Below are 57671 nucleotides of genomic sequence, written 5' to 3'. Positions count from 1 at the left end.
CAACAGATCCATCTTGTTCATGAAGTCGTTGGTGCGCTCGTTCAAATTGTCCAGATTATTCAAGGTGACTTGCAGGTGTTGCTGCGATGACGATTCGGGTAGCTTGTTCAATTCCTTGTGCAGGCTCTGAAGTTGCTGTTTGCTGTCGAAGGCGTTTTTGCTGATTTTTTGCAACTGCTCAAGCGACTGGTTGAGTTCGTTAATGAGGTCGAAACAATCTTCCGTGACTTTTCTCGACAGGTCTGCGGTGGTCTGCCCCATGCGGGTTTGGTCGCCGAGGTGTTGGATGAAAGTTCGCAGGTTTCTGGAGGCTTGTGCGCTGTCTTCGACCTGGTGGGTGTTGTCTGCACCGAGGTGTTTCGCGATGTGTGACAGCTCACGAATATCGGTACGAAGCATTTTGAATGCTGCAACGACCAGGCTCATGTTGTCGGCGTAGTCGTTGAATACCTTGCCCATTGCTGACACTTTCCCGGCCTCGTCCGGTTGCGCGCGAACTTGGAGATTGATCCCTTTTTCCTTGTCGAGGTAGCTGATCAGTTGCGAGCTTTCCTGCGCGGCCATGGCATGGTCGCGAAGCGTTTTCGCGATCATTGACAACAGCAGGACCGCCACCACCACGTAGAAACCATGCAATGCCACTGCGGGCAAGCCGGAAAACGGGCCACGGAATATATAGCAGTCAAAGCCTGCGCGTTGCAGCATGTCGAATACGATGTGATGGGCCACAATCATGAGGCCCATGCCGATCAATGGGCGCGTATCCCGATAGGCCAGCATGACCGGCAGCAGCATGAAGAAGCTGAAATGAAATTCGAGCAGCCCGCGTGCCACATGCACATGCAAGGCTCCCATGCCCACCAGCAGTGCGGCATTCAGGTACATGGTGAGTGTTTGACCCGCAAAAAAACGGGTTAGGAGGTAACTGGCTGAAAACAGGGGAACGCCCCAGCCCAGTGCCTCGGCCAGGTTGTTGTAGGCAAGCCCCTGGACAACGGCGAACCCGAGGCAGGCCAGGCTGACCCACACACACAACTGATCGGCCTGAATGCGAATGGCCCCCAGGTCGGTGGCGAGATGCGGTGGGTGGATGGCCTGGGGGCCGGTCGGCCGAGTGGCCGTGTACTGGGCTTGCATGCGTTGAATCTCGAGGTAACGTATCCGAATGTGAAATTCGAGAGTACCTGTCTTCAACGCAAATCAATCACCTGAACAGAGTGGAATTATCAGCCTTTTAGAACCGTTCTTCCGGGGTTAGCAAGCGCCATTGACCCACGGGTAGGTCGCCCAGCATCACGCGGCCAATTCGCACCCGCTTAAGGCCCACAACCCGCAAGCCCACGATTTCACACATGCGACGAATCTGGCGTTTTTTGCCTTCGTTCAAGATGAACCGAAGCTGGTCTTCGTTTTGCCAGCTGACCTGCGCTGGTTTCAAGGCTTCACCATCGAGGCTGATGCCATAACGCAACATCTCTAGGCCCCGGTCGTTCAGTTCGCCTTCAACACGAACCAGGTATTCCTTGTCCACGGTGGAATTGGCATCGATCAGTTGTTTGGCAATGCGGCCGTCTTGGGTCAACACCAGCAAGCCTGTTGAATCAATGTCCAGCCGCCCCGCGGGTGCCAAGCCCTTCAACATGGCGGGCTGAAAGGGCGTGGAGGTTTTTCGGTCAGCCTGGTTTTCCAGGCCCAAACATTCCATCGCAGCCTTGTAGCGCCCCTCGGGCTGGCCAGAAACCACACCAATGGGCTTGTGGTACAAAATGGTGACCTGCTTGCTCAGCACATTCTTGGCGCGGGCATCCAGGTCAATGGTGACGGTGGGCAGCACTTTGGCACCCAGTTCGTCGACCACCTTGCCGTTCACGCGGACCCAGCCGTTTTCAATCAGAAAGTCTGCTTCACGGCGCGAACACAATCCCTTGGCAGCCATGATCTTGCTCAGGCGTTGTGGCTCAAACGGATCGAGCATGTCCAGTGTGTTGGTGCCGGTAACCTTGCTGCGGCGTGGGCGTACGGTACCAGCGGGTGGCGCAACTGGCGCGCTGCGCGTGGCTGCACGACCACGTCCGGGTGCTGCGGGCTTTGCCGGCGCGGCTTTGGTGCTACCCGTGGTGGTAGGGCGGCCCCGGCCTGGTGTGGCTGCTGACCTGGGCGCCACGTCAGGTTTGTTGCGGTTGCTGGGTCGTTTGGGCGGGCCAGAGCGGTCCGAGTTGCCTGCGCTGCCGTTGCGGCCTGCGGGTTTTTTCATGATTGCGGTAAGTCCTTGTTTAATTAGCCCGTATTGTAGGCCAATTCAACTGGACTCACCATGAATTGTCAGCGCTCACTGACTGGGCTTGGCATGACCGAACAAAAAGCTGTAGCCGCTTGTAAACCCAGGAAATCCTTGTGCTTTGGCGGTGCTGGCCCCGGTATGGCAGGTCAGGCAGCTGAGGTTTTGCTGTTGCAGAAATGTTTCCAGCACCGGGTTCATCAAGGTGTTGGTGTTGGGGGTGCCGTTGGGCAAGGGTGGCTTTTTGCCGGGGCCCTGAATGCTTTGGGGGGAAGTGGGCCATTGCACGTCGATCAACTGGTAGTTTTGCCACACGGCCGAAGGCGTGCTGCTGGAGGCGATCATTTGCGCAATGTAGGTGTTCACGCCCTGTGCTTCGGGAGGTGCGTCAAATACCTGTTGCACTTGTGTGGGTGTAGGTGCCTTGGTTTGTACATTGACCGGGCAATTGGCAGGGCTGCAGGCCGGGTTGTAAAAGGAATAAGGGCCTTGACCTGCCGCGCCAGCCAGCGGTGCATTGTCTACTTGCTTGAAGGTAGCCCAGAAGCCCTGATTGAAGTTCGTGGCAGAAGGCACCACCATGATGTGCAAGCCAACCAAACCCATGGTCACTGCCTTGGGCTGGTTCGGCAGCAGCGCAAGGGTAGTGTGAAAGCGGGGTGGTGTTGCGTTGGCCTCCTGGGTGCTGAGCACTTTCCAGGCCGCCTTGATTTCAATGGAATCAGGTGGCAGCACAATCCCGGTGTTCTGCGCATAGGCGTTTTGTTGATTGGCCTCGTACAGCGTGTTGGTGGTGATATAGTTGAACTCCGTTTGATTCATCGACATTTCGTAATAAACAGTTTGCCCGTTCTGGTCGATCAGCACGCCACCACCGGCTTGCTGGGTTTCGTCCAAGGCGGTGCTTTCGGCGGTTGAAAGCGCCCTGAACATTTTGGATGTGTTTTTCAGCACACGCGGTTTTTTCGTGGCGCGCATGAGGGTGCCCGAATTCCAGGGCAGTGGTTTTTGCCCATTGGGTAAAAACACGGTATCGAATTGTCGGAATGTTTCCCACACGGTTGCGCCACCTTTGCCATAGGAGGCATTGGGATCTGGTTGCCCTCCCTGACCCGCTTTCGCAGGCCAGGTCAGGTAGATGAAGGTTTGCCACATGTAACAGTCCACAGCAGCGTCGCTTTGTGAAAAGGACGCGCTGGGCAGAACAGGTTGCAACACCGGCATTGGGTTGAAGGGACTTCCGCACACGGGGCTTTGAGCTTGTGCGACGTGGCATGTCAAAAGAAGTGAGAGCAGAACTGAAAAGCGCAGGCTGGCAGGCTTGGTTGTCTTAATGGCGCTCTTGTTCATGCGCGGCCTTTGCGGAAATACGGTTTAGCCTGACCAGCCAAACTGGATTGTTTCCCGTTCAGTTGCCCGACCACTGTCAACAGACCAATCGCAGCCTGCTGACTCGATGGCATGCCCGGTATGCTGGCCAGGATGGTTTTGTCGCCCGGCTTGGCATTCGCGCCAGCAGTGAGGGTCACAATGTAAACCTGCATGCCGGCAACCGATTGCATACCCGTGACCTGGATGTCCACATCTCCCTCCACCACCTTGAAAGTCCCACCACTGGGCGCATCGCCCGTATTCAGCATCAGGGCCACATTGCTTCGCACCATGCCAGGTTCCAATGGAAACGCAAGAATGGGAATGGACAGTGGCAGTTCATTCATTTGTTGTTCAATGCTGCGATAGGCGGCAAAGGCAGTGGCATCCTGAATGGCTGACACGGCTGCGCTGGGATTGTTATTCAGAGATGTGCAGCTCAATGCGGTTTGCGTTACACCGCTGTTGGCAAACACCGTGGCCATCAGTGACATCTGGAACGTGTTCGTGATCTGTGAAGCCCACTGAATGGGGCTGCCAGCAATGGTAATGTCGCTGACGGTGTAGCCTTTGCTCGCAGGTACTTCAAATGTTGCGTGCAGAATTCGGTCAATGTCGCCGGGAATGCTCGGGTTTTTCAATTCGCCACGCACCACTGTCCAGAATTCGCTGGCGGGTGTGCCATCAGGGGTGGTGTACTGGGTGAAGTTGGGGGTTTGCATGTACAGGCCAACCGGGTTGGTCAGTGTGGCCTGTGCCTGCGGCAGTGAGGCTGTGTAATTGACGACCTGGTTGACGGTTTGACCAATGGTGGGGTCGCTGTGGCGACCAATTTTGCCGTACTTGGCGCAACACACCAATTGCGAAGCCGATTGCACTGGCTGACCATTCACGCTGCGCGGAATGGTGGCGGCAGCTGCCAGGTCAAACTCTGCACCCAGGGTGTTGGGCGAGCTGGTCAAGTGAACCGCACCGCCCGAATTGGGCAAAGTCTGGGTGCCGGCATTCCACTTGTTCAAGGGGTTGTAGGCGGGCTGACCGGTGATGGGATCATTCACATTGGGCACACACAAGTCGGCCAGTTGCACATTGGGGCTCACCAGGCTTTGATAAAGCGCAAGCACTTGCGCAGGGCTGACTTCCCACAAGGTGAACCAGTATTCCGGGTTCTCGCAAGTGAACATGACGCTGGTGATCTGGTTGTTGCTGTTGCGCTGCACGCTCCACTCGCAGTATTCATCTTGCCAACCGCGCGGGCCAGTGGGCGGGTAAGGAATTGGCGTGATGGATTGCTGGGTGCACAGGTCGGTGGTGACCTGTTGGGTCACGCCGTTGTCGGCCCATTCAAACCAGTCGTTCGAATTGTTGGAAAACAGGGCAGAAATTCGCCCGGGAAAAGCTTGCCAGGGAATGGCTGCGTTGGCCGCAATGGCGGGCACGTCTGTGGTCAGTGGGTTGTAGAAAGCCGGCCGAGGGCCGTAGTTGACCAAGTCCCACACATCGCCCACCAAAGAAGCCTCTACCCAGCGATTGACATTGCCACTCCAGGCGGTGTTCATTAGTGCCTGCTGTGCAGGGTTTGAAAAATCTTGAACATTGGCAGGGGTTGAGAATTGTGCAAGGGTGCTCACGTAGGGCTCCAGAAGGTGATGGTCGAGCACCTATCCTGGAAGCACGGGGTGGAAAGTTCCACACAAGGTTCCGTTCTACACAACGAGGAAACCCCGCATTTGCGGGGTTGGTTTTTTCAGATTTACTTATTTGGCCTGAAGGTCGGGTGGCAACAGTTTGTACAACACGGGGGTAACAAGCCTGCCAATGAAAGTCGATGAAATCAACCCGCCAATAATGACCCAAGCCATTGGTGAGTAAAGCCCACCCCCTTGCAGCGCCAGTGGCAACAGACCACCCACGGCGGTGGCACTGGTCAGCAAAATCGGAAGGAAGCGGATGCGTCCTGCTTCTTCGATGGATTCATCCAGCTCTTTGCCTTCTTCACGCAGTTGATTGGTGAAGTCCACCAGCAAAATCGAGTTTTTGATTTCAATCCCGATCAGCGCGATGAAACCGATAACCGCTGTAAAGCTGAGCGAATTGCCCGTGAGGAACAAGGTCACCATGCCACCGGTGACACCGAGGGGAATCACGAACAGCACAATCAACGTGCTTCTGAAACTGCCAAATTCAAGCACCAGAATGGCGAGAATGCCGAACACCGTGATCAGGATGGCGGTACCGAAACCAGCAAAACTTTCTTCACGACTTTTGACTTCGCCCGCCATTTTGTAGCGGTAACCCGTGGGCAGACCCATTTCGTCAATTTGTCGCGCAATTTCCTGGCTGACTTTTTCAGTGTTGTAGCCGGTGCGGGTGTAGGCGGTCAGCAACACAGCACGTTCCCGGTCAAAGCGATAGATGCTGTTGATGTTGCTGTCCAGTTCCAGCGTGGTGAGTTGGGTCAGTGGCACAGCCTGGCCATTGCGTGAAATGACATGGAAATCGTCCAGTGCGTCCAGGCTGCTGCGTTCACCAGCAGGACCACGTACGCTGATGGTGTAGGCATCGCCATCGCTTTGGCGAATTTCGCCCGCAAACTTGCCTGCAATGGCCAGTCGAACAGCCTGGTCCAATTGTGCGGAATTCACGCCCAACAAACCAGCCTTCTCGAAATTCACCTTCAAGCGCAGGTCGCTGCGGCCCGTGCGCTGCGGGTTGTCCACGTTCTGGGTGCCGGGGTTGTTCAGCATGATGCGTTCAACCTGTGCGGAAAGGTCTCGCAGGGTTTCAATTTCAGGGCCAACCAAACGAATGCCGATGGGTGCATCCACTGGCGGGCCATTTTCAAATTCGCGGACAATCAGATTGGCCCCGGGAATCTGTTTCAATTCATGACGAATGTCATCCAGAAGTTTCGGCGTGTCGTCGTCATAAGCCTTGAGTTGAACAAACAATTCACCCACGTTGGATTGTTTGTCCTGTTGAAACACGTTGTAATAAATTTGCGGATTGCCTTGGCCAACCGTGGCCATGACCGCAGTAATTTCATCGAACCTGGTCAACTTGTCTTCAACCTGTTTTATCACGCTGTCGGTGGCTGTCAGGCTGGAGCCAGGGGGTAAGCTCACCTCGATCACAAACTGCGGTGTGTTCGCTTTGGGAAACAGTGACATGCCCATCAAGGGTGCCAAACCCAGGCTTGCTACAAACAGCACCAAGGACGCGGCCACGACAGTTTTCGGTGTTTGCAAGGCGCGGTGCAACAGGGGCGTGTAAATTCTGTCGATCAGCCCCATCAGCTTTTGAAGCACGATGTTGCCATGCTCGTTCTCGTCTTTTTTCAGTACACGACTGGCCAGAAATGGAATGATGGTCAGCGCCACAAACAGCGAGGCGATCACGGTGAAGACCACCGCAACTGGCAGGGAGCGAATGAATTTTCCGGCGTTGTCAGGCAGCATCAGCAGGGGCAGGAATGCAAACAGCAAGGTGGCGGTACAACCGACCACGGCCAGTGAAATTTGCCGTGTCGCCAACTTGGCTGCCTCAACCCGGCTGTGCCCCATGCGCAGGTAGCGGGCAATGTTTTCAATCACCACAATCGAATCGTCGACCAGCAAACCAAGCGCCACCACAAGGCCTGCAATTGAAAGCTGGTTCAAGGAAAAGCCTGCGTAATACATGCAGGCAAGACCTGTCAGCAGTGACAGGGGAACCGATACCATCACAATGCCAGCCGCGCGCAAGCCCAAGGGCAGCAGGGTGATCAACACCAGCATCACAGCCAGTGCAAAGTCGAAAGTCAGGCGGTCAATGCGTTGTTCAACGTTTTTGTATTGTTCAAAGCCCCGTTCCAGTTTGATGTTGGGGGGCAGTGTTTTTTCAAACTCATTGGCCGTTTCTTCCAGTGCTTTTTGGGTCACGAAAATATTGCGTTCGTCTTTCTGGTTGGCTGTGACAAACACGGCACGCTGGCCATTGAAGCGGGCCATCACTTCCTGGTTTTCATAGTCCCATTGAACATCGGCAATGTCGCCGACACGGATCAGCCGACCACCCAGTTCACCCCCTGCGCCGGTACCGGCAATCACAGTGTTTCGAATTTCTTCCACGCTGCGGTATTGCCCGGACGTTTGCACATTCAACAGGCGGCCGCCTTGCTCCACCGGGCCACCGGGTATGTTCAATGACTCACCTTCTATGACACGGGCCACGTCACTGGCTTGAATACCCAGTTCAGCCAGCTTTTTGAAGTTCAGGGTGACGCGAACCTGTTGTTCCGGATAAGCCCTGCTTTCGCTTTCGCGCACCGATGAAATGCGTTCAAATGCTTCTGACAAGTCTTCTGCGTAGTTGGCCAAATCGGCATAGCTGGCAGTTTCCGACACCAGCGAGTATTGAATGATGTTGGTAAAGCCGGGGTTGATCCGTTCGATTTCCAGCTTTTGTATGCCCGCGGGCAGCTTGTCACGAATGCTGTTCAGCTCGCGATTCACTTCGTCAAATTTCTTGTCGACATCCACCTCTGCATTGAAGCGGACAAATACCACGCCACCGCTGTTACGCGACGTTGACAGCATTTCCTTCAAGTCGTCCAGGCTTCGAAGTGCATCTTCAATGGGCTTGGCGACTTGCTGTTCCATTTCACGCGGATCGGCTCCTGGATACAGAACGTTGATTCGAAATGCGCTGATGTCGAAGTAGGGGTCTTCCGTTCTTGGAATGTTCTGGTAGGCGCTGATGCCGATGGCGCTTAGCAGGAAAAAAATCACCAGCGTAAACTGGTAATTCTTGATGGAGAAGTCAGACAGTTTCATGGTGCTTACTCCTGCACTTTGACGGTTTCACCGTCTTGCAGGTAGGCAGCCCCAGTGCTGGCCACGCGTGTTCCTTCGGGCAGTGTGTCTTGCAGGGCAATACGGTTCCCACTGATAAAAGCCACCTGCACAGATTGACGCTTCACTGTGTTGTCGGCTTGCACCGTGAAAAGCCAGGCTGATTTGTTGTCGCCCTCAACGACGGCTTCAATGGGTACGTAGCTGCGTGTGCCGGTAAAGTTGGTGGGTTCAATACGCGCCCGGCCCTGCATGCCGGAAAGCAGGTTGATGCCTTCATGGGCGGTGGTGTCCACCGCGATCAGCACGCCATAAGTACCCGTGGACGGGTCTGCAGCCTGGCTCAGTTCAATCACTTTACCTGGCCAGCTTGTGCCGGGTAGTGCATCGAATTCCACTTCAGCTTTTTTGCCCAATTGCATGTGCACGGCCTGCCTATCGGTCAGACTTGCTTTCATTACAAAACCACTGCTTTTGCTGCCAACAAGTAATATTGGTTGGCCCGGGGAAACCACTTCGCCCACCTGAGCGTAACGCTTCAGCACCAAGCCGCTGGCAGGGGCTGTGATTTCCGCTGTCTGGCTTGCAAACCGGGCCTGTGTGAGCTGGGCCCGTGCTGCCTGTGCAGCTGTTTCCAGGTTGTCCAGTTGTACTTTGGGGATTACCTCCTGTTCACGCAGCAGGCGACCCCGAACGAGATCACGCTGGGCTTTGTCGAAATTCGCACTGGCCTGGCTGACTGCAGCATCCACATCCTGTTTGTTGAGCGCTCCGAGTCGCTGACCCTTTTCAACACTTTCGCCTTCACGCACACTGACGCGTTCAATCACACCACCCACTTTGAAGCTGAGTCGTGTTTCATCCCGGAAGGCGCCAATTCCTGGCACTTCAATCAGGTCGGCTGCTGGCCCGCTTTCGACGGCTGCTGCTTTCACCAGACGGTATTCAACGGCAGGTGCTTGTTCAGGTGTACTTGGGCCGCATGCGGTGAGGACCAGCAGGGAAAGAACAGGGACTAGTACGAGAGGTTTCATGGTTGAGCTCCTTCCTGTGGGCTTGGCTCTGGAATGATTCTGTTGTTGTATTGCCAAATGGCATGGTCTATTCGGGCCTGGTACACGGCGGTTGCCAAACCGAGGCGAGCACGCATGGCGATTTGTTCGGCACTCAAAAATTCCACCTGAGTTGTTTCGCCGGAATCGCGTTTGCGTTCATTGATGCGCAGGCTTTCCTCTGATGCGGCTTGCTGGGCCATTCGGGCCTGAATGTTGTCCAGTGACACCATCAGGTTTTCACGGGCTTGCAATTTGGCCAGTTGCAGTTGCCGGTTGACTTGCCGCGTTCTCGCTTCGAGTGCGTGTACTTGTGCCTGGCTGCGGGCTACTTCGCTGCTGCGTAGGCCCGCATCGGCCAATGTCCAGTTCAACACCACAGACGCGCTGGCAAACCCGGTGTTTGGACCGGTGTTGTAGTCTCGGCCCTGGTAGCCCCCTTCAATGGAATACCCCAGTGTGGGTTTGTAGCTGGCACGACTGGCCTCCAGTTGCGCGCGTTGTGCAGCGAGGCTGCTTTCAAGCCTTGTCAATTCGGGTGCAGGAGTGCTGCCAGGTGATTTGGGAGTAAGTTCATCCAGCAGGCTTTCCAGAGTTTGCGCGGTCAACTCTTCAGCGGGCAGTTCGACGGGGCTGTTGTTGGGGGAATAACGAAGCAGGTTGAAGTATTCCCGTGCCAACAAGGCTTGGGTTTGTGCCTCGCGAAGGGCCACTTGCACTTCCAGGGTTTCAGCCTGGGCGCGTTTGGGGGCATCCAGTGTTGTTTCACCCGCCTTGTAGCGCACCGTGTTGATGCGTTCGTTTTCCTGCAATGTGCGCAGGCTTGCCTGAAGAATGGCAATGCGCGAATTGGCTTGGGCAAACTGCCAGTACGCTGTTTGAAGGTCGCGCACCAGTTCCTCTTTCACTTGGAGTCGAGCGGCTTCCTGCGCACTGACGGATTGGGTGAGCGCTTGAACCTGTTTGTTCAGTACGGGTTGATAGATCGGGCCCCGCACAATCAGTCGGGTGTCCTGTTCGGTTGGGCGAAGCAGGGGGATTGACTGGTTTTCAACCGTTGGGAAACGGGCAGGTGGGCCTGCTTGCGCATTCAGGGCGGCATACACAGGGTTGAGCAAGTCGCCTGCCGGGAAGTCGATGGTGCGCCCCCCTTCTGCCACTGTGGCACGTGCCTGCAAAGCCAGAGTTGGGTAAAACTGCGCGCGCAGGTTGGCCAGCCTTTGGCGTTCGGCTTCCACCTCAAAGCTGGCTTGGGCCAGGCCTGGGTTGTTGGCCACAGCTTCCCGCAGGTAGTTTTCCAAAGGGGGGGATGCTGACACCGTAAGTGGATTATTCAGACCGATCAACAGCAGTGTACTGACTAGACAGGTGTCAAATAATCGATAAAAAAAAGCGCCATGTTGATGGGCGCCTGTGCATTGAATTCGGTTCATTTTTTGCCTCCGCCTGTGCGGTTGATCAATGATTGCATGACCAGTTCAACGGCCTGGTTCATGAATGATTCTTTTGATATCCCCATGGTGGTCATGAAATTGTTTTTGGTCTGTGCCAATTGAATGGTGCCGTGGGTGAATCCCCACAGGGTGATTGAAATCTGCATCAGATTTTCGAGATCGCCGCGCAGCGATTTGTCTGCCATTCCCTTGACCAAGGCAAGTACCATTTCCTCATGAACCTGCTGACCCGCCTGAATCATGTCCATGGTGAAGCAGCAGGGGTCACCTTCCACAATTTCATGGGGAGAAGCTTCAAACCTTGATAGCACAGCGAAATGCGTGGGGTAGTCTTGCGCAAATTTCATGTAGGTATGTCCGATTGCGCGAATCTGATCAGCACCCGTGTTGTGTGTTGTCCGAGCCTGCTCGAACAGCCCGCGCAGTATGCCCAGTCCCCGCAGGCAAATAGCCAGTTGTAGTGCCATTTTGTCTTTGAAGTAGACATACACCAGCGCGCGCGAAACCCTAGCCTTGCGCGCAACCTGATCCATGGTTGCAGCATCAAAACCTTTTTCAGAGAAAACCAGTTCAGCCGCATCAAGAATTTCTTCCCGACGGCGTTCCTTTTCCTCTTCACGACGTTCATTTAAATAGTTCATGGATTGGATCGTAGTACAGCCGTTGACATTGTGTCAATAATTTTGCAATTTAACCGTCTAAAACAAGATCTGCCTTGTTTTTATGCGTGTATTTGCGGCACCGAGCGACGACCTTTGGTAATAAATTGAAGCCATATTCAATGGTTGCGACACGGAGGCACAGTGCTCAAAAGGCCGGATGACCTGAATCGTCAGGTGGTATTTGTAATTGATGATCATCCCATCGTCAGCTTTGGTCTGGTCGAAATGGTGAAGGATGTGGCGCCGCACGCCCGCATTCGTCAGTTTTCTACATTGAAGGATGCAGCTCACCATGCTGTGCGCGAGTTTCCCGCCCTGATCATTTCAGATTTTCACTTGCGCGATGTGCAGCCTGAAACGTTCATCGGTCTTTTTGAAACCCTGTTTCCTGCAATCCCTGTGTTGATCACAGCCAATGATGAACGGGTGATGACCCAGTTAAAGCGTCATCAAACCGATCGTTTTGTTGCGATCTCGAAGTTGACCGCGTTCCCCAAACTGCTTGAAATGATCCGGATGGCCCTGGCCCAGGCCAATATTGATATCTTGAATGTTCCCCCACTTTCCAGAGGTTTGACCCACAAACAGGTACAAGTGCTTGAATTGATCGGTGCCGGCCTGAGCAACAAGGAAATTGCCGCCCAGTTGTACATCAGTGTGGAAACGGTCAAGGGGCACGTCAAAGACATTCTCGAACGCCTGAAGGCCAAGAACAGGATGGAAGCTTCCATCATTTATCGACATGCCCAGATCCAGCATGGCACCTTGCCAGAACCGAGTTTGCACAATAATTAGTCACACACCTTAATCCCCCGTGTTTTGAATGGCTTGGACTACTTGTCCACACTCTATCCCCGAGGTTGTGCCCATATTTTGGGGATATCCACATAAGGTAGTGCTGTTCATTTTTTGACGTTTGGTTACACTGCCTACACGCAGTCCAATGTCGTCCTTACACAGGAGAATAAGAGATGAGCACCTCGCCCCAACTTGAAGAATTCATGAACGGGCTGATTCGCAGAAATCCCGGCGAACCGGAGTTTCACCAGGCAGTCCATGAAGTCGCGCAGCACATCATTCCTTTTGTTGAAAAAAATCCCAAGTATGAGGCTGCACAAATTCTCCAGCGATTGACCGAGCCTGACCGCATCGTGAGTTTTCGGGTTTGTTGGGAAGATGACCAGGGTCAGGTTCGGACCCAGCGTGGTTACAGGGTGCAACACAGCAATGCGATCGGTCCCTACAAAGGCGGTATCCGGTTTCACGACAACGTGACACAGAGTATTTTGAAGTTTCTCGCGTTCGAACAGACTTTCAAGAACAGTTTGACTGGCTTGCCCATGGGCGGTGGCAAGGGCGGTTCCGATTTCAATCCCAAAGGAAAAAGTGATCGGGAGATCATGCGTTTCTGCCAGGCTTTCATGACCGAGTTGAGTCGCCACATTGGTCCGTTCACAGACGTACCCGCCGGTGACATTGGTGTGGGTGGGCGGGAAATTTCCTACATGTTTGGTCAGTACAAACGTATTCGCAACGAGTTCACTGGCGTATTAACCGGTAAGGGACTTGCGTTTGGCGGCAGTGAAATCCGTGTAGAGGCCACCGGCTACGGCGTGGTGTATTTCATGGAAGACATGCTCAACCACAAGGGCCTTAAATTCGAGGGCAAGGTGTGTTGTGTCAGTGGTTCAGGCAACGTGGCCCAGTACGCGGTTGAAAAAATCACAACCTTGGGGGGCAAGGTTGTGACTGTTTCGGATTCATCCGGCACGGTGCATGACAGTGAAGGGATCAATGCCGAGAAGCTCGCCCACATCAAGGAGTTGAAAGAGGTCAAGCGGGCCCGGATCAGCGATTACATCCTCAAGTATCCGCACGCCGAGTTTATCGCTGGCAGACGCCCGTGGCACATTCCCTGTGACCTCGCCTTTCCCTGTGCAACCCAGAATGAAATCAACGCTGAAGAGGCGGCCATGCTGGTGGCCAATGGTTGCATCGGTGTGTCAGAGGGCGCCAACATGCCTTCCGAAAAAGGCGCCATTGATGTGTTTCAGAATGCGCGAATCTTGTTTGCACCTTCCAAAGCTGCAAACGCAGGTGGTGTGGCTGTATCGGGTTTGGAGATGACGCAGAACAGCATGCGCCTGTCATGGTCACGTGATGAACTGAATCAGCGACTGCGAACAATCATGGGCGATATTCACAAACGCTGTGTGCAGTACGGTGCAGATGAAGACGGGCATATCGACTACCTGAAAGGTGCCAATGTAGGCGGCTTTGTGAAAGTGGCTGACGCCATGCTGGCTTACGGGGTTATCTGAGGCCTTGCCGCTTTTGAGCATAACGGGGTGGCCTGTGAAAGGGCTGCCCCATTTCTTTTGGTAGCATGGTTGATCCTCTTCACTTCAAGAAAACACCATGAATGTTCTGATTGTCCACGCACACCCCGAGCCCCAGTCTTTTTGCAGCGCCATGGTGAGCCGCATGCGCGATCGGTTTGAATCGCAGGGGCATAGCGTCACTGTGTCTGATCTATACGCCAAGCAATTCAACCCTGTGGCCAGTGCGGCAGACTTTCAGGATCGCAACAACCCTGATTACCTGGTTTACGCGCTCGAACAGCGTCATGCACAGAAAAACAATACCCTGCCAGCAGACATTGCCGAAGAACTCGCCTTGCTGAATCAATGCGACTTACTGATTCTGAATTTTCCCTTGTACTGGTTTTCCTTGCCAGCGATTCTGAAAGGCTGGATTGACCGTGTGTTCCTTTCAGGTGTGGTGTATGGTGGCCGAAATTTTTATGATCGAGGCTTGATGAAGGGCAAGCGCGCATGGCTGACATTCACCCTGGGTGGGCGTGAGCACATGTTTGGCGACGATGCCATTCACGGTGACCTGGACACCATGCTTCGGCCAGTGTTGCGTGGCAGCTTGGGCTATGCCGGGTTTGATGTACTCAAGCCCTTTGCCGCTTACCATGTTCCTTACATTTCACAGGAAGCTCGGGTTGAAATGATGGAACAACTGGATGCAGCAGTAGATGGCTTGGCCGAACGCGAATTGCTGCCTTATCCGAGTCTGGACAACTTTGATCCACAAATGAATCCGTTGAAGTAAAGCGCTAAACCCTGGCGCCAATAAAAAACCCGCGAGGCTTGCGCAACGCGGGTTTTCACAAATCTACACTAACCTTTCATACAAAAGGTTGGGTAGCAGTTTTGTTGTTATTGCTGTTCGAAAATTACTTGATGCCCAGTTGTTTCTTGATCTTGGCAATCACGTCAGTTTGAACTGTCTTGACCATGCCCTTGACTTGCTTCTCAAGATCCTTGATCTGCTTCTGGACGTCGCTCAACAGTTTCTTGCGATCAGTTGCGCTGAACACGGACTTTGCATCGACAGCCTTCGCCTTGGCGGCGGGTTTGGCTTTCACTGCTGCTTTCTTGGCTTTACCGGCAGCATTCGCTACGCTGGCAGTGGCTGCCTTGGCGCGTGATGTGGCTGGCTTTTTAGCGGCAGCGGGTTTCGCAGCGGCTGGCTTTTTGGCAGCAGCGGGTTTTGCAGCGGCCGGCTTTTTGGCAGCAGCAGGTTTTGCAGCAGCTGGTTTTTTAGCGGCAGCAGGTTTTGCAGCGGCTGGTTTTTTAGCAGCAGCAGGTTTTGCGGCAGCTGGTTTTGCAGCGGCTGGTTTTTTAGCAGCAGCAGGTTTTGCGGCAGCTGGTTTTTTGGCAGCAGGTTTTTTTGCTGTTGATTTTTTTGGAGCGGGCGTTGCTTTGCTTGCTTCGGCTTCGACTGGCTTTTGATCTGTTGTAACCATGTTGGGTAACCTTCCTTAAACGGTGTGGTGAGTTATGTTTACATTAAATTTAATTAACTGAAAAGCTTTTTTCATCAATACACCTGCAACAACCCGATTGTGTGTATTTTTCGTTTGGTTTTGTGGTTTTTTTTTCGCACCATGCAAGTGCAATTTCAAAAACTTTTCTCGCCTTTTTCTGGCACTCGTCTTGCTAGTTTGTTGATGATTCAACTTCAGGTGCACCGTGGTGTTCAAGCATCTTTCAAAACTTTCACATCATGCTGCGTGGCGCAGACAACTTGAGTTGTTGCTCGATTCCACTGGTGAAGGCATCTACGGTATCGACCTGAAGGGTCGATGTGTTTTCATCAACAAAGCCGGTGCGGAAATGTTGGGTTATTCCGCCGATGAAGTGTTGGGACGAAACATGCATTACCTCATGCACCATTCGTACGCCAACCACGATTTAATGCCAGTGTGTGAGTGCCAGATTTTTCGTGCCTTCCAGGAAAACAAGGGGTGTCGCGTCGACAACGAAGTCTTGTGGCGTCGCGATGGAACTTCTTTTCATGCTGAGTATGCTTCTTACCCGATTTTCGAAGAACAAGTCGTGGTGGGCGCTGTGGTCACTTTCAATGACATTACCGAGCGCGTTGAAGCACAAAATATTCGCCTTGCGGCCCAAGCAGAACTGGAGCGCCGAGTGATTGAACGCACTGCGCAATTACAAAAAACTCATGACAGAATGCGCCGGCTTTCTGCACACCTGACCACTGTACGTGAAGAAGAGCGAACCCGAATTGCACGCGAAATGCACGATGACCTGGGTGCAAAACTGACGGCCTTCGATCTGGAATTGAAAGCGCTTTCATACCGCTGCGCAAGCGACGAAAAACTGACCTTGCGCATACAGAGCATGCTGGAATTGGCACAGGGTGCCATGGAAAGTTTGCGGCGAATTCTTTCTGATCTGCGACCCGGTGTTCTTGATCACCTCGGTCTTTGGGCTGCCGTGGAGCATTTGCTGGGTGAGTTCTCTGAACGCACCAGTGTGGTGAGTACCCTGGATCTTGAACCCGCACTTGAACATGTGCGTTTGAGCAAGGCCACCGAAACAGCCCTGTATCGAATTTTGCAAGAGGCCTTGAACAATGTCGCCAAACACTCGGGAGCCAACCGGGTGGATGTGCGGGTACACACCGAAGGCCGGGCGGTTGTGCTGGAAATTCAGGACAACGGCCGTGGTATGGCAGTGCGAACATTCAATGCAGGGTTTGGCTTGATGGGTATCGAAGAGCGAGCCTGGGACATTGGAGCACGCTGTTCAATTGATTCTATGTTGGGGCAAGGTGTGTGCATCAAACTTCGTTTGCCTGAGGTACTGGCGATATGAATATTCTGATTGTCGATGACCACATGATCATTCGCCGCGGTCTGGTTCAAATTCTGGAAGAGTTTGAAGGTCGCTTTACAACCGATCAGGCTCAAGACGGAGTCCAGGCTTTGCAAAAGCTTCGTTCGGCGCCATTCGATGCCATGTTGCTGGATGTGGCCTTGGGTGAACGTGACGGATTTGATGTGTTGAAAAGTGTACGCAGCGAGTTTCCCGGCATTGGCGTGGTCATGCTGTCGGTGTACCCGGAAGCGCAGTTTGCCTTGCGTGCAATACGCAGTGGTGCCAATGCCTACCTGAACAAGGGCTGCTCGCCGGTGGAATTGATTCAGGCCCTTGAAATGGCCTGCAAGGGACAGGTTTACCTGACGCCTTCCACGGCGAACCTGATGGCAAACGATTTGCGAAAGCCCACAGACCGACCTCCGCACGAACGTTTGTCCAATCGGGAAATGCAGGTGATGCGCATGATGGCGCAGGGCGAATCCGTTCAGCACATTGCGCAAACGCTGAGCCTTTCGGGCAACACGGTGTCAACTTATCGGGCGCGTGTGTTTGAAAAGCTGGAGCTGAAAAATCTCGTGGACCTCGTGAACTACACCCAACAGCACGGCTTGTAGGGCCAGCACTACAACACAATCACAAATGCGGTGATACCCGGTGAACGCCATCGTTGGCACACTGAAGTCCTGTTCAATGTAGTGCTGCCGGGGATAAAACAATGGCCAGAATGCAGGGTTTCCGACTGGGTGTGTATGTGTTCAAAGACGCCGAGGTGGTCGACTATGCTGCACCCTATGGCGTGTTCTCCGTGGCCAAACGTTTCGATCCCGAGCTGGATGTATTCCTGGTTGCAGAAAGCATGCGGCCAGTTCAAACCCAGGCTGGCCTAACTGTGCTTCCCAACTATTCATTTGCTGACACCCCGGCCATGGACGCATTCCTGATTCCCGGAGGCTTCGGTACCCGGCAGGAAATGAACAATGGCAACCTGCACCGCTACATTTCATCGCTGCCCAAAAGTTGCCTGCTGACCAGCGTGTGCACCGGTTCGTGGATCTATGCGCGCATGGGTCTGCTTGATGGACTTGCTGCCACCAACCGCAAAGAACCCGACCGCATTGAAGCGTCCCATCTGGGTAAAACACCCATCGACCGGCTGGCAGAAATTGCACCGGCCTGCCAAGTCAGCCATGCCCGCGTCGTGGACGCTGGCCGACTGGTGACAGGGGGTGGTATCGCCAGTGGCATGGAAGTGGGTTTCCATTTGCTGCGCCGGGCTGGTTATGACGAGGAATTCATTTGTGAGGTGGCCCGCGTCATGGAATACACCAAGGCCTACCAGCAATACCAGCACGACATTGATTATTTTCGGCCTGCATTGAACCGAGCATCGGCTTAAGTGTAGATAAACAAGTTGCCCCCACAGTTGCAAAACAGCACAGGAGTACATCATGTCATTTTTCAAGAACCCGTTTGATCCCAACACCCGCCTTGGCATGCGCTGCGCCTGTGGTCAACACAGCAGCCAGGCCGAGCATGAACAGCAGCTGGCCGTGCAACAGATGGAAGAGCGTGCCGTTGAAAACGCGGTCATGCATGCCCTGTTTCCAAACGACCAATTGCGTCGCAATTTCCTGCGCGCTGTGGGCAGTGGCACGGCCATGGCCGCTATTGGCAGCCTGTTCCCTTTGGCAGCAGCCAAGGAAGCATTTGCGCAAAGCAATGGTCCGCTGGAAAAACAAAAGCTGAAGGTCGGCTTCATTCCGATTACTTGCGCCACCCCCATTATCATGGCGCAGCCATTGGGCTTTTATGCCAAGCAGGGTCTGGATGTTGAAGTGGTGAAAACTGCAGGTTGGGCGGTGGTGCGCGACAAGTCGCTGGCCAAGGAATACGATGCTGCGCACATGCTGTCGCCGATGCCTTTGGCGATCTCCATGGGCGTGGGTTCTAATGCCATACCATGGACCATGCCTGCAGTGGAAAACATCAACGGGCAGGCCATTACGCTGGCCATGAAGCACAAAGACAAACGCGATCCGAAAGACTGGAAGGGCTTCAAGTTTGCGGTGCCTTTTGATTACTCCATGCACAACTACCTGCTGCGCTATTACCTGGCTGAAGCAGGTCTTGATCCTGACCGTGATGTGCAAATTCGCGCAGTGCCTCCACCCGAGATGGTCGCCAACATGCGGGCTGACAACATTGACGGATTTTTGGCACCTGACCCTGTGAACCAGCGCGCAGTGTATGACGGCGTGGGTTTCATCCACATGTTGTCGAAAGAAATTTGGGCCGGGCACCCTTGCTGCGCCTTTGCCGCCAGCAAGGAATTTGTGACCCAGAACCCCAACAGCTACAAGGCCTTGTTGAAGGCCGTGCTGGATGCAACTGCGTACGCTCGCAAGCCAGAAAACCGCAAGGAAATTGCCGCAGCTATTGCCCCCACCAACTACCTGAATCAGCCCTTGACCGTGGTGGAGCAGGTGTTGACTGGCACTTATGCCGATGGCCTCGGTGGCATCAAGAAAGACCCACAGCGCATCGACTTTGATCCCTTCCCGTACCAGAGTTTTGCGATCTGGATTTTGACGCAGATGAAGCGTTGGGGCCAGATCAAGGGCGAGGTGAACTACAACAAGATTGCCAAGGAGGTGTTTTTGGCAACCGATGCAACACGCTTGATGAAAGAACTGGGCATGGCCACACCTTCCACACTGGACAAAAAATTCAGCGTGATGGGCAAGCCTTTCGATCCAAAGAAGCCTGAGGAATACATCAACAGCTTCGCCATTTCCAGAACCAAAGGCTGAGCGGCATGAAAGACTTCAGGAAGCAAAAGTGGGCGCCCTGGGCTTTGTCGGGATTGATTCTGGTGGTGCTGATTGCCATCTGGACCGTTGCCACATTGCCTGAACAGGCGGCCGTTAACGTGGACCCCGAGTATGCAGCGCTGGTGGGGCAGGCTGCATCCACTGGCAGCAAAACCCCTTTGCCCACACCGGGCGATGTGGGTGAAAAACTGTGGGGCCATGTCAGCGATCCGTTTTATGACCGCGGTACCAACGACAAAGGCATTGGCATTCAACTGGGCTATTCCATTTTCCGGGTGCTGGTGGGTTTTGGTCTGGCGGCCTTGGTGGCGATTCCTTTGGGTTTCCTGATCGGTATGTCGCCTTTGCTTTACAAGGCACTTGACCCCTTCATTCAAATCTTGAAGCCTGTGTCGCCCCTGGCGTGGATGCCGCTGGCTTTGTACACCATCAAGGACAGCGATATCTCTGCGATTTTTGTGATTTTCATCTGTTCAATCTGGCCGATGTTGGTGAACACCGCCTTCGGCGTGGCGGGTGTGCGCCGTGACTGGCTGAACGTGGCCAAAACTCTGGAAGTGAGTGCCTTGCGTACAGCATTTCAAGTGATTCTTCCAGCGGCTGCACCCACCATCATGACCGGTATGCGGATTTCGGTGGGCATTGCCTGGCTGGTGATTGTGGCAGCGGAAATGCTGGTCGGTGGTACAGGCATTGGTTACTTCGTGTGGAACGAATGGAACAACCTGTCGATTGCCAACATCATCAGCGCAATTCTGTTCATCGGCTTGATCGGCATGTTGCTGGACACGCTGCTGGCCCGCATGGCCCGCCTCGTCAGCTACAAGGAGTAAAGAACAATGACGACTGAACAAACAACAGCGCAACCCTACGCCATCGCCCCTGACTTGGTGGCACCCTTCCTTCAGGTCGAAGGTTTGGTAAAAAGTTATGCGCCTCAGGATCCGAAAGTTGCACCTGTTTTTGAGGCTGTGAACTTTGATATTCAAAAGGGTGAGTTTGTTTGCATCATCGGCCATTCCGGTTGCGGCAAAAGCACCATTCTGAACATCCTGGCCGGTCTGGATGAAGCCACACAGGGCTACGTCATCATGAATGGCAAGGAAGTGGTCGGCCCATCGCTTGATCGTGGCGTGGTGTTTCAAAGCCATGCCTTGATGCCCTGGATGAGCGCACTGAAAAACGTTGAATTCGGTGTGCGCTCTCGCTGGCCGGAAAAGTCCCCTGAGGAAATCAGCGCACATGCCATGAAGTACCTGGACATGGTGGGTTTGGGCAAGGCAGCACAAAAAAAGCCGCATGAACTTTCCGGTGGTATGAAGCAGCGCGTGGGCATTGCCCGGGCGTTCGCCATTCAACCGCAAATGCTGTTGCTGGACGAACCGTTTGGCGCGCTCGACGCACTGACACGCGGCACCATTCAGGACGAGTTGCTGCAAATCGTGAAAGCCACCGGCCAAACCGTGTTCATGATCACCCACGATGTGGACGAGGCCATTTTGCTGGCCGACAAAGTCATGCTGATGAGCCACGGCCCACGTGCGCGCATTGCCGAGATTGTGGAGAACACCATGCCGCGCGAACGCAGCCGCAGCACCGTGCACCACGACCCGCAGTACTACGCCATTCGCAACCACCTGGTGGATTTTCTGGTGCACCGTGCTTCGCCTGCCCCAGAAGAAGCCGCTTCTCGCTTGGCCGGTAATGCCGCGGTGGCTGCACAGCATCAACAACCCACAGTGGTACGCCCCGGCTTGAAAGCCCTGGCTGCCACAGACACAACACCTTCACTTAATTTGCTTCAAAGGAGTGCACCATGAAACGAACCGACGTCACCGAAATGATTGTATTGGCCAAGCGCAAGAAGAAATGCACTTGGGACGACTGTGCCAAAGTACTGGGCCAGTCCAAGGAATGGAGCACAGCCGCCTTGCTGGGCCAGATGACCCTGACTGAAGAGCAGGCCAAGAATATTGGTGAATACCTGGGCCTGCCCGCCGACGCAGTGGACTGCCTGCAAGTGGTGCCCTACAAAGGTTCACTGCCCACAGCCGTGCCCACCGACCCGCTGATCTACCGCTTTTATGAATTGATCAGCGTGTACGGCACCACCTTCAAGGAACTGATCCACGAAGAGTTTGGTGATGGCATCATGAGCGCGATTGACTTCAAGATGGATTTGCAGCGCGAACCCAATGCCATGGGCGACCGCGTCAGCATCAACATGAGCGGAAAATTCCTGCCCTATAAAACCTATTGATTTCAAGGCACAGGAACACCTCGGGTTAGAATGGACGCCTGTTTCAATTCTGACCCTGAGGTAAAGCTGTGACCGATTCAACTACCAACAACGCCGCTGCTGGCGACGAACTCGTACTACCTTCTGGCGTCAAGCTGACTTTCAAGAAGCGTGGTACTGGTACCCAGAAGCCCACGCCCAATTCGATTGTTGAAGTGCATTACGAAGGCACTTTCCTTGATGGTAAGGTGTTCGACAGCTCCATCAAGCGCAACGAGAAAATTTCCTTCCCGCTGAATCGCGTGATTCCAGCCTGGACACAGGCCCTGTGTGAAATGGTGGTGGGTGACCGCGCAATCGTGTTTTGCCCATCCGACACTGCTTATGGTGCGCGTGGTGCGGGCCCCATCCCTGGCAACACCGACCTGATTTTTGATGTTGAGTTGTTCGACATTCGATAATTTGAACTGAACTTCAAGCTCATTGAATCGAACTTGAAGTTCATTGCACTGAACTTCAATTGTCACCGCTGACCGAAAACTTGCTGCTTCGTCTTTGTGCTTGTGTCTCACTAAGCAAGCCCCGACAAAACAGAAAGTCGGGACTTGCTTTCGCTGTCGCGACCGCTTGACTCTGCACACAAAGCCGGCAAGTTTTCCGATTGGTCAGCGTGCGACAACTTGAATGTTCAGTTCTGCTTGCAGGTTCAACTCAGCTTGCTGGTTCTGTTCTGACCCTGAAGCTGTCTCACTTCTGCTGGCTCACGGCTGCGGTAAGCCGACTCGTCAGTGGATTTGCTTGTGCCGCACATTCAAGAAAACCGCCCCGGCTTGAACAAGGTTTCGATGGTCGCCCTGCGGGCGACACCCAGCCCCGACCGCGCTTTTTTGTCGGGGCTTGGGTGAATCGAGGGCCTTGATTCAAGAAGGGAGAAGCGGTTTTCAGTGCGGCATGAGTAAACCACGACGAGTTGGCTGAGTCGCTGCGCCGATAGCGGAGTGGATAGTGGATAAGCTGCGCCGATAGAGCTAAGCAGTCTTGCGCTGTTGAATTTGCTTCGCTGCCCACTGAATCAGAAACGGTACCAGCGCCAGTGCGGTCAATGACACCACCACCTCAGTGGAAATCAGTTCGCCCAACTGGCTGACTTTCGACAGTTCATGACCTGCATTCACATACAGCACAGTACCGGGCAGCATGCCCAGAAAGCTGGTCCACAAAAAGGTCCAGGGCTTCACCCGTGTCAGCCCGGCCAGCAGGTTGAAGGCCACAAATGGAATGATGGGTGCCAGCCTCAAACTCAGCAGGTAGACCACCTCATTCTTTTCGATGCCCCGATTGATTTCCAGCAGTTTCGCTGCGAAGCGCTGCTCAACTGATTCACGGAAAAGAAAGCGTGCGGCCAGAAAAGTCAGCAATGCGCCCAAGGCTGAGGCAGCAGTGGACACCACAATACACAGCCCAAAGCCCATGCAACCGCCGCCCACCAGCATCAGTACACCAGCGCCGGGCAGGCAAAGGGCAGTAATGACCACGAACAGGCTGAAGTAAATCAGGGTGACCAGTGTGGGGTGTTCCATGAAGTGCATGGCCAACTCGCGCTGGGCCATCAGCATGTCTTGAAGTGACACATCCATGCTGAGCCACACCCAGAGAAAAAGCGCGGCCACAAGCAGCAGCGCGCTTTTTTTCCAGTGTTTCAGCAAAGTGACTGGCATGCTGTGTTCAGCCTTTCAATACGATGGGTTCAAGCGCATCACCTTGCGGCAAAATCCGGCCAATGATCGCGGTGTGCTCATAGCCCAGTTTTTTCAAGGCGGCCACGCAGGCTTCGGCTTGATCGCCTGGCACGGTGGCCAATAATCCACCCGCAGTTTGAGGATCGAATATCAAGGGGTAGCGCGGGTCGTTCGCGTACTCAGCCTGGTTGCGAATGGCGCGGCGCAAGCGCACGTTGGCTGGTTGTAGCGAACTCACAATACCTGCATTCACCATGTCAAGCGCGCCGTCCAGCAAGGGCAGGGCGCTCAGGTCCAGTTCTGCATCCACTTCCGAAGGCCTTGTCATTTCCACCAGGTGGCCCAGCAAGCCAAAGCCGGTCAGGTCGGTGCAGGCTTTGGAGCCATGTTCACGCAGGCACTGTGCACCCAGGCGGTTGCTTTTCACCATCGATTCCAGGGCTGCGTCGATCCAGCGGCCCTTGGTTTTCAGTTGGGGCAGCGCGGCAAACAGGGTTCCAGTGCCAATCGGTTTGGTCAGCAAAATGACATCGCCGGGACGCATGCCACCCTTGATCATGACACCGTTGAGGTTTTCATCGACCAGGCCATTGATTGCAAAACCCAGTGCAAGTTCTCGACCTTCTCCGGTGTGGCCACCCACCAAGGCGCAACCGGCTTCGTTCAATACTTCCACTGCGCCGCTCATCATCTGGAATAGCAGTTCTTCCACTTTCGATTCCAGCCCGGGCGGCACGGTCACCACGGCGGTGGCCGATTGCGCCTCACCACCCATGGCAAACACGTCGCCCAGTGCGTGGTTGGCTGCTACCTTTCCAAACACGTAGGGGTCGTCTACAAAGGCACGGAAAAAATCGACGGTGTGCACCATGGCCTTGCCGGGGGGCACTTTGACAATGGCAGCGTCATCGGGTGCATGCAAGCCCACCAGCACATCGGCGCGGTCCACGGGCTTGAGGTTGCCCAAGGCGCGAGACAACACCGTGGAACCCACCTTGGCTCCGCAACCGCCACAGCGCATGGCAATGGCGGAGATGGCTTGCAGGCTTTCTTCCTGGGTGAGTGCAAGGTTGGGTGTATTCCCACCGGCAGGTTTCGCATTCGGATCCATCTCGGGGAATTCACTGAATTTCGCCATGAAGCGGCGGTCAATCCAGTCTTTCCACTGCCACACCCAGGCCCCTGCAAAGCCCAGCAAGCCCTTCGAGGCCACCGCATACTGGTCACCTGTACTGATCAGGGCCAGCCATGTTTTCTGTGGGTGGTATTCCTTCAGCGCAGCACCTTGAACAAACAGGTGCAGGTTTTTGGCCAGGGGTTTGCTCATCCGCACGGCAAACACGCCCGCCTTTTCAAGCGGTGTGCTGGTCAGATTGGCAATGTCGCCAGCTGCAAAAATTTTCGGGTCGCGGCTGGTTTGCAGGGTGGGGCCCACATTCACAAAACCACGGTTGTCCAGTTCCAGGTCGGTGTTTTTCAACCAGGCTGCGCCACCGGCTTGCGTCACCCACATGATTTCATCGGCGTGCAAACGTTCGCCTTGCCGGGTTTGCAGCGTGTGGCCATCCAGTTGCACCACTTCAGCGTCGCGGTGAAGCACAACGCCACGTGCATTCAGCACTTTTTCAAACCGTGCCCGCACACCGGGGTTGTGGGTAGGCAGTACATCGGCGTCCGCGGTGAACAGGTGAAACTCCAGTTCATCGGGATTTCGACCCATGGTTTTCAGTTCATTGCGCAAGCGAAACTGCATGGCCAGCAGCAGTTCAACGCCACCTGCGCCGCCGCCCACCACTGCAATGGTGGTTTTGCCTGCGTGGGTTTTCACACGGTCCAGCAAATTCAGCCAACGCTGGTTGAATTTTGCAATGGGTTTGACGGGCACTGCATGTTCCAGTGCGCCGGGCACTAACTGCACCTGGGGTGTGCTGCCAATGTTGATCGAAAGCGCGTCGTACGCCACGGGTGGTCGGTTCTTGCAAATCACTTTCTGATTGGCCCGGTCAATGCCAACCACTTCGTCCTTGAACAAACGGGCGCCCGCAAAAGCACAGAGTCTCCCCAAGTCGATGTGCACATCGTCGTAGCTGTAGTGCCCGGCAATGTAGCCAGGCAGCATGCCGGAATAGGGGGTGTGAATGTCGGTGCAGATCAGGGTCAGCCGAACACCAGGCCAAGGCTTCATGCCAAACATGCGCAGTACCCCCACGTGGCTGTGACCGCCGCCGACCAGCACGATGTCACGAAGAATGGGTTGTTCAGATGTTTGCATGGCTTGTTGCTACTGTGTTGTATTGAATGGCCCGTTGTACGAGTCGAATTAACTGGTTTTGTTCGTTTTCCGGTGCGAATAGTTTTGCACGTTCGGCACACTGGTTGTTCAGTTTGGTATACAGGCTGGACTTTCCCGGTGGCAGGGGTTTTGGGTTGACGATGTCTTCCTGCAATTGAGTCAGCATGTTGGCCAACGCATGGGAATTACCCATGGGGAAGTAGCCGGGATAGTTTGTGCCCAGCATTCCGATGTTGCCGTCAATGAAACTGGCCACCACGGGTGTGCCACTGCACACGGCTTCCATGATGACATGTGCGCCACCTTCCATCTTGCTGGCATGCACCAGCACGTGTGCGCGCTGGATTCGAGTGCGGGTTGTACCGTGGGGCAGATTGCCCAGCCATCGGTAGTTGGGGCACACCTGCATGGTGTCCTGGGCAGCCTGTGCCAGTTCCGGGTCGAGCGGGCCGCCAATGTGATCGATGTAAATGTCGCCATAGCCGCGCAGTAACACGGCCACTTCCATCAGGGTTTGGGGCATTTTTTCATCTCGCAGGTGCCCCACCATCACCACTTTCAATCTGCGTTTGGGTTTTGCCAGGGTTTTGCGTGAAGTGGTGGACTGAAAAATCACCGAGGTTTTGCTTTGCAGCTTTTCACCCAGCTTCTCGACGCCCTTTTCTTGCAACACAATCAGGTGTTGGGCCAGTTCAAGCGAATCCTGTGCTGCTTTGTCGGTTTCAATATCACGGTACAGGTCGGTGCCTGTCAGTGCCACGATCAAGCCAGGACTTGATCCTGCGGCCAATCCACGACTTGTTGCCCAGGCCTGAACCGAGTCTGCGGACCTGCGTGCATGCAGTGCAATCAGCGCGACGTCTTGTTGTGTTTGATCTGAGTCTTCCCAGGTTTTTACAACACGGACATCAAAATGTTCAGACATAAACAGCTGCCAGCGACGGGCAGTTTGCCAGTTGCCGTTGTTGGCGTCAGCAAGGGCAGGGCTGACAATGGCAATGCGGGGTTTGCTCAAGACAACAGTCGCTCTATGTGAAACAGGAGGTCTCAGGGTGCAGGCCACCGAGGTGGTACACTGCGAGTCCAGAGCAGTTTACACGATCCCACCCGCCCATCACCACGAGAATACGCATGCAAGCAGCCAATGAAACCCCTGTAATCCAATGGTCCAAGGGTGATGAAACATTCAATGCACGTTGGGTTTCCGAGCGGCATTTGGCTGTGCCGGGCAAAGTTGTTTTGGCGGACGACACGTTGACTGCGGACATGGCTTATCGCATGGCCTGCGAGGGCACCGCCCTGTTGTGGCAAAGCGATTTTCAGAATGCCCGCCAGTTGATGCAGGCCCTGGTGCGCCGGGTGGATAAAAATGCGGAACACAAGCGCGAGAAAGCCGCCAAATCAGGCAAGGCCGATGTGGCTTATCCCCAGAAGTTTCACTTGTATCGCCAGGCCCAGGCCCAGCGTGCCCGAATTCTGGGTTCAATCCTGATTCCGTTCAATGCCGATTACAGCATCCCCTTGCGCCGTGCACCTGATGTGTTGGCAGCCTGCACTGAAGCCTGGGGTGAGCCGCAAGCCGATGGCCCGATGATTGTGACTTCCCTGCGCGAAATGATGGGTGTTGTTGGTGCCTATGAATGGCGCAAGAAAGGGGTGGAAGTGTCTGCCTTGGGCGATCCACCCAGCAACCGCATTCACCCTTACTACGGCGTGTTTTCGCCAGTGCGTGGCGAGTATGTTGACCTGGTGCTGAAGGCGCCATTGCCAAAAGCCTGCGAAGTGAATGGTTCTGCAGTGGATGTGGGTACAGGCACAGGCGTATTGGCAGCAGTGTTGGCCCAGCGCTGGTTGAGCAATATTGTGGCCACCGACAACGACCCTCGTGCACTCGAATGCGCCCGATTCAATATTCAAAACCTGGGCATGGGCAAACAGATCAAGGTGCTTGAAGCGGATCTGTTTCCCGAAAGCAAGGCCGATCTGGTTGTGTGCAATCCACCCTGGTTGCCGGGCAAGCCAACGTCGCCAATCGAGCGCGCCATTTACGATGAAAACAGCGGCATGCTGAAAGCGTTTCTGGCCGGCTTGGCGGCCCACCTGAATGCGGGTGGCGAAGGTTGGTTGATTTTGTCAGACCTGGCTGAGCACTTGAATTTGCGCACGCGTGAAGAATTGCTGGGCTGGATTGAAGCCGCCGGTTTGAAAGTGGCAGGTCGTCTAGATGCCAAGCCCAAACACGGCAAGGCGTTTGACAACACCGATGGCCTGTTTGACGCACGGTGCAAGGAAATGACCAGCTTGTGGCGGCTTGCGGCTGCTTGAGCTGTCATCGGGTTCTGTTCCAATCAGCGCGAATTCCAATCCCTCGCCTGAAAATCTGTTGATCCCTGTTTGAAATTCACACTGACTCACCGAGGTTCGGCAAAAGAGATGGCCGAACCCGGTGTCGGCTGAACGCCGGACGTGGCGTGTGAATTCAAACGGGCAGATTTTCTTGAAGGCGAAGCGATTGAAACATCGCTGCTGATTGGGACAGAACTCGTGCAAAGTGGCAGCAGTACATGGTCGTTTGTACCTTTAGAGCACTGTCGCAGGGCAATTTCAAGAGGACTAATTCCTCAGCCTGTTGCTTGAATCCCTAGCGTGACGTATTCACGGCAAGGCGTGCGGCAAGAGCCCCTAGAGCGCTGGTAGTCATATGGTTTTCTGGCTTTTTTTGGCGGGGGATAACATCCATCACATGGGTTTAAGTATTTTTCCCCCTGCTGGTCAATATGCTACGGTCGCCTCCTCAACTTTTCTTTTCGCCAGCCCAACATGCTTTCATCCATTCAAGCCGCCGACATTATTGTTACCAATTCCGGTAATTTGCAATCCAGAGGTATTCAGGGTGTGACGTGTGCTTCCTATAGTCACGCCATTTTGGTTTTGAACAATAGTTTCTGTATAGAGGCAACGCCGCAATTTGGCGTTGCTCGCGTTGCCTTGTCAGAAGTATTAAATGGTGCAACCAAAGTGGACCTGTTCCGTTATCGAGGCATAACCCATTTTTATGCAGATAAGGTTTGTAATTCGATCATTAGATACGAGGGCAAGCCATATGATTTCCGTGGGGCTGTTCGGTCAGCAATCAGTTCGGGTTGTTCAAATGTAAAGCGCTTGTTGCCTGCTACGGTACTGATTGAGGTGGCAGACGAGGTTTTAAAGGATCAGTCGGCTCACGACAGTCAGTTTTATTGCAGTGAATTGATTGTTCGTGCTTTTGAAATGGCAGGCTTGTTTGTTACTAAATATCCAGCTCACGCAGTCAGTCCCGGCGGTTTGGTAAAAAGTGAGTCGCTCAAGTTCGTGAAGGCGCTTAAGTCATGAGGGTAAGTTGTTCCTGGCCACGTATTGCAGCGCTACTTATACTGTTTTTGGGGCCAGCTTTGGCAATGGCAGACCCATTGTGTTGGTTACGAACCCAGTCACCCCAAGATGCCGAGATTGCCGGTCCAATTCAAGTGGGTCCCGAATGGAAACAGCTCAAACTCACCAGGCCATTTAATGTCTCCCCGTCTATTTACTATGTCCATATGCTTTTGAAACGGGCTGATTTTGATTTTGTGGACTTGACTAATAAGGACGAGCATCCCGAATCCTGGAACCGGTGGCTTCCCCGAAACAAGCAGACGGGTAAGGTGCTGCTTTTCGACGTAAGAGTTCACAACAACAAACTAGGCTGGATAGATTTGGTGTATTCCTTCACCGGATCGCCAACAGTGAAAGGCGAAACGTTTGCCTCGCTTGGTTTCGCCAATCATCCTGACAAGAAGAGATATTTTTATCCAGAGGGAAGCGTAATTGATGAGGTGCACATTCGCTCAAATAACCCGGTCACCATTGAGGCAATTTGGTGGGGAGCTCCTGGTTATTGGAAATGGCCTTGCCGAAAGTGGTCTGAGGTGCCCGCCGCGGAAACGATGCTCCCGCAAAACTGAGGCGGTGCTTTTTCCGCCAGCTTGGCGGCGAGTTTGGCAGTTCTGCACTTGAAGAAAACCGCCCCGTTTGAATTCAGCCGCAGCGTTCGGCCTTTGGCCGACACCGAATTCGGCCATCTTTCTTGCCGAGTTCGGTGAGTCAGGATGAATGCAAAAAGGGATTACGCGGTTTTCAGTGCAGAACAGGCAGGCAGCGCCAAGTTGGCGAACAACCAAAGCAATCGTAACCTCAAGCCTTCGCCCAAAACACCGCAAACTTTTGCTCCGTATCCGTGTAAGCCTTGCAAGCTGAAAACCCGGCCTGTTTCAACAATTCCTCAAATCCTTTTAGGGTCCATTTGTAGGAATTTTCGGTGTGAATACGTTCACCTTCTGTAAAGTGACGTTCCCCACCTTCCCAGGTCACGGTCAAATCCCGAAGTGCTTCCAGGTGCATCTCGATCCGGTTCAGCTCGGTGTTGTAAAGGCCGATGTGTTTCCAGTCTTCCAGCTTGAAGTTGGTGCCAGCCAGTGTGTTGAAATGCAGCAGCATGTTGCGGTTGAAAGCTGCAGTGATGCCCAGTGCATCGTCGTAAGCCGCTTCCAGTACCCCTTTGCTTTTCACCAGATCTACACCAATCAGCAAGCCACCCCCGTCAACAACGGAACAAGCCGATTGCACCTGTTTTAGAAACAGCAAGGCTTCTTCGGGGGTGAAGTTGCCAATACTGGACCCGGGATAGAACATGACCCTGGCCTGTGTTGGCTTCAAGGCCAGGTCTGCGGGCAATATCAATTGGCTGGAAAAGTCCATGCCGACACCGGTCATTTCCAGAGTTGGAAACTGGCGCTGCCAGCGTTCCAGCGCCACTTTCAAAAAGTCCACCGAGATGTCAACCGCGACATATCGGGCTGGCTGAAATACCGGAAACAGGCGAACAGCCTTCTCGCAATTGCCTGCGCCCAGATCAATCAGCACGCACCCGTGCGGCAGCAGTTTTGCCATGTCGTGCGCATGTTCGTCGAATATTCTGGCTTCAGTGCGGGTGGGATAGTACTCAGGAATGCAGGTAATGGCCTCAAACAGTTTTGAGCCCAGCTCGTTGTACAGATATTTCGGGGAAGCGTACGCCTTGGTGGCACGCAGTCCGCTGAGCAATTCTTCACGAATGTGTTCGGCCTGCGCCTGATAAATCTGGATAAATTGCGGTGTGGTGGTCATGACTTCAAATGTCTTGTTGGTCGCTTAGCGGGTCATCTTGCGGCGCAGGTGATAGCTCAGGCTGTCAACAAGGGCAACCAGCAATAACATGGCTGCCAGAATGGTGGCGGTTTTGCCCATCTGGAACAAACCCATGTGAAACGACAGCAGCTGCCCGAGGCCGCCTGCACCCACCACGCCCAGCACAGCGGCGGCGCGGATGTTGTTTTCCCAGCGGTAAAGGGTGTAGCTCATCAATTGCGGTAGCACCTGCGGCAAGGTGGTGAAATAGAACACCATCAGGTTACCTGTTCCCTGCGCGCGCAAGGCATCTGCAGGTTCGGGTGGCGCATTCTCGATCGATTCTGCAAACAGCCTGCCCAGTACACCAGTGGTGTGAAAGGCCAATGCCAGCGTACCCGCGAAAGGCCCAAGCCCGGCTGAAATAAGCAGCAGCGCTGCCCACACAAGCTCGGGGATCGAGCGCAGGGCATTGAGCACCCAACGGGTGGGGGTGCGCAGGGTACTTTTGTCGTTGCTGTGCAATTTGCTGGCGGGAATGGCCAGGGCCAGCCCGGCGAGTGCCGCCAGTGCGGTACCCAAGAGTGACATGGCAAGGGTTTCAAGGGTGCCCCAACCGACGCGTTTCAAAAATGCAACCTGGGTATCCATCGGGAAAAACTCTCCCAGAAAGCGTCCCATGGATGCAAAGGCCTCAAGCGAAAGAAATTCTCCCCATTTCAGATTCAAGGTCCAGAAACTGGCAAACACCAGCATCAACATGCCGAGCAACAGGGCGGCCGTACCACCCTTCATCACGGGGGGCGCCTTGGCTGGGCAGTCGGGTGCCCGGTTGGAGACAGCTGTTTGAATGCTCATATCAGGCGATTCCTGAAAAACGCACTGACTGCATCGGCCAGAGCCACCAGCAGAATGAATACCATCAACATGGTGGCCACTTCGCCACCATTGAACATTTTCATGGAGTTGTCGAGTTCCTGACCCAAGCCGCCTGCACCCACGAAGCCGAGAACCACGGATGAACGAATGGCGCATTCCCAGCGATACACAGTGTACGAGGTCAACTCCATCACATTTTGTGGCAGCAGGCCATAAAAGAAAGCCTGCAGGCGGCTGCCACCATTGCGCAACAAGGTTTCAGTGGCTGTGGTTTCGCCGCTTTCCAGAATTTCACCGTACACCTTGCCCAGCATGCCACCATAGGTCAGCGCAATGGCCAATACCCCTGCCGTAGGGCCCAAACCGACCACACGAACAAACACCAGGGCCCACACCAGTTCGGGAATGCTTCGCAGAACAATGAGTGTCCAGCGGACTATTTGGCGCACGACAAATGGCAGCGCAGCCATTCGCCCTGAAATGGCCGACACGGACAACACGCGGGTCGAAATGATGGTCAGCGGAAAAGCGATCAACAAAGCCAGCACCATGCCGGCTGTGGCGATGGCCACGGTTTTCCAGGTTTCTCGAAGAATGCGGGCCAGCAGGTCGGGTTCCAGAACGGGCGGGAAAAAGCTGCCAATGAAGTTGGCTGTGATTTTCATGTTTTCTGGCTCGAACAACACCGATGGCCGGAACTCAGTGGCTTCTGTCAGAGGCCACAGCAACAGCAAAGCGAATATCATCCAGAACAGGCGCTGGTGCCAAGCCGGGTCGCGCAAAGGTACATCGAACCGGGGGTTGTGTACTGGCAGGCTGCTCATCGACAATTGTTGACCACCACTGTGGGCGTTGTACGCTCGAATTGCTTTTCAATCAGTTCACGGTCGGGCTGACCCAGCAATTCATGTTCGTACTGGGCATACAGCGATTTCAGCATGGCCGGGGTGACTTGTTCTGTGGGCAAATCAAACACAATTTTCCCGTCGCGCAGACCGATGATGCGCTTGAAAAAGGCCAGCGCCATGTCCACCTGGTGCAAGGTGCAAATTAGTGAAATTCCTTTTTCCTGCGCGGAATCGGTGAGCGCCGACATGGCCAGGCGCGCGCGTGTGGGGTCGAGTGCGGAAAGTGGTTCATCCACCAACCACAGTTTGGCTGGTGACACGAACAGGCGGGCCAGGCCGACGCGCTGGCGTTCACCGCCTGAAAGCCGATCAACCCGTTCAAAGATTTTTTCGGGTAAATCCAGTTTGCTGAGCGCCATGTGGGCGGCAGGAATGTCCACTGGATAAAAAAGTGATTTCAGGCTTTGAAGCAGGCTCATCGCGGGCAATCGTCCAGCCAATACCGAAGTAATAACCCGTTGACGGGGAGGCAAGGGCGGCACTTGAGGGGCAACAATCAGTTGACCGCGAAGTTTCTGCAGTTGACGTTTACTCAACTGCCAAGGGTTTTGTTCGTTCAGCGAAACCAGGCCCTGTTGGGGTTTCAATGTGCAAGACAGCACTTGAAGCAGCGTGGTTTTGCCGGCACCAGAGGGGCCGATCAGAGCGATTTGTTCGCCGCTGTTGATTTGCAGGCTCATGCCCTTGATGGCAGGTGCGCTGCCGGGCGGTGCAGAGGGATGGCAGGCGTTGATGTCCTGAATTTGAAGCTTCACTGCGCAACCTTCCCTTTGAAACAGTGGGAGGCCGACTGGCCCCCCAACCGCTGGATTATAGCAAGCCGGCGCTACGTGCGGCGCTTTCCAAACCTTTGTAGTTCTCGGGCTTGGTGTCGATGTAACGGGTTGCGCGGTTCAGCTTCAGGATTTCTGCATGCTCTGGTACTGCAGGGTCCAGGTCAAACAGCGCTTTCTGGATTTTCTTGCGCAGGTCTGCTGGCATGTCCTGGTGAACGGTCCAGTTGTAGTTGTAATAGGGCGGTGTGGTGTAGAAAACGTCTACGGCCTTGGTATCAACCTTATTTTCAGCTACAAACTTTTTCCACACAGTAATGTCCAGTGCTGCTGCATCCACCTTGCCGCTGACTACAGATGCAATGGTTGCATCATGTGCACCGGAATAGGCCACGCGCTTGAATGCCTTTTCAGGTTCCAGGCCTGCTTCCAGCAGGAAGCTGCGTGGCATCAAGTGGCCAGAAGTGCTGCTTTGTGAGCCAAAGGAAATTTGTTTGCCCTTCATGTCCTGAAGGCTTTTGATACCTGAATCGGTTTTGGCGATGAACACAGACTGGAACTTGGTGTCTTCAACACGCTGGGCAATTGGAATGACCTTTCCGCCGGAACGCAGTGATGCCTGTACGTGTGTGAAACCACCGAACCAGACCAGGTCGACTTTCTTGTTGACCAATGCTTCCACCGCTGCGGGGTAGTCGCTAACCGGGGTGAATTCCACTTTCATGCCAACCGCTTTGGACAGGTAATTGGCCAAAGGCTCGAACTTGCGAATCTGCTCGGTTGCGGCTTCTTCGGGAATGGTGGTGACTTTCAATACCTGTTCGGCGTGTGCAGACATGGAGAAACCCACTGCAAGGGCGATTGCTGCGACTGAGAACAGTCGGCGTGAAATTGAAAGGGCTGAATTTTTCATGGAAACCTCGTTTGTTTTGACCGAAAGGACAAATTTTCAGGAATTAATAATCGCACAAACCATTCACTCCGATGGGTGGTTTGTGTCAACTGTGTCTGTTTTAAACGCCGGGTTTCTGAGCCGCTTTCACTTGTGCGGCCTGTTCTTCTCCGGTTTTGTAATGGGGAACCCGCAAAACAAGTCGTTTGGCCCGCTGGATAAAGCTGTTGTTGCCCTTGATTTCCTGTTCCCAGTACTGGTCGGCCAGGGCGATGTTCTTGTCCAGCTCAAGCTCGAAAGCGGCCTGTGACACTTGGCCTCCGAAAATATACAGCTTGCCGTTCACCATTTTGAAGTCAGTTGCGTTGCCGCCCCAAGGAATACCAAACATGATGCCATTGGCGCAATAGCCGCCGTACTGGGGCAGGTATTGTTCGGGGGATTGGTCAAACAAGGCCTTGTTCTCGGCGCTTGAAAAGTGAAAATCAACGTCCTTGTAGGTGCTGCTGAATTTCGCAGATCCCTGAACATAGGCGTTTGTTGTGAAATAGGCCACCACGTCAGCGCCAAACAGCATGACTCGGTCTGCACCTTCAGCTTGGGCTGCATTCACGGGGCTTAATTCGTTGGCCGGGTTTTGTGCGCTCATGGACGAACAGGCACCAAGGCTTAGTATCAGGCTGGCTGCAAAAAGCAGCTTGTGTGTGCGTGTCATTTTCAAAATTCATCTCCAGGTTGTTCTGTCATTCAAGTGGATGTACTGACCGGCTTTGACAGAAACAGTTCCGGTTTGGTGGTGTGGGTTTCAGGCGCACGGTCTGGCGGCGCGTCCAAATAAGGCGCAGTCCAGCCCAGCATGGCACTGGCCTGTTCGCAGCGCTGGCGAAGGTGCTGCGTGTTGTCGCCGCCCAGGTGCACGATGCCGTACCGGTAACTGCGCAACCATTTGAAGTCGCGTTGCAGTTCTTTGGAGTCTTTGATGTATTCGAAAAACAGGGCGTCGGGAAAGGATTCCCTGAAGCTGTTTTTTTGCGCGGTTGTTGGAAATGCGACCTGAGCCTTGGGGTCGAATGAACGGTACACAAAACTGGCTGCACTGCCGGCGGTGGTTGGCGCACGGTTCAGTGTGGCCGGATCAATGCCGTGTGCCAATGCAAATGCAATTTCATGCAGATCGATCCCGTCAACCCGCAGGTACAAATCGGAAAACTGCGAGGCCATGCGCGGGTTGAATTCAATCACGGTGATTTTGTCGCGGGCTTCATCATGGAAAAACTCCATGTTGAACAAACCATGGTCAAACCCGACAGCGTTCAAGAAACGCCGGGCCACGTCGGCTGCACGGGCTTGTACCGTGGTGCGAAGTTGGCTTGGGTATTCGAAGCGCATGAACGCATCGGTGTCAGGGTACATCACCTCGTCCACCACCCCGAGAGCACGCACTTGCCCTTTCCAAACATAGCCGTCCAGGTTGTATTGCCGACCCGTGACCGGCGCTTCCAGCAGCATGCTGTGTGCGGTGCCTGCTTCAGGCAGGCGCTTTCTTGCAATTCGTTCAAAAGGTTCTACAAGGTGTTTGATCACCCACAGTTCCCAAGCACCAAACCGAGTGTGTTCATGCAATTCCTGCTGGTTATTCACCACACGCGACAACACTGAAAATGCGGCTTTCACGGGTTTAACAAATTGCGGGTATTGGATGTGGTTTGGCACCGGGCCGCCATAGGCTGCATCAAGCCTGGAGAAAGTTGGGTTTGCTTCGGGTGCGACCTGTTGCAATATCTGGCGCGCATACAGTTTGTGCTGGCAGGCCAGAATGGCTTTGACCGGGGTACCCGGCCAGCCCATTTTTTCCGCGAGCAAGGCTGCGCACAGGGCACCGAACTGTTCGTGGTTGGATGTAACAGCCTTTGCGCCCGTTAAACGTGCGAACACCGCGGCCTTGGCGACAAATCGTTCGGTATCGAACCAGGCCAGGCGAGCGTTGCTGGGGAAACTGAACAGATCGAAACCGGATTCAAGGCTCGGCCAGTTGTCTTTCAGGCGCTTTGCACCCAGTTCGTCCCAGTCATAATTGAACAGCAGCAGGGTTTTTGGGTGAGGCATAGGGTGGCAGTGTTTTTAGCGTTTGGCCTCATTGAGGGCCCAGTTGTAATCGGTATACGCAAGTGGCAATGATTTGGATGCGATTCTATCGACTATTTCTGGCGTGGTACCCATGTCTTTGGCCCATTTGGCAAACACATCTTTTACATCTTTGAATCCCTGATGGCCTTTTTCAAAGTCTTCAGCAAACCATTTGAAAATCGGGCTGACTTGCAATTCGCCATTTTTCACACGGTTTCGGCTGGGGTCGCTGAGAAATCGACGCATTCCGTCATCCAGTTGGGCGTTCAGCTTGTTGGCCGTGAAGGCTTCATTGCGCAGGGCCGGGCAACCGATGCTTGCGCAGTTCACGGCAGCATGCACTCGCGGTTCCTTGTAATTGGGGCGTAACTGCTCATGTTCAATCCAGTCCAGGTTGCGTTTTTTACCCAAGAGGGTGAAAAACTCCTGCTTCCAAGGGCTGCTGAATACGCCGCCAATGTCCTTGATTGACTTCAGGTTGGGGTATTTCGTCAGAACAAGTTCTACTGTGAAGCCATTGTAGGCGTTGATCAGAAACGCCATTTGCTGGTTTTTGTTCAGGGCATTGAACTCGGTTTGGCTCAAAGCCGACCACTCGTTCAATACCTGTTTCAATGCGTCACGGTCTTTTTTGAATCCATCGTAGTCCACGACAGACTGCTTGTTGTCGGGCAGCCATTTGACGTGTTTTTCCAGTAGTGAATTCCACGCAGCATAGTTTTGGTCCACGCTGGCAGCAAAGCCTGCCTGGCTCCAGCCAAACAGGAGCAACGCGGTCATTTTTACCAATACTTTCAACATGAGAACTCCGGTGATGTTGCGATTCACCTTGGAGTGTACAGTTTGCCGACTGGTTCAACCCGCTTTGAAGGCCATTGCGGTTCAATGGTCCGCTGGGTCGGTCAGGTGACCGCGATTTTCGAGATGAATTCTTCGATGGCTTCTTTGAAGCGTTGACCCTGACCACCTTTTTCGGCGGCCTGTATGCGGCCGGGCGCCTGTAGTTCAAGTTGTTCTGGCAATATTGGGTCGGAAGATTGAATGATGACCGGTGTGTGTTCGGAATACTGCAACAGAAATTTGGCGGTGTTTTCTGCTTTGGAGTCTCCTACGTTGAGGTCGGAGATCAAGAGTTGGCAGGTGCTGCCCGAGGCTTTCAATTGGCCGAGGCTGCGAAAGTAGCGAACCTCAGCCTTGTTTTGCAAAAGTCTGTTGAGATGGGTTTCCAGTACAAAACGGTGCATTTCAAAGTCTTCAAGGCAGAATATGACGGGTTTCATGCTGCAATCTGGATCTGGCTGTAATGTCCGAATCCTACGAGAAAACCCGTTCAGGTGAGAAATTATTGAATTTTTTATCCCTCACAATGGGGTTGTTGAACACGCAAAGGGCAAAACGACATGTTGAGTACTGCAGTTTTTTTTGGTTTGGGGCTCGTTCTACTGGTGTTGGGGGCCAACTCGCTGGTTCGGGGGGCATCCAAACTTGCTTTTTCATTTGGCATTTCGCCGTTGGTAGTGGGCTTGACTGTGGTGGCGTTTGGCACCAGTGCGCCCGAAGTTGCGGTCTCAGTGGGCGCTGCGCTTGAGGGCACCACCGACATTGCGGTTGGCAATGTGGTGGGCAGCAATATTTTCAATGTGTTGTTTATCTTGGGCGTCAGTGCCTTGATCGCCCCTTTGATTGTCAATCTTCAATTGATACGTCAAGAGGTGCCCATCATGATCGGTGCCTCGGTTTTGCTGTTGTTGCTTAGTCTGGATGGTGTTCTTTCCTGGATTGATGGCGCCATTCTGGTTGTTTTGATGGTGGCCTACACCGCGTTTCTGGTCATTCAGTCACGCAGCCAGGCCCAGGCAGGCAATACCGAGTTTGACGTTGAAAATCAGCCTGCAAAACCCGGCGCCTGGGATTCCCGCTGGCCAGCCCAACTGGGTTTGATTTCCTTTGGCTTGTTTTTGTTGGTAGTGGGGTCTGATTGGCTGGTGGGTTCTGCGGTTGAGTTTGCGAAGGTAATGGGCGTGAGCGATGTGGTGATTGCCTTGACGATTGTTTCAGCGGGCACTTCGCTGCCCGAAGTGGCCACGTCGGTGGCTGCCGCCCTGAAAGGTGAGCGCGACATTGCGGTGGGCAATGTCGTTGGCAGTTGTACCTTCAACATACTTGCTTGTTTGGGCCTGGCCAGTTTGGTCGCCCTACCTGCCGGCTTGCAGGTCGCGTCATCGATCATGGCGTTTGACATGTGGGTGATGCTCGCAGTGGCTTTCGCCTGTTTGCCTATTTTCCTGACGGGTCGCGAAATTGCACGCTGGGAGGGTGCAGTGTTTTTGGCCTACTACACAGCCTACGTGGTTTACCTGGTTCTGAATGCCCAGGGGCATGACGCGCTTGATCTTTATTCCAACACCATGCTGAGCTTTGTGGTGCCGATTACCGTAATTACGCTGGTGGTCAGTGTGTTGAGGGGCAAGTCGCAGGCAGCAACATGAATGTCATGAACTGAATGATTTTTATTGATCTTATCGCCAAACTCAGGGACTTACACCGCCAGTTTTAAAGGCGTACATTGAAGTTGAATGTCAGTCCGCTTTGCAGCCTGTCAGGGAGACTACTTTGAATAACAACTTGTTGTGCAGGAGTGCACAGAAAAGTCGGAGTTTTTTGGTGACGGCCATCGTTGTGATGTTGGCGTGGCAGCCCATGTTGTTACAAGCTGCCGTACCCCACGGTGAAAGTGATTTGCCCGTGTGGCTTCAGGACCGATTTGAGCCGGTGCATTACGACTTGACTCGCATTGTTGACAACACTGCGCGCAAACTGGACCAGTTTTTTGGAACTGAAGACAGTTTGTTTGTGGAGAACCAGTCTTTTCTCCGCGTTGCACTGGATACCCTCTTGCAACCCGGGGATTCCAAGCTGGATCCAAGTGTGCGTTTCAGGGTTGACATGCCGACCACCAAAAAAAGGCTTCGCCTGATTATCGAGAGTGACATCGAAGAGCCCTTGGGCCGGTTATCTGAACAAGGTATTCGAGAGGTCCGCGGTGGTCAGCGTTTTGACACCAACAACTCTGCAATTGGTCTGGAGCAACGTTCTTCGAAAGACCCCAGCGAAGCCTGGGTTCAGGGCTTGGGTTTGGGCGTCAAGTTCGGTGCCCCACTTGATCCCTATGTCAGGTACTCCGCTGCACGGCAATGGAATTTCAGTGAAAGCAAGTGGCAGATTAACTCACTCAGCCGTGTGACCCAGTTTAACCAGCGTGGATTGCAGGTACGTACCAATTTCGACGTCAACAGGCCTATTGATGAAGATCGCACCTTGCGTTTTCAAACTTACGTGGACTTTGAGGAGCGTAGGGATTCCGCCGTGTTTTCCCAGACTGCCGAGATCAACCGCGTGATCGATTCACGCACTGCGCTGCGATATGCTTTAATCGTCGTGGGTGAAGATCGAGGCGAGAACACAATCAAGGATTATGTGTTGCAAGCTTACTACCGCCGCGATATTCACAAAAACATATTGTTCATGGACATCGTTCCCGAAATTCATTTTCCAACCGAAGGCAACCTTGATCCTTATGTGGCGTTGACCTTCCGTCTTGAAGCGTTTTTCCGGGGAAACTTCAGCAGGCTATTTTGAACCATTCGCAAACAATTGATTTGAAACAAGGCCCGCTATTATTGCGGGCTTTGGTTTCTGGCCCCGCAGATGGGCCTGTCGCCCTGCTCGTTCACGGGTTTCCGGATACTCCGCACAGTTGGGATGCCGTGGGAGATGGCTTGGTTCGCGCAGGCTATCGAGTCGTGCGGCCTTGGCTGAGGGGATATACGCCTGAATCGGTTCACTTGGGTGCCCAGTACGATGCGTTTACCGCCGGGCTGGATTTGCTGGCTTGGCGAGACCAGTTTGCCGGTCAGCCTGTACACCTGGTTGGTCACGACTGGGGCGCTGTTGCAGGCATGGCGGCTGTGGCCACGAATGCCTCTGCATGGAAAACATTGTCCCTTTTGGCCATACCCCCATTTCAGAAAGTTGAACGGGCCTGGCGCCTGTTGCCGCGACAGATGCGCATGTCGGCTTACATGCTTGAAATGCAGTCGACGAAGGCCCCGGCAAAAGTCATGATCGATGATTGCGCACGCCTTCGTGAATTGTGGACACAATGGTCGCCGGGGTGGGCATTTACAGATACCGATTTTGACCCGGTGCTGCACGCATTTTCAGATGTGCGCGTGGCTTGGGCCGCAACAAGGTATTACCGTGCCCTGTTCACTGTGCACAGGGCAAGTACAAGGTCAATGTATGCCTTGTCCCGACAAAAGTTGAATGTGCCGGTGCTGGCCATGGCCGGCGTCAGGGATGGCTGCATGCAGGCCGGGCTTTTGCAGGCCATGGTTGAGCCATCCTGTTTTCCAAAAGGCATACGTGTTGAGTTGATAGACAATTGTGGGCATTTTCTGCAGGCTGAGCAGCCCGATGCAGTACTCAAAGAACTTCTTCACCACTTGGCCTAGAAAGCAGCAGGGTGATTCGCAATGTCCTGTTCACGCACGGCAATGCGTTACGCCCTGATCGTTGTGGGTGAAGACTGGGGCGACAGCACAATCAAGGACTACGTGTTGCAGGCCTCTTTGAGGGAGACTGTGTCTTGAAATGCATCATTAATTGTTAAATGTGAAAAATTGTTTATTGTTTGGTCATTTAACAATTGTTCATACATGCGCCTCTCTTCGTCAGAAAATAGTCAGATAACAACCCCATAGTCCTTACATCATTCAAATCAATGAATGAGCAATTATTACGACAATGGGGACATTCAAGATGGCGAGTACAAAAGAAGCAGCTCGCCCAATGACCGGTGAAGAACGCAAAGTGATCTTCGCCTCATCCTTGGGCACGGTATTTGAGTGGTACGATTTTTACCTGTACGGTTCATTGGCAGCAATCATTGCCAAGCAGTTCTTCTCGGGACTAGATCCCACATCCGGTTTCATTTTTGCGTTGTTGGCTTTTGCCGCAGGCTTTATCGTTCGTCCTTTTGGCGCCTTGGTGTTTGGTCGCTTGGGTGACATGATTGGTCGCAAGTATACCTTCCTGGTCACGATTCTGATCATGGGCGGTTCGACATTCATTGTGGGTATTCTGCCGACTTATGCAAGTATCGGAGTTGCAGCTCCGATTATTTTGATCGTGCTTCGAATGTTGCAGGGTCTTGCGCTGGGTGGTGAATACGGTGGCGCTGCAACTTATGTGGCTGAACATGCACCGAATGGAAAGCGTGGTGCTTACACTGCCTGGATTCAAACAACTGCGACCTTGGGCCTGTTCCTGTCACTGATCGTGATTTTGGGCACCCGTACATTGATCGGTGAAGAAGCCTTCGCTGATTGGGGCTGGCGCGTTCCGTTCATTCTGTCCATCGTGTTGCTCGGTATTTCCGTGTGGATCCGTTTGACCATGAATGAATCGCCTGCTTTCAAGAAAATGAAAGAAGAAGGTAAAACATCCAAGGCGCCCTTGACCGAGTCTTTCGGTCAGTGGAAAAACCTGAAAGTGGTATTGCTGGCGCTGTTTGGCCTGGTTGCAGGTCAAGCCGTGGTCTGGTATTCAGGTCAGTTTTACGCGTTGTTCTTCTTGACCAGCGTATTGAAGGTGGATGGTTCAACTGCCAACATCCTGGTTGCTGCATCGCTGCTGATCGGTACACCGTTCTTCGTGGTGTTCGGTACTTTGTCTGACAAGATCGGTCGCAAGCCAATCATCCTGGCTGGTTTGTTGCTGGCTTGTTTGACTTACTTCCCTCTGTTCAATGCCTTGACCAACGCTGCCAACCCAGCCTTGGCCGAAGCTCAAGCGAAGAACAAGATTGTTGTGACCGCAGCTGCTGGCGATTGCTCCTTCCAGGGCAACCCTGTTGCACGTGAAATCGACTTCAAGAAATCTTGTGATATCGCAAAGCGCTTTTTGGCACAGAACTCTGTCAGCTATGAAAACGTGACTGCAACAGTTGCTGGTCCAGCCACCGTTCAAATTGGTGAAAAGCTGATCACGGCACCTGTGGGCAACGTGGTTGCCGGCAAGTTTGATGATGCTTCCAAAGCTGCAATTGATGCGTTCAAGGCAGAGGTGAAGGCCGCATTGGGTGAAGCAGGCTACCCAGCCAAAGCCGATCCAGCACGTATCAACAAGCTGCAGATCATTCTGATCCTGAGCGTGTTGGTGCTTTACGTGACCATGGTTTACGGCCCGATTGCTGCGATGCTTGTGGAGTTGTTCCCGACACGTATCCGTTACACATCAATGAGCTTGCCTTACCACATCGGTAACGGATGGTTCGGTGGTTTGATGCCTACAATCGCTTTTGCGATGGTGGCTCAGAACGGCAACATGTTCTACGGCTTGTGGTACCCGATCATTATTGCTGCCGGTACGTTTGTAATTGGTTTGCTCTTCGTGCGCGAAACCAAAGATGTAGATATTTTTAAAGACGACTAATTCAGGAGTTTGTTTATGTGGAAGTTGATTGTTGCTTTCTTGCTGTTCGCAGGTTTGTCAATGTTCGTGATCATGCAAGGGGGTGACAACCTGAACATGGCCGGAGAACAGCACGGCGGTGGTGACACACCGCACGAGAATGCTGCACCTAGCCAGGCAGTACCTACTTCAGGTGCTGTTGCCGAGCAAACGCCGCCCGCAGCGGTGGCCCCGGCCGACAGCAAATAAGCAAGTACCTGACTCGTTTGGGGTACGATTGGGGCCGACGCAAGTCGGCCCTTTTTTGTGCGCGCAAGGTTCGCACGAATGTAAAATTCACGTCATAATCAGCTGGCTTTGGGACACATGTCCGCCGCGGCCCAAACGCTTGAGCCATTGGGCGCGTAAACGTGGTGTCCCCTGTTTGCGTTAAGTTGCCTTCCTGAATTGATCAAGTCGCCTCTAGAGTTGTAGCCCATGCCCTCCGTATTTGCCATGTTTGCGTTCGTGTTGCTGGTTGTGGGGGGGTATGGTTACACCAACCAGCCTGCGCAAGAACCACCGTGGACCCAGGTTGTTCCTGGTTTTGCATTTTCACCTTATCAGGCCGGGCAAAGCCCGATTGAGAATGTTGAGCCCACCGTTGAGGAAATCAATCAGGACCTGTCATTGCTGGCTGGAAAAACCCGGGCCATTCGCACTTACACGGTTGAAGGGCAGTTCGGAGAAATCCCTGCATTGGCAGCTGCGCATGACATCAACGTCGCTTTGGGAGCCTGGTTAAGTCCGGATCTGCTTGCCAATGCCACAGAAGTTGAGCGATTGCTGGAGGTTGCTCAAAGCCCCTCCAATAACGTCATCCGCCTGATCGTGGGCAACGAGGTTTTGTTGCGCGAAGACCTTGGCGTGCAGCAACTCACCGCCTACCTGGACACTGTACGGGCTGCAACAGACATTCCCGTCAGTACTGCTGAACCTTGGCATGTCTGGCTTAAAAACCCTGAACTCGCGAATCATGTCGACTACCTGGCGGTGCATTTGTTGCCATTTTGGGAGGGCATTGCGCTGGACGATGCCGTTGATTTTTCGATCAATACCTACCGGCAGTTACAGAAAACCTTTCCTGGCAAGCCCATTGTAGTCACCGAGGTGGGTTGGCCCAGCAATGGTCGATCCATCAAGCAGGCTGTTGCTTCGCAAGCCAATCAAGCCAAGTTTTTGCGTCGCTTCATTCAGCGTGCGGAGCAGGAATCGATTGTGTTTTACATCATGGAGGCATTTGACCAGCCCTGGAAGTCTGACCTTGAAGGCAGTGTGGGCGGTCATTGGGGCGTGTTTGATTCATTTCGCGATGCCAAATTCGCAACCGACAGCCCCATCATTGCGATTCCGCAGTGGAAGTTGCTTGCTGCAGCATCCATTGTGGTGGCCTTGCTGATGACTGTGTTGCTGTTGATTGACAGTGCAGCGCTTCGCGACAGCGGTCGTACCTTTCTGATTTTCAATGCGTTTGCGGTGTCGTCCCTGATCATTTACGTGATTTACGATTTCACGCTTGAATATCACACCTGGGCCAGTGTGGCGATTTCGGTGGTGCTGTTGCTCGGCGTGGTGGGTGTGTTTGTCATTGTGATGTCCGAGGCCCATGAATGGGCAGAATCAATGTGGTATCGAAACAGGCGTCGGTTGTTGTCGCCCCTGTCTGTCGCAGCGTCCCAGTCTGAATCCCGATTTCAGCCCTTTGTGTCGATTCACGTACCGGCCTACGAAGAACCGCCGGAAATGCTGATTGACACGCTCAATGCGCTGGCACGGCTTGATTATCCGAATTTTGAAGTGATTGTGGTGGACAACAACACGGCCTGTGAATCCACGTGGCGACCCGTTCAGGCCCACTGCGCACAATTGGGTGAGCGTTTCCGTTTTTTCCATGTGAAGCCTTTGAGCGGTTACAAGGCGGGTGCCTTGAACTATGCGCTGGAGCAAACCTGTGCAAGGGCAGAAGTGGTGGCGGTAATTGATGCGGATTACCGGGTTCAGCCGAATTGGCTCAGTGAACTTGCCCCTCAGTTCGAGAAGCCTGAAATTGCCATTGTGCAAGCACCGCAAGACTACAGGGATGGTTCGGAAAACATCTTCAAGTCAATTTGCCATGCCGAGTACAAAGGGTTCTTTCATTTGGGCATGGTGACCCGAAACGAGCGCAATGCGATTATTCAGCACGGAACCATGACCATGGTTCGACGCAGCGTACTGGAAGAGGTTGGTCGCTGGGGTGTTGACACGATCACAGAGGACACCGAGTTGGGCTTGCGTATTTTTGAACAAGGCCATGAAGCGGTTTATATCGATCAAAGTTATGGCCGTGGTGTCATGCCCGACAATTTCACTGATTACAAAAAGCAGCGCCATCGCTGGGCATATGGGGCCATGCAGATTCTGAGATCGCATGCCGGCCAGTTGACCGGATTTCGTGACAGCAAGTTAACCCGGGGACAGCGATATCACTTTGTGTCGGGCTGGCTGCCTTGGATTGCCGACGGGTTTAACCTGGTGTTCACCTTGCTCGCAGTGTTGTGGTCGGGTTTGATGCTGTTCAACCCAATCGCATTTAATGCGCCCCCGCTGTTAATCAGCGTGGTGCCTATCCTGTTTTTTGCTTTCAAGATCACCAAGCTGTTCACGCTGTACCTGGTTCAGGTCAAGGCCAATTTCAAAACCGCATTGGCGGCTACACTGGCAGGCTTGTCGCTGAGTTACGTCATTGGCCGGGCTACATTGTCGGGCTTGTTCGTGGGGCGAAAAATTGCATTCATTCGCACTCCGAAAATGGCCAGTAACCTGGCCGTGTTGCAGGCATTCAATGCCGCGCGGGATGAATCCATTCTGGCCTTGATGTTGTTGTGTGGGGTGGGGCTGATTTATTTTCAGCTGGGTTTTGACTCGCGAGAGAACATGGCATGGTGTCTTGTTCTGGTGTCGCAAAGTTTGCCTTTCCTGTCCTCCCTTGTCGTGTCTGTTCTCAGCACGGCACCGAACCGGGACAGTGTGCAAAGTCAGGAAAAAACAGCATGAGTGTGGCCAACAAGTTGACGTTTTTGGATAGCAAGGCCCAAGTGTGGCGACAGCTTGACAGGATTTCATTTTGGCGATTGGCGGGGCGGCTCGCCCTTGCCTTGATTTTTCTGAATTCAACTTTGTGTTTTTCCGCGATTTGGCCGACCGTGTATGTGTTGCCCAAGCTGGGTATTGCACCCGAGTTTTTGTGCCTGGTGATGGTACTGGCGGCTTGGGTGGCACTGTTTGGAAAGCCGTCTTTCAGGGCCCTGGGCATACTGGCTGCAATCTACCTGTTGATGGTTGTAGGCCGTTATGCGGATGTGGTGGTGCCGAATCTGCTCGGCCGTCCGGTGAACCTGTATTGGGATGTTCCTGAATTGCCCCGTTTCCTGTGGGTAACTGCGCAGGGTTTTCCACTGTGGCTCAGTGCTCCGGCTGTAGGCGCTGTTCTTTTGCTGGTTTGGGGCGCTCATCACCTGTTGATGATGGCCATGAGTACGGTTTCCACCGGGCTTGAGCCTGTGGCAAAACGGGCTTGGCTCTGGGCCTTGTTTGCCCTGTTGGGCGTTGTGGTGGTGAGCAATTATTCAGAAGACCCTGAAAAGCCGACTTTTGTGTCCAAGGCGGTGGTGCCGGTTTATTGGAAAGAAGCCACGAAGCTGCGGGACATCCTCACCCCTTCACGCGCAGCCTTGCTGCTGCCTGCCACCACCGTGGTGGATGAAGCCCTGGCCAAGCCGCAGGGCCAATTGCTGGCCGGCCTGAAACAGCGCGATGTGAACCTGATGTTTCTGGAAACGTACGGGGCCGTTCTGTATGACCAGGCTGATTCATCAAAAGCGGTGGCGGACACACGCGCAGAACTGGAGAAAGCAATTCTCGCCAGTGGACGTCAGGTGGTGTCGGCTTTTTACGTGTCGCCCACCATTGGCGGGGCCAGTGATTTGGCGCACTTGTCGGTGCTCTCCGGAATCGACCTGAAGGATTCGAGAAAGCACGACGTGTTGTTGACCACCCAGCGGCGTACCTTGACGGACGTGTTCGAGCGCGAGGGCTACGAAACCTTCGGGCTGTATCATTCTGTGGGCTGGGAATGGGTGGAACGCGCGTTTTACAGCTACGACCGATATATAGATGGCCCCGCGCTGGGCTACCAGGGGCCTGCTTTCGGATTCTGGAAAATACCGGATCAATTTGCAGCCGCACGCTTGGAACAACTCTACCCCCGCGATGAAAAGGCCAAGCCAAGGTTTACCTTTTTCCCGACCATTTCCAGCCATTTCCCATTTCACCAGGTGCCGCCTTACCAGCCCGATTGGCAAAAGTTACTTGGGCCTGAGCCCTTTGACAAGGCCGAAGCTGCACGGGCGCAAGCCGAACCGGTGAGCTGGGAATACATGAAACCGGATTATCTGCGCACCATCAATTACACCCACACCTGGCTGGCCGGCTATTTTGCGCAGCCCGAACCACGTGAGTCTGTTTACGTGATGATTGGTGATCATCAGCCCACAGGCAGTGTTTCACGCGAGCCCACACCCTGGGATGTGCCAGTGTTTGTGGTGTCAAAAGACACGCAGTTGCTGGACCGTTTTCGCGCCATGGGTTTCACTGACGGCCTGACACCGGCACAACGAAAGCCGCTGGGCGATTTGTACCAGTTGACTGGTACTCTGTTGAAAGGATTTGGCGACTGACTTTGCCGCGACTGAATACGGCCTGAGTACCATTTGACAAGGAGAATGCGATGGGTTTGAGAATCAATGATGTGGTACCTGACCTGACACTGAATACCGATCAGGGCACTTTCAGCTTGCATGATTTTATTGGTGACAGCTGGACTATCCTGTTTAGCCACCCAAAAGATTTCACGCCCGTGTGTACCACCGAGTTTGGTGCTGTGGCGCAATTGGCGGAAGAATGGAAAAAACGTGGTACCAAAGTGATTGGTTTGTCGGTGGATGGTGTCGAGGAGCACAAGGCCTGGAAACGCGACATCGAATCCTTCTCTGGTGCAACAGCGACATTCCCCATCATCGCCGATGATTCGCTGGTGGTGTCCAAGGCACTGGACATGTTGCCTGCCAACGCCTACCTGCCTGATGGCCGCACTGCGGCAGATTCCGCCAGCGTGCGCGTGGTGTTTATCATCAGTCCTGATAAAAAGCTGCAACTGTCCATGACCTACCCCATGTCGGTGGGCCGAAATTTTGCTGAGGTGCTCAGGGCACTGGATGCACTGCAGGCCACTTATAGCAAGCCGATTGCAACACCTGCCAATTGGGTGCATGGTCAGGATGTGATTGTGGCGCTTTCCCTCAACGACGAGCAGGCCAAGACAAAGTTCGGCAATATTGACATCAAGTTGCCTTACTTGCGCACCACCAAAATGCCTTACTGATTTTCCTTTTCTTGAAATAATGGGTCGTGAATCGGGTGCAGCTGAAAAGCAGCACCCGATTATTTCGCTCTGTCAAAACTGTTTCGCAGTTGATTCAGAGCCGCAGTTTGACGCGAATATAGGGTGCTCAAGGTAAGTGGTTGGAAGTTTTGTAACGGACCTTGATCAGGAGGATTGGCTAGGTTTTTTCAGCTTCAGAATGTCAATTGTTAAACAGTATAAATATTTCACAATCTATTACCTATTGGCTCTCAAGTAATAAATAAAGGTAGACGTTACACACTCCAGGGACTTTCGATCCATAAGTCGTCCAGGGAGACATGAATGCCTTTGCTAAAAAAATCCTCAACAATTTCTTCTCATTCCCCACTTGCCGAAGCAGGTGTGTCAACAACTGTTCAACGCGAAGCAGAAGCACAGCGACGAAAGGCCAGAACCCTGGCCAAGAAGCAACAGGCGGCAGAGCGAATTGCCAGTGCCACCAGCCAATTGGCCAGCGGCATTACCGAGGCGTCCTCGGCCTGCGAAGAACTGAAACGCGCCACAGATGAAATTTCTGCGAGTGCAGAAGAGGCTGCGGGTGCTGCGCAGGAAAGTCTGCGCGCCATTCACCTGCTGTCCACATCCGTTGAAAAACAGTTGCAAAACTCGCAGCTTGCTTCTGAACGGGGTTTGGCTGTTCAGTCCATGGCCAGCCGAATTGGTACTGAAGTGCTTTCCACTGTTAGCAGCATTGAAGTCGCTTCCCAACGCCAGGGCACCAGTGTGGCCATGGTGGGTGAACTGGAGCGCCAGGCATCCAACATTGGCGACATTGTCAAAGCGGTTGCACGTATCGCGGACCAAACCAATTTGTTAGCGCTGAATGCGGCTATTGAAGCTGCACGGGCAGGCAAGCACGGCAAAGGTTTTGCAGTTGTTGCTGATGAGGTGCGAACCCTGGCCGAAACTTCAGAACGCAGTGCCCGCGATATCCAGAACCTGGTGACCCAGATACAAGGCGAGGTGCAGGCAATTGCCCTGGGCATCAACACCTCGTCGGAAGCCATTCGCAACGAGGCGATTCGTGGAAAAACGGTGGTGGAAAAAATGTCCGCGATTTCACGCGACGTTCAGTTGGTGATGGAGGGTGCGCAGGAAATCATGGTGGCGGCTCAGCAATCTTCCAGATCGTCCCAGATGGCGTTACAAGCTGCCGAGGCCATTGCCGCCGCCGCCGAGGAACAAAGCTCGGCCAGTGAAGAGTCAGCCAAAACCGTGAATGAGCAAACCGTTGCATTGTCCCAAGCTGACCAGGCATCTTCAAGTTTGTCTGAAATTGCAGACGAGTTGAGAACCAGTACCGACATTGCAAAAAGTGCGGAAGATGTCGCCTCTGCTGCAGAGGAGTTGTCCTCGGCGGTGCAGGAAATTACCCGCGCTTCGTCACAAATCATGGTTGCAATCGAGCAAATCCGAAAGGGTGCACAAAGCCAGGCCGCAGCCAGTGCGGAAAGTGCTGCTGCGATTGGCCAGATTGAGCGCGGCATTGAATTGGCCAGTCAGCGGGCTGAAGAGGCCTTGAAGCGTGTGGTGGTGGTCAAAGACATGCTGACTGAAAACAAGCAGGGTGTACTGGGTTTGATCAGCGGAATTGAAACCTCGCTGGTGGCCACGCGCCAAAGCATGCAGCAAATGAAAGCACTTGAAGTGGTGTCCCGACGCATCGACAAGATCGTGGACAGCATCACGACCGTGTCCATCCAGACCAACATGCTTGCGGTCAACGGGGCAGTTGAAGCGGCACGTGCTGGCGAGTTTGGCAAGGGTTTCGTTGTGGTGGCTACAGACATTCGAAACCTGGCCCATGATTCTGCCGAGAATGCAGACCGCATCAAGGACATGGTCCGTTCCATTCAGGAACAGATCGGCACCGTGGCGCGCGACCTGCAGGAAATCCTGAGTTCTGCAACCGTCGAGGTCGAAAAAACCCGGACCATTTCACAGAACCTGGTCTTGATTGAGGCCGATGTGGCCACGCTGGAACAGGGCAACAAAGAGCTTGTGGGCATGGCGGGTGACATGGTGTCGGCTGTGGCTCAAATCAAGACAGGTGTTGAGCAGGTGTCTTCTGCTGCCTCGCAGGCGGAGAAGGCTGCCACGGAATCTGCTGCGGCTGCACGCCAGCAGTCACAGGGTGCGGAAGAACTGTCCGCGGCAATTGAGGAAATCGCGTCGCTGGCTGATGAGTTGCAGTCGGTTTGATCGGATCCCCACCTCAGGAGCTTGCCATGACGAATACAAATGATTCGGTAGAAGAAGGGGTTGAGATTGAAGAATACGGAGCAGACGGTCCACAGATTGTGACCTTCTCTCTGGGAGATGAACGATTTGCAGTGCCCATGGAATGCGTGCAGGAAATTGTTCGCGTGCCAGCCACGGTGCGCGTTCCCCTGGCCAGTAGTCACCTGACTGGGCTGGCCAATCTTCGGGGGCGGGTGCTGCCTGTGTTTCAATGCAGAACCATGATGGGTATGCCCGCTATTGAAGTCTCGGAGGCGTCACGCGTGCTGGTATTGCGCATCGGCACCTCTGTTGGTTTGATGGTTGACCGGGTGCATGCAGTGGTCACCATTTCTCCGGAACAGGTCGACGCCATTCAGCAAGAAGATGAAATCAGCAACACCGAGTGGCTGGCCGGTGTCATTCGCCAGGAAAAAGAGTTGACCCTGTTGCTCGATGTAGAGCGTCTTGTTCAAACCCACGCAAGCCAGGAAAGGCCGAGTGGCAATGGGCCTGCGAGTGACTTCAATGCCATGGCTGATGCTGCAGACGAAGACAGCAATCTGGACGAATTGCAGCTGGTGAGTTTTGAGGTGGCCGGTCAGGAATATGCCGCCCCCATTGACCGTGTTCAGGAAATTGTTCAGGCCCCCACCGATTTCACCACCTTGCCCCATGCCCACGCGGCCGTGTTGGGTGTGATGGTGCTTCGCGCCCGTTTGTTGCCGCTGCTCAGTTTACGGGCCCTGTTCGGGCTGGAAACACTGGCGCTTCAGGAACACCACAGGGTGGTGGTGTTGCAACTACCCGGTGGCAGTTCTGTGGGTGTGGTGATGGACCGTGTCAACGAAGTTCTCAGGGTTTCCAGGTCTGTGCAGGAACCTGTGCCTGCCCTGTTCAACAATTCGCGCGCTGTGCGCCATGTGCAGTCCATGTGCAGGCTGGAGGATGGCAAGCGCCTGGTGTCCATTCTTGAAATTGACAGCCTGGTGGACTACACCAGTGCCGCCATTCAAAGCCTGGGTCATGGCACCGGATTCGAAGCTCAATCGGCAAGCCAGCCTTGCAATCAAGAGGAAAGTGAAGACATGGAGAGCGAAGGACAGGTTGTCGTGTTTCAACTCGGTGCCGAAGAATTCGGAGTGAACATTCACTCGGTGCAGGAAATCGTGCGGGTGCCGGAGCAGTTGACCCGCATTCCCCAAACGCCTGCCTTTCTGGAAGGTGTCATCAACTTGCGGGGCAGTGTGTTGCCAGTGATTGACCAGCGCCGACGAATGGGCATTGAAGGGGGTGAGCGCCATGACCGGCAACGCATCATGGTGTACCTGATGAACGGCGTGCGAACTGGTTTCATTGTGGATTCAGTCACCGAGGTGCTAAGGCTTGATCCGAAAAACATTTCCGATACACCTTCAGGTGGCCTGCACGATGTGAACCTGTTGCCTCAGGTTGCCAACCTCACTGAGACCAAGCGCATGATCCTGCTGATTGATCCACAGGCCTTGTTGAGCAGTGCCGAGTGCAAGTCACTGCAAGCCAGCAACAAACAATCGGTTGAGTTTGAAACACCGCTTGAGATGTCTGAAAACTGCCAGTTTGACCCCGCTGCGCAAACCTTTGACGAGCCAGTATTGAGCTGAGGTGTACGCATGTTGATGGCAGCCAAAACCCGTCTGTTGATTGTGGATGATTCTGCGCTGATGAGAAAACACCTGGTTTCAATGTTCGCCGATGAAGGAGACTTTGAAATTGCCACGGCCCGCAATGGCGTGGAGGCCTTGATGCAGCATCGGGAGTTCAAGCCCGATGTCATTACCCTGGACGTGAACATGCCGGAAATGGACGGGCTGACTGCCCTGTCCATGTTAATGACCGAGCGGCCCACGGCGGTAATCATGGTGTCTTCACTGACCGAAAAGGGTGCCATGACTACGCTTGAGGCACTGGCTCTGGGGGCGGTGGACTTTGTTCCGAAACCGGGGGGCACCATTTCCCTGTCGATTGACAGTGTGCGCCTGCAACTGTTGGAGAAAGTGCGCACTGCGGCAAAGATGCGCCGCCGCAGGGCAGACTTGAAGGAAAAAAACAGCGCGCCACAGGGGAATGTCACCGCACCTGTACCCGCATTTGTATCAGCACCTGCGCCTGTCAAATGGACTCCACCCAGCCCAGCCATAGGCAGCCTTCCCATGTGGCCTTTTGGCGTGGTGTGTGTGGGTGTATCCACTGGCGGGCCGCGTGTGCTGGAAGAAATACTGCCGCAACTTCCCGAAGATTTCCCCTGGCCTGTGCTGGTTGCACAGCACATGCCACCCACCTTTACTCAGGCCTTTGCCAACCGCCTTAACGGCCTGTGCCCGCTCGAGGTACTCGAGGTGTCCCGCCCCATGCCCCTGCAGCCTGGGCATGTGTACATCGGCAAGGGTGGCACGGACATGGTGGTCAGCAATCGCCAGGGGGTGTTGCAAGTACTGCCCAAACCGGAAAATCCCGACTTGCTGTGGCACCCCAGCGTGGAAGCGCTGATGGGCAGTGTGGCCAGGAACCTGAACCCCGCGCAGGTGATCGGCGTGATGCTGACGGGAATGGGTTACGACGGTTCAAACGCGATGGCAGCTTTGAAACTGGCAGGCGCCCGAACCGTGGCCGAGTCTGAGGAATCAGCCACTGTATTTGGCATGCCGGCAGAATTGATCAAAAAAGGTGGGGCCAGCATTGTGCTGCCCGCCAGCGAAATAGCAAAGCAACTCAAGTTTTGGCTGGGTTCCGGAGGTAGAAGATGGGCTTGATGAAGTCGCGTGGCGTGGTCCTTGATCCAGGCCCGCAAGCAGAACAGGAAGACCTCGACATGCTGGTGACAGGTCTTCGATCCGGTGATCCCGACCTGCGAAGAATGGCAGCACGGGATCTGATCGGTTTTCCTGCTGCAACACAGGCCCTGGGCGATCAACTGCAGGTTGAAGAAGATCCGCAGGCCCTGGATTCCATCATGAATACATTGGGCTGTCTGGGCACACCCGAGGCGGTGGAACTGCTGCTGCCCTGTTTGCGTTCCTCCGACCCGTTTCGGCGCAACCAGGCCATCGAAGTGCTGAAAGGACTGCCCCAGGTGGTCGCCCCTTTCATCGAAGACCTGCTTGCTGACCCGGATCCGGATGTGCGAATTTTCACGGTGAATGTGCTGGAGTCGCTCAAGCACCCCAAAGTGGTGTCCTGGCTGACGGATGTCATTCAAACAGACCAGCACATCAACGTGTGCGCAACTGCGCTGGACCTGCTGGTCGAGTTGGCTGATGAAAGCTGCCTGCCTGCACTGTACGAGGCAGCAAAACGCTTTCCGAATGAACCGTATTTCGAGTTCACGATCAACATGGCTATTGACAGCGTCCTTGAAGGCAAGGGGAGAGCCGAATGAAAGTGGCCTCGCAGCATGCAATCACGGATGACGATTTCAAGAAATTCCGTGAGTTTTTTTATCGCAAGACCGGCATGTACTTTGATGACGGCAAACGCTACTTCGTTGACAAGCGCCTGCAGGAACGGATCGCACAAACCGACAGTGCCTCGTTTCGGGATTACTTCGTGATGCTGCGGTTTCAGGCCACGGGTGGTGAACTGCAACAGTTGATCAACACCATGACAGTGAACGAAACCTACTTTTTTCGCGAGGAGTACCACTTTGCCTGCATGGTGAAATCCATGCTGCCTGAAATTGTGGTGAACAAGAAGGACAAGGACCCGATCCGCATTTGGTCCATGCCCTGCTCATCTGGAGAAGAGCCCTTTTCAATTGCCATTTATCTTCAGGAATACTGGCCCCAGATCAGCCAGTACGATGTGGACCTGATGGCTTCCGACATTGACACCGACATTCTGAAACAGGCAAGTCTTGGGCGCTTCAGCCGTCGTTCAGTTCAAAACCTGCCAGCACACCTGAAGTCCCAATACTTCCGGGAACAGGTGGATGGGGATTACCAGCTGATTGATGATTTGCGCCAAAGTGTCGAGTTCACAAGGGCAAATCTTACAGAGCTTGCAGACACCCGCAGATTCCGTAAGGTCGATGTGATTTTCTGCCGAAACCTCCTGATCTATTTTGACGACGAGTCCCGTCGACAGGCTGCCGAGGCCTTTTATGACGCACTCAACCCGGGCGGGTTCATTTGTCTGGGTCACTCCGAGTCCATGAGCCGCATCAGTGGACTGTTCAATGTGCGCAAGTTTCCAGACGCCATTGTTTATCAAAAACCTTTTGCCAGCGAGAAAAACAAATCGTGAAAAAAGTACTCATCATTGATGATGCGGCAACGGTGCGCATGTATCACAGAAACATTCTCCAGCAGGCCGGCTTTTCAACCGAGGAAGCCATCAACGGCCTGGAGGCTCTTGAGAAAGCGCACACCAATCATTTTGACCTTTACCTGGTTGATGTGAACATGCCAAAAATGGATGGTTACACCTTCATCCGCAAGCTGCGCGAAAGTACAGAAATAGAACAGGCGCCTGCCGTCATGATCAGTACTGAGGCCGAGGCCGAGGACGAAGTCAAAGCCTACCTGGCAGGTGCCAACCTTTACCTGATCAAGCCCATACGACCTGAGCAGCTCTTGGAGTTTGCAAGTTTGCTGGTGGGCGGGGTGGCTTGATGAATCCCCTGCAAATTCAGTTCATTGGTGAAAGTCGCGAGTTGCTGGAAGGGGCCGGTGAAGCCTTGTTGCGTTTTGAAAAGGCACCGGAAGATCTTGATAATCTGAACAGCCTGTTCAGGCAGGTACACACCCTGAAAGGCAACTGCGGTTTGTTTGATGAATTGTCACCTTTGGGTGTGGCGCTTCATGCGGCCGAGGAAACCCTTGACCAGGTGCGTGCAGGGAAACACCAGTTGGGCGGGCAAGACACGGACCTTCTGATGGAAGCGATGGATTTTGTGATTGCAGGGATCGACGACTGGGAGGCTGGCACTTTTCAGCCCGCCGTACAGCTTTCGGTGGCCCGCAAGCTGGCCGATCGAATTGTGTCTGCACGTGCGGGTGAAGCCCAGGCCTTGCCCGCTCACATCCCAGACAATGAGGCGCTTGACAGGGCAGCATCGGCTTCCGGTGCCGAGGAGTTACAGCCCTGGTTCACTGAAGCACTTTCGGCTTTGCCTGGTTCGACCGGGCGGTTGGTGTGTGGGCGCTACACACCTGAACCGGACTGTTTTTTCAAAGGTGAAGACCCGTTGCAACTGGTTTTCAATGTACCCGACCTTGTTTTTCTGGATGTCAAGAAACTGGGCGCTTGGGCCGAGCCATCCAGTTTTGATTGTTACCAGTGCCAAGTTGAAATTCGTTTTGTCAGCACGGCTCCATTGGCGCCTGTGCAGCAGGTGTTTGATTACGTTGCCGAGCAGCTTGTGTTGACTGAAGTGAGCAACACCGAGTCAGCCTCACCTGTGCTGCAAGCGACCCAGCACGACCCCCTGCCGGAAAGTGTTCGCCAGGGTTTGTTGAAGGTGTGGCAAAGCCAAGCCACCATGTTGTCCATGGTGCTTGACAACGACCCTGCCTGGAAAGGCCGAGCCAATGCGGCAGTGGCCACGGTTTCCGCATTGGCCAAATCAGCTGGAAGACCTGAATGGGCCGAAGCCGCACGCGCAATTCTTGCTGTGTGTCTGGGCGAAAATTCAATTCAGCCACTTCAGGCCTGGGTTGCCAAACGGCCTGCCGAACTGGATCCACCCGCAATCGCTCCACAGCAAGCCAGGCCTGCCCCCCAGGCTGTGGTGGCTCCTTCTACAGCCCAGCCCAGCCCAGCCGGCACGCCCGAAGCAGACCCCAAGGGCATTTCGGTTTTGAAGGTTCCCCGGGAAAAAATCGACCGCCTGATGGAGCTGATTGGTGAAATGGTGGTGGCCAAGAATGCGCTGCCCTACCTGGCCAATCGGGCCGAGAATGACTTTTCATGTCGCGAACTTGCCCGGGAAATCAAGGCAAACCACAGTGTGATCAACCGGATTGCCGAGGAAATGCAAGACGCCATCATGCAGGTTCGCATGCTGCCGGTTGGCACAGTGTTCCAGCGCTTTCCCCGCCTTGTGCGCGACTTGTCCAAAAAGCTGGGCAAGCAGGTTCGCCTTGATATCACGGGTGAAGACACGGAAGCCGACAAGAACATCATCGAGTCGCTCAGTGAGCCATTGATCCACCTGTTGAGAAACAGCCTGGACCATGGCATTGAATCACCTGACACACGTCTGGCCGCTGGCAAGTCAGCCGAGGGTTTGATTTCGATTCATGCCTGGCAGGATGCAGACCGCGTGCACATCAGCATTCGTGACGACGGTGCTGGCATTGACCCCCAGCGCTTGAAACAAAAGGCGCTTGAGAAATCTTTGTTACCCGCTGAAAAACTGGAGCTGATGTCGGAAAAAGAACTGTACCAGTTGATTTTCAGGCCTGGTTTTTCTACCGCTGACCAGATTTCCGATGTGTCGGGGCGGGGTGTGGGAATGGATGTGGTGCGCAGCGCCATTGCACGGGTGGGCGGGCAAGTCGACCTTCAGTCCTCCTTGGGCGAGGGCACCACGCTGACCTTGAGCCTGCCCCTGAGCATGGCTGTCAACAAGGTCATGATGATCGAAGTGGCAGGCCAGCAGTTTGGTTTGCCGATGGAAGTGGTGGTGGAAACTGTCCGTGTTCCTTTGGATGCAATTCACCACATTCAGGACCAGCAAGCCACCGTGCTGCGCGGAAAAATTATTCCCCTGTTTGCGCTTCA

General features: G+C 53.9%; 50 protein-coding genes (2 of these 50 running past the window's edge). 29 read left to right on the top strand and 21 right to left on the bottom strand.

The genetic code is table 11. The annotated features are described in order from the left end of the window. The 8 genes from RGQ30_RS13060 to RGQ30_RS13025 all read right to left on the bottom strand — a co-directional run. A protein-coding gene (locus RGQ30_RS13060) for a hypothetical protein (RefSeq protein ID WP_130557806.1) crosses the window boundary here: on the bottom strand, positions 1 to 1194 show its 5' portion. Its footprint begins 240 nt before the window's first position; only the first 1194 of its 1434 coding nucleotides appear in the window; its start codon is at positions 1192 to 1194; its stop codon lies off the left edge, out of view. 40 nt (positions 1195 to 1234) lie between these two features. Continuing rightward, the gene (locus tag RGQ30_RS13055; protein ID WP_298217052.1) at positions 1235 to 1975 is read right to left on the bottom strand and encodes a pseudouridine synthase; all 741 of its coding nucleotides are present in this window, start codon (positions 1973 to 1975) and stop codon (positions 1235 to 1237) included. A 354-nt stretch (positions 1976 to 2329) separates the two neighbouring features. Next, positions 2330 to 3433 carry a hypothetical protein gene (locus RGQ30_RS13050; protein ID WP_130557808.1) on the bottom strand — a complete coding sequence of 368 codons (1104 nt, stop codon included), beginning with the start codon at positions 3431 to 3433 and terminating at the stop codon, positions 2330 to 2332. A 191-nt stretch (positions 3434 to 3624) separates the two neighbouring features. Then, on the bottom strand, positions 3625 to 5208 hold the full coding sequence (locus tag RGQ30_RS13045) for a hypothetical protein (RefSeq protein WP_130557809.1): 1584 nt from the start codon (positions 5206 to 5208) through the stop codon (positions 3625 to 3627). 198 nt (positions 5209 to 5406) lie between these two features. Next, positions 5407 to 8463 (bottom strand): efflux RND transporter permease subunit, encoded by a 3057-nt coding sequence (locus RGQ30_RS13040; protein ID WP_130557810.1) that lies wholly within the window; start codon positions 8461 to 8463, stop codon positions 5407 to 5409. A 5-nt stretch (positions 8464 to 8468) separates the two neighbouring features. After that, a complete protein-coding gene (locus RGQ30_RS13035; RefSeq protein WP_130557811.1) occupies positions 8469 to 9515 on the bottom strand; it encodes an efflux RND transporter periplasmic adaptor subunit in 1047 nt (348 codons plus the stop codon). Then, positions 9512 to 10966 (bottom strand): TolC family protein, encoded by a 1455-nt coding sequence (locus tag RGQ30_RS13030; RefSeq protein ID WP_130557812.1) that lies wholly within the window; start codon positions 10964 to 10966, stop codon positions 9512 to 9514. The genes RGQ30_RS13035 and RGQ30_RS13030 overlap by 4 nt, the downstream gene beginning before the upstream one ends. After that, entirely contained in the window at positions 10963 to 11628 is a 666-nt protein-coding gene (locus RGQ30_RS13025; RefSeq protein WP_130557813.1) for a TetR/AcrR family transcriptional regulator, read from the bottom strand. The genes RGQ30_RS13030 and RGQ30_RS13025 overlap by 4 nt, the downstream gene beginning before the upstream one ends. 162 nt (positions 11629 to 11790) lie before the next feature. Between RGQ30_RS13025 and RGQ30_RS13020 the strand changes: the two genes are divergently transcribed. The 3 genes from RGQ30_RS13020 (at position 11791) to RGQ30_RS13010 (ending at position 14769) form a co-directional block, all read left to right on the top strand. Then, complete coding sequence (locus RGQ30_RS13020; RefSeq protein ID WP_130557814.1) at positions 11791 to 12444, top strand: response regulator transcription factor; 654 nt, start codon at positions 11791 to 11793, stop codon at positions 12442 to 12444. A gap of 176 nt (positions 12445 to 12620) precedes the next feature. Then, positions 12621 to 13970 (top strand): NADP-specific glutamate dehydrogenase, encoded by a 1350-nt coding sequence (gdhA, locus tag RGQ30_RS13015; RefSeq protein WP_130557815.1) that lies wholly within the window; start codon positions 12621 to 12623, stop codon positions 13968 to 13970. Positions 13971 to 14067: 97 nt separating this feature from the next. Then, positions 14068 to 14769 carry an NAD(P)H-dependent oxidoreductase gene (locus RGQ30_RS13010; protein ID WP_130557816.1) on the top strand — a complete coding sequence of 234 codons (702 nt, stop codon included), beginning with the start codon at positions 14068 to 14070 and terminating at the stop codon, positions 14767 to 14769. Between the two features lie 124 nt (positions 14770 to 14893). Here the strand turns inward: RGQ30_RS13010 and RGQ30_RS13005 are convergent, their stop codons facing one another. Further along, positions 14894 to 15466, bottom strand: a complete 573-nt coding sequence (locus RGQ30_RS13005) for a hypothetical protein (RefSeq protein ID WP_338284493.1) — start codon at positions 15464 to 15466, stop codon at positions 14894 to 14896. A gap of 229 nt (positions 15467 to 15695) precedes the next feature. On the opposite strand from RGQ30_RS13005, the gene RGQ30_RS13000 reads away from it, so the two are divergent. The 8 genes from RGQ30_RS13000 (at position 15696) to RGQ30_RS12965 (ending at position 22378) form a co-directional block, all read left to right on the top strand. Continuing rightward, complete coding sequence (locus RGQ30_RS13000; RefSeq protein WP_130557817.1) at positions 15696 to 16841, top strand: sensor histidine kinase; 1146 nt, start codon at positions 15696 to 15698, stop codon at positions 16839 to 16841. Next, on the top strand, positions 16838 to 17461 hold the full coding sequence (locus RGQ30_RS12995) for a response regulator (RefSeq protein WP_130557818.1): 624 nt from the start codon (positions 16838 to 16840) through the stop codon (positions 17459 to 17461). Before RGQ30_RS13000 ends, RGQ30_RS12995 begins: the two co-directional genes overlap by 4 nt. Before the next feature lie 101 nt (positions 17462 to 17562). Continuing rightward, positions 17563 to 18243 (top strand): DJ-1/PfpI family protein, encoded by a 681-nt coding sequence (locus tag RGQ30_RS12990; protein WP_130557819.1) that lies wholly within the window; start codon positions 17563 to 17565, stop codon positions 18241 to 18243. Positions 18244 to 18295: 52 nt separating this feature from the next. Beyond that, positions 18296 to 19657 carry a CmpA/NrtA family ABC transporter substrate-binding protein gene (locus tag RGQ30_RS12985; protein WP_130557820.1) on the top strand — a complete coding sequence of 454 codons (1362 nt, stop codon included), beginning with the start codon at positions 18296 to 18298 and terminating at the stop codon, positions 19655 to 19657. A 5-nt stretch (positions 19658 to 19662) separates the two neighbouring features. Beyond that, positions 19663 to 20511, top strand: coding sequence for a nitrate ABC transporter permease (gene ntrB, locus RGQ30_RS12980; protein WP_298216755.1), 849 nt, complete (start codon positions 19663 to 19665; stop codon positions 20509 to 20511). Between the two features lie 6 nt (positions 20512 to 20517). Then, on the top strand, positions 20518 to 21498 hold the full coding sequence (locus tag RGQ30_RS12975) for an ABC transporter ATP-binding protein (protein WP_130557821.1): 981 nt from the start codon (positions 20518 to 20520) through the stop codon (positions 21496 to 21498). After that, on the top strand, positions 21495 to 21938 hold the full coding sequence (gene cynS, locus RGQ30_RS12970) for a cyanase (protein WP_130557822.1): 444 nt from the start codon (positions 21495 to 21497) through the stop codon (positions 21936 to 21938). Before RGQ30_RS12975 ends, cynS begins: the two co-directional genes overlap by 4 nt. 68 nt (positions 21939 to 22006) lie before the next feature. Further along, positions 22007 to 22378 (top strand): FKBP-type peptidyl-prolyl cis-trans isomerase, encoded by a 372-nt coding sequence (locus RGQ30_RS12965; protein WP_130557823.1) that lies wholly within the window; start codon positions 22007 to 22009, stop codon positions 22376 to 22378. Between the two features lie 567 nt (positions 22379 to 22945). Here the strand turns inward: RGQ30_RS12965 and RGQ30_RS12960 are convergent. The 3 genes from RGQ30_RS12960 to senB are packed head-to-tail and all read right to left on the bottom strand — an operon-like array spanning position 22946 to position 26964. After that, positions 22946 to 23635: a TVP38/TMEM64 family protein gene (locus RGQ30_RS12960; RefSeq protein WP_130557824.1), complete on the bottom strand. Its 690-nt coding sequence runs from the start codon at positions 23633 to 23635 to the stop codon at positions 22946 to 22948. A gap of 7 nt (positions 23636 to 23642) precedes the next feature. Further along, positions 23643 to 25928 (bottom strand): selenide, water dikinase SelD, encoded by a 2286-nt coding sequence (gene selD / locus RGQ30_RS12955; RefSeq protein WP_130557825.1) that lies wholly within the window; start codon positions 25926 to 25928, stop codon positions 23643 to 23645. Next, positions 25915 to 26964 (bottom strand): selenoneine biosynthesis selenosugar synthase SenB, encoded by a 1050-nt coding sequence (gene senB, locus RGQ30_RS12950; protein WP_130557826.1) that lies wholly within the window; start codon positions 26962 to 26964, stop codon positions 25915 to 25917. The genes selD and senB overlap by 14 nt, the downstream gene beginning before the upstream one ends. A gap of 116 nt (positions 26965 to 27080) precedes the next feature. On the opposite strand from senB, the gene RGQ30_RS12945 reads away from it, so the two are divergent. The 3 genes from RGQ30_RS12945 (at position 27081) to RGQ30_RS12935 (ending at position 29932) form a co-directional block, all read left to right on the top strand. Continuing rightward, complete coding sequence (locus RGQ30_RS12945; protein ID WP_130557827.1) at positions 27081 to 28274, top strand: methyltransferase; 1194 nt, start codon at positions 27081 to 27083, stop codon at positions 28272 to 28274. A gap of 495 nt (positions 28275 to 28769) precedes the next feature. Then, entirely contained in the window at positions 28770 to 29321 is a 552-nt protein-coding gene (locus tag RGQ30_RS12940) for a C40 family peptidase (RefSeq protein WP_130557828.1), read from the top strand. A 59-nt stretch (positions 29322 to 29380) separates the two neighbouring features. After that, positions 29381 to 29932: a hypothetical protein gene (locus RGQ30_RS12935; RefSeq protein WP_130557829.1), complete on the top strand. Its 552-nt coding sequence runs from the start codon at positions 29381 to 29383 to the stop codon at positions 29930 to 29932. A 229-nt stretch (positions 29933 to 30161) separates the two neighbouring features. On the opposite strand, the gene egtD is transcribed toward RGQ30_RS12935, so the two are convergent. The 9 genes from egtD to RGQ30_RS12890 form a co-directional block, all read right to left on the bottom strand. Beyond that, positions 30162 to 31133 carry an L-histidine N(alpha)-methyltransferase gene (gene egtD, locus RGQ30_RS12930; protein WP_130557830.1) on the bottom strand — a complete coding sequence of 324 codons (972 nt, stop codon included), beginning with the start codon at positions 31131 to 31133 and terminating at the stop codon, positions 30162 to 30164. Positions 31134 to 31157: 24 nt separating this feature from the next. Beyond that, positions 31158 to 31991, bottom strand: a complete 834-nt coding sequence (phnE, locus tag RGQ30_RS12925; RefSeq protein ID WP_130557831.1) for a phosphonate ABC transporter, permease protein PhnE — start codon at positions 31989 to 31991, stop codon at positions 31158 to 31160. Further along, complete coding sequence (locus RGQ30_RS12920; protein WP_130557832.1) at positions 31988 to 32836, bottom strand: PhnE/PtxC family ABC transporter permease; 849 nt, start codon at positions 32834 to 32836, stop codon at positions 31988 to 31990. Before RGQ30_RS12920 ends, phnE begins: the two co-directional genes overlap by 4 nt. Beyond that, positions 32833 to 33675, bottom strand: a complete 843-nt coding sequence (locus RGQ30_RS12915) for a phosphonate ABC transporter ATP-binding protein (RefSeq protein ID WP_338284489.1) — start codon at positions 33673 to 33675, stop codon at positions 32833 to 32835. The genes RGQ30_RS12920 and RGQ30_RS12915 overlap by 4 nt, the downstream gene beginning before the upstream one ends. A gap of 55 nt (positions 33676 to 33730) precedes the next feature. Then, entirely contained in the window at positions 33731 to 34606 is an 876-nt protein-coding gene (locus RGQ30_RS12910) for a putative selenate ABC transporter substrate-binding protein (RefSeq protein WP_130557833.1), read from the bottom strand. A 100-nt stretch (positions 34607 to 34706) separates the two neighbouring features. Further along, positions 34707 to 35300 (bottom strand): YHS domain-containing (seleno)protein, encoded by a 594-nt coding sequence (locus RGQ30_RS12905; RefSeq protein WP_338284488.1) that lies wholly within the window; start codon positions 35298 to 35300, stop codon positions 34707 to 34709. A 32-nt stretch (positions 35301 to 35332) separates the two neighbouring features. Further along, entirely contained in the window at positions 35333 to 36691 is a 1359-nt protein-coding gene (locus tag RGQ30_RS12900) for an ATP-grasp domain-containing protein (protein ID WP_130557835.1), read from the bottom strand. A gap of 15 nt (positions 36692 to 36706) precedes the next feature. Next, complete coding sequence (locus tag RGQ30_RS12895) at positions 36707 to 37513, bottom strand: DUF547 domain-containing protein (protein ID WP_130557836.1); 807 nt, start codon at positions 37511 to 37513, stop codon at positions 36707 to 36709. A gap of 101 nt (positions 37514 to 37614) precedes the next feature. After that, positions 37615 to 37992, bottom strand: coding sequence for a hypothetical protein (locus tag RGQ30_RS12890; RefSeq protein WP_130557837.1), 378 nt, complete (start codon positions 37990 to 37992; stop codon positions 37615 to 37617). Positions 37993 to 38112: 120 nt separating this feature from the next. Here RGQ30_RS12890 and RGQ30_RS12885 point away from each other — a divergent pair, with 120 nt between their 5' ends. The 15 genes from RGQ30_RS12885 to RGQ30_RS12815 form a co-directional block, all read left to right on the top strand. Then, a complete protein-coding gene (locus tag RGQ30_RS12885) occupies positions 38113 to 39201 on the top strand; it encodes a calcium/sodium antiporter (RefSeq protein ID WP_298216729.1) in 1089 nt (362 codons plus the stop codon). Positions 39202 to 39376: 175 nt separating this feature from the next. Continuing rightward, entirely contained in the window at positions 39377 to 40351 is a 975-nt protein-coding gene (locus tag RGQ30_RS12880; RefSeq protein WP_130557838.1) for a hypothetical protein, read from the top strand. Beyond that, positions 40348 to 41226 (top strand): alpha/beta fold hydrolase, encoded by an 879-nt coding sequence (locus tag RGQ30_RS12875; RefSeq protein ID WP_338284487.1) that lies wholly within the window; start codon positions 40348 to 40350, stop codon positions 41224 to 41226. Before RGQ30_RS12880 ends, RGQ30_RS12875 begins: the two co-directional genes overlap by 4 nt. A 307-nt stretch (positions 41227 to 41533) precedes the next feature. Next, complete coding sequence (locus RGQ30_RS12870) at positions 41534 to 43207, top strand: MFS transporter (protein WP_338284486.1); 1674 nt, start codon at positions 41534 to 41536, stop codon at positions 43205 to 43207. A gap of 15 nt (positions 43208 to 43222) precedes the next feature. Beyond that, positions 43223 to 43435, top strand: a complete 213-nt coding sequence (locus RGQ30_RS12865) for a hypothetical protein (RefSeq protein WP_130557840.1) — start codon at positions 43223 to 43225, stop codon at positions 43433 to 43435. Positions 43436 to 43663: 228 nt separating this feature from the next. Next, the gene (locus RGQ30_RS12860; RefSeq protein ID WP_130557841.1) at positions 43664 to 46261 is read left to right on the top strand and encodes a glycosyltransferase family 2 protein; all 2598 of its coding nucleotides are present in this window, start codon (positions 43664 to 43666) and stop codon (positions 46259 to 46261) included. Next, positions 46258 to 47943: a sulfatase-like hydrolase/transferase gene (locus tag RGQ30_RS12855; RefSeq protein ID WP_130557842.1), complete on the top strand. Its 1686-nt coding sequence runs from the start codon at positions 46258 to 46260 to the stop codon at positions 47941 to 47943. The genes RGQ30_RS12860 and RGQ30_RS12855 overlap by 4 nt, the downstream gene beginning before the upstream one ends. Positions 47944 to 47993: 50 nt before the next feature. Further along, positions 47994 to 48647 (top strand): peroxiredoxin, encoded by a 654-nt coding sequence (locus RGQ30_RS12850; RefSeq protein ID WP_130557843.1) that lies wholly within the window; start codon positions 47994 to 47996, stop codon positions 48645 to 48647. Positions 48648 to 48971: 324 nt separating this feature from the next. Continuing rightward, positions 48972 to 50891 carry a methyl-accepting chemotaxis protein gene (locus RGQ30_RS12845; RefSeq protein WP_130557844.1) on the top strand — a complete coding sequence of 640 codons (1920 nt, stop codon included), beginning with the start codon at positions 48972 to 48974 and terminating at the stop codon, positions 50889 to 50891. Positions 50892 to 50917: 26 nt separating this feature from the next. Next, on the top strand, positions 50918 to 52552 hold the full coding sequence (locus tag RGQ30_RS12840) for a chemotaxis protein CheW (RefSeq protein ID WP_130557845.1): 1635 nt from the start codon (positions 50918 to 50920) through the stop codon (positions 52550 to 52552). Positions 52553 to 52561: 9 nt separating this feature from the next. Further along, on the top strand, positions 52562 to 53701 hold the full coding sequence (gene cheB, locus RGQ30_RS12835) for a chemotaxis-specific protein-glutamate methyltransferase CheB (RefSeq protein ID WP_338284484.1): 1140 nt from the start codon (positions 52562 to 52564) through the stop codon (positions 53699 to 53701). Next, positions 53692 to 54327, top strand: a complete 636-nt coding sequence (locus RGQ30_RS12830; protein WP_130557846.1) for a HEAT repeat domain-containing protein — start codon at positions 53692 to 53694, stop codon at positions 54325 to 54327. Before cheB ends, RGQ30_RS12830 begins: the two co-directional genes overlap by 10 nt. After that, positions 54324 to 55190 carry a CheR family methyltransferase gene (locus RGQ30_RS12825; RefSeq protein WP_130557847.1) on the top strand — a complete coding sequence of 289 codons (867 nt, stop codon included), beginning with the start codon at positions 54324 to 54326 and terminating at the stop codon, positions 55188 to 55190. The genes RGQ30_RS12830 and RGQ30_RS12825 overlap by 4 nt, the downstream gene beginning before the upstream one ends. Further along, positions 55187 to 55558 carry a response regulator gene (locus RGQ30_RS12820; protein WP_130557848.1) on the top strand — a complete coding sequence of 124 codons (372 nt, stop codon included), beginning with the start codon at positions 55187 to 55189 and terminating at the stop codon, positions 55556 to 55558. Before RGQ30_RS12825 ends, RGQ30_RS12820 begins: the two co-directional genes overlap by 4 nt. Next, a protein-coding gene (locus RGQ30_RS12815) for a chemotaxis protein CheA (RefSeq protein ID WP_130557849.1) crosses the window boundary here: on the top strand, positions 55558 to 57671 show its 5' portion. The gene runs 247 nt beyond the window's last position; the window shows 2114 of its 2361 coding nt (coding positions 1–2114); the start codon lies at positions 55558 to 55560; its stop codon lies off the right edge, out of view. The genes RGQ30_RS12820 and RGQ30_RS12815 overlap by 1 nt, the downstream gene beginning before the upstream one ends.

Origin of the sequence: Limnobacter thiooxidans (assembly GCF_036323495.1) — a bacterium.
Classification (GTDB): domain Bacteria; phylum Pseudomonadota; class Gammaproteobacteria; order Burkholderiales; family Burkholderiaceae_B; genus Limnobacter; species Limnobacter thiooxidans.
This window is presented reverse-complemented; position numbering and strand designations above follow the sequence as displayed.

Bases quoted from the DNA above. Each gene is read 5' to 3' on its own strand.
- RGQ30_RS13055 (WP_298217052.1), bottom strand. From the start codon at position 1,975: ATGCTCGATCCGTTTGAGCCACAACGCCTGAGCAAGATCATGGCTGCC.
- RGQ30_RS13050 (WP_130557808.1), bottom strand. From the start codon at position 3,433: ATGTGGCAAACCTTCATCTACCTGACCTGGCCTGCGAAAGCGGGTCAG.
- RGQ30_RS13045 (WP_130557809.1), bottom strand. From the start codon at position 5,208: ATGAACACCGCCTGGAGTGGCAATGTCAATCGCTGGGTAGAGGCTTCT.
- RGQ30_RS13040 (WP_130557810.1), bottom strand. From the start codon at position 8,463: ATGAAACTGTCTGACTTCTCCATCAAGAATTACCAGTTTACGCTGGTG.
- RGQ30_RS13035 (WP_130557811.1), bottom strand. From the start codon at position 9,515: ATGAAACCTCTCGTACTAGTCCCTGTTCTTTCCCTGCTGGTCCTCACC.
- RGQ30_RS13030 (WP_130557812.1), bottom strand. From the start codon at position 10,966: ATGAACCGAATTCAATGCACAGGCGCCCATCAACATGGCGCTTTTTTT.
- RGQ30_RS13025 (WP_130557813.1), bottom strand. From the start codon at position 11,628: ATGAACTATTTAAATGAACGTCGTGAAGAGGAAAAGGAACGCCGTCGG.
- gdhA (WP_130557815.1), top strand. From the start codon at position 12,621: ATGAGCACCTCGCCCCAACTTGAAGAATTCATGAACGGGCTGATTCGC.
- RGQ30_RS13010 (WP_130557816.1), top strand. From the start codon at position 14,068: ATGAATGTTCTGATTGTCCACGCACACCCCGAGCCCCAGTCTTTTTGC.
- RGQ30_RS13005 (WP_338284493.1), bottom strand. From the start codon at position 15,466: ATGGTTACAACAGATCAAAAGCCAGTCGAAGCCGAAGCAAGCAAAGCA.
- RGQ30_RS12995 (WP_130557818.1), top strand. From the start codon at position 16,838: ATGAATATTCTGATTGTCGATGACCACATGATCATTCGCCGCGGTCTG.
- RGQ30_RS12990 (WP_130557819.1), top strand. From the start codon at position 17,563: ATGGCCAGAATGCAGGGTTTCCGACTGGGTGTGTATGTGTTCAAAGAC.
- RGQ30_RS12985 (WP_130557820.1), top strand. From the start codon at position 18,296: ATGTCATTTTTCAAGAACCCGTTTGATCCCAACACCCGCCTTGGCATG.
- ntrB (WP_298216755.1), top strand. From the start codon at position 19,663: ATGAAAGACTTCAGGAAGCAAAAGTGGGCGCCCTGGGCTTTGTCGGGA.
- RGQ30_RS12975 (WP_130557821.1), top strand. From the start codon at position 20,518: ATGACGACTGAACAAACAACAGCGCAACCCTACGCCATCGCCCCTGAC.
- cynS (WP_130557822.1), top strand. From the start codon at position 21,495: ATGAAACGAACCGACGTCACCGAAATGATTGTATTGGCCAAGCGCAAG.
- RGQ30_RS12960 (WP_130557824.1), bottom strand. From the start codon at position 23,635: ATGCCAGTCACTTTGCTGAAACACTGGAAAAAAAGCGCGCTGCTGCTT.
- selD (WP_130557825.1), bottom strand. From the start codon at position 25,928: ATGCAAACATCTGAACAACCCATTCTTCGTGACATCGTGCTGGTCGGC.
- RGQ30_RS12945 (WP_130557827.1), top strand. From the start codon at position 27,081: ATGCAAGCAGCCAATGAAACCCCTGTAATCCAATGGTCCAAGGGTGAT.
- RGQ30_RS12940 (WP_130557828.1), top strand. From the start codon at position 28,770: ATGCTTTCATCCATTCAAGCCGCCGACATTATTGTTACCAATTCCGGT.
- egtD (WP_130557830.1), bottom strand. From the start codon at position 31,133: ATGACCACCACACCGCAATTTATCCAGATTTATCAGGCGCAGGCCGAA.
- phnE (WP_130557831.1), bottom strand. From the start codon at position 31,991: ATGAGCATTCAAACAGCTGTCTCCAACCGGGCACCCGACTGCCCAGCC.
- RGQ30_RS12920 (WP_130557832.1), bottom strand. From the start codon at position 32,836: ATGAGCAGCCTGCCAGTACACAACCCCCGGTTCGATGTACCTTTGCGC.
- RGQ30_RS12910 (WP_130557833.1), bottom strand. From the start codon at position 34,606: ATGAAAAATTCAGCCCTTTCAATTTCACGCCGACTGTTCTCAGTCGCA.
- RGQ30_RS12905 (WP_338284488.1), bottom strand. From the start codon at position 35,300: ATGACACGCACACACAAGCTGCTTTTTGCAGCCAGCCTGATACTAAGC.
- RGQ30_RS12900 (WP_130557835.1), bottom strand. From the start codon at position 36,691: ATGCCTCACCCAAAAACCCTGCTGCTGTTCAATTATGACTGGGACGAA.
- RGQ30_RS12895 (WP_130557836.1), bottom strand. From the start codon at position 37,513: ATGTTGAAAGTATTGGTAAAAATGACCGCGTTGCTCCTGTTTGGCTGG.
- RGQ30_RS12890 (WP_130557837.1), bottom strand. From the start codon at position 37,992: ATGAAACCCGTCATATTCTGCCTTGAAGACTTTGAAATGCACCGTTTT.
- RGQ30_RS12885 (WP_298216729.1), top strand. From the start codon at position 38,113: ATGTTGAGTACTGCAGTTTTTTTTGGTTTGGGGCTCGTTCTACTGGTG.
- RGQ30_RS12870 (WP_338284486.1), top strand. From the start codon at position 41,534: ATGGCGAGTACAAAAGAAGCAGCTCGCCCAATGACCGGTGAAGAACGC.
- RGQ30_RS12865 (WP_130557840.1), top strand. From the start codon at position 43,223: ATGTGGAAGTTGATTGTTGCTTTCTTGCTGTTCGCAGGTTTGTCAATG.
- RGQ30_RS12860 (WP_130557841.1), top strand. From the start codon at position 43,664: ATGCCCTCCGTATTTGCCATGTTTGCGTTCGTGTTGCTGGTTGTGGGG.
- RGQ30_RS12855 (WP_130557842.1), top strand. From the start codon at position 46,258: ATGAGTGTGGCCAACAAGTTGACGTTTTTGGATAGCAAGGCCCAAGTG.
- RGQ30_RS12850 (WP_130557843.1), top strand. From the start codon at position 47,994: ATGGGTTTGAGAATCAATGATGTGGTACCTGACCTGACACTGAATACC.
- RGQ30_RS12845 (WP_130557844.1), top strand. From the start codon at position 48,972: ATGCCTTTGCTAAAAAAATCCTCAACAATTTCTTCTCATTCCCCACTT.
- RGQ30_RS12840 (WP_130557845.1), top strand. From the start codon at position 50,918: ATGACGAATACAAATGATTCGGTAGAAGAAGGGGTTGAGATTGAAGAA.
- cheB (WP_338284484.1), top strand. From the start codon at position 52,562: ATGTTGATGGCAGCCAAAACCCGTCTGTTGATTGTGGATGATTCTGCG.
- RGQ30_RS12830 (WP_130557846.1), top strand. From the start codon at position 53,692: ATGGGCTTGATGAAGTCGCGTGGCGTGGTCCTTGATCCAGGCCCGCAA.
- RGQ30_RS12825 (WP_130557847.1), top strand. From the start codon at position 54,324: ATGAAAGTGGCCTCGCAGCATGCAATCACGGATGACGATTTCAAGAAA.